Origin of the sequence: Plantibacter sp. CFBP 8798, from assembly GCF_014841195.1 — a bacterium.
Taxonomy (GTDB): domain Bacteria; phylum Actinomycetota; class Actinomycetes; order Actinomycetales; family Microbacteriaceae; genus Plantibacter; species Plantibacter auratus.
Genome location: NZ_JACYTS010000002.1, coordinates 799,512 through 854,170, shown reverse-complemented (window position 1 = coordinate 854,170; position 54,659 = coordinate 799,512). Strand labels below are relative to the sequence as shown.

59 protein-coding genes, 1 tRNA gene, 1 other RNA gene and 1 pseudogene (2 of these 62 cut by a window edge) are annotated in these 54,659 nt (G+C 65.5%); 49 read left to right on the top strand and 13 right to left on the bottom strand.

The features are described from left to right. On the bottom strand, window positions 1–574 hold the 5' portion of the coding sequence (locus IFU30_RS11070) for an NAD(P)H-hydrate epimerase (RefSeq protein WP_124769040.1). It extends 170 nt beyond the left edge of the window; 574 of the gene's 744 nt are visible here — the first part of the coding sequence; its start codon is at window positions 572–574; its stop codon lies off the left edge, out of view. Between the two features lie 107 nt (window positions 575–681). Between IFU30_RS11070 and IFU30_RS11065 the strand changes: the two genes are divergently transcribed. Continuing rightward, the gene (locus IFU30_RS11065; RefSeq protein WP_192005203.1) at window positions 682–954 is read left to right on the top strand and encodes a DUF2277 domain-containing protein; all 273 of its coding nucleotides are present in this window, start codon (window positions 682–684) and stop codon (window positions 952–954) included. 25 nt (window positions 955–979) lie between these two features. On the opposite strand, the gene IFU30_RS11060 is transcribed toward IFU30_RS11065, so the two are convergent. After that, window positions 980–1,372: a ribonuclease inhibitor gene (locus tag IFU30_RS11060; protein WP_192005202.1), complete on the bottom strand. Its 393-nt coding sequence runs from the start codon at window positions 1,370–1,372 to the stop codon at window positions 980–982. A 96-nt stretch (window positions 1,373–1,468) separates the two neighbouring features. On the opposite strand from IFU30_RS11060, the gene IFU30_RS11055 reads away from it, so the two are divergent. The 8 genes from IFU30_RS11055 (at window position 1,469) to IFU30_RS11020 (ending at window position 6,407) form a co-directional block, all read left to right on the top strand. After that, window positions 1,469–1,858: a hypothetical protein gene (locus tag IFU30_RS11055; RefSeq protein WP_192005201.1), complete on the top strand. Its 390-nt coding sequence runs from the start codon at window positions 1,469–1,471 to the stop codon at window positions 1,856–1,858. Further along, window positions 1,800–3,236: a recombinase family protein gene (locus IFU30_RS11050; RefSeq protein WP_192005200.1), complete on the top strand. Its 1,437-nt coding sequence runs from the start codon at window positions 1,800–1,802 to the stop codon at window positions 3,234–3,236. The genes IFU30_RS11055 and IFU30_RS11050 overlap by 59 nt, the downstream gene beginning before the upstream one ends. A gap of 590 nt (window positions 3,237–3,826) precedes the next feature. Continuing rightward, window positions 3,827–4,207 carry a hypothetical protein gene (locus IFU30_RS11045; protein WP_192005199.1) on the top strand — a complete coding sequence of 127 codons (381 nt, stop codon included), beginning with the start codon at window positions 3,827–3,829 and terminating at the stop codon, window positions 4,205–4,207. A gap of 2 nt (window positions 4,208–4,209) precedes the next feature. Then, entirely contained in the window at window positions 4,210–4,605 is a 396-nt protein-coding gene (locus IFU30_RS11040) for a hypothetical protein (RefSeq protein ID WP_192005198.1), read from the top strand. 280 nt (window positions 4,606–4,885) lie between these two features. Next, complete coding sequence (locus IFU30_RS11035) at window positions 4,886–5,569, top strand: hypothetical protein (protein ID WP_192005197.1); 684 nt, start codon at window positions 4,886–4,888, stop codon at window positions 5,567–5,569. A 3-nt stretch (window positions 5,570–5,572) separates the two neighbouring features. Beyond that, entirely contained in the window at window positions 5,573–5,818 is a 246-nt protein-coding gene (locus IFU30_RS11030) for an HNH endonuclease (protein WP_192005196.1), read from the top strand. A 73-nt stretch (window positions 5,819–5,891) separates the two neighbouring features. Beyond that, window positions 5,892–6,029 (top strand): hypothetical protein, encoded by a 138-nt coding sequence (locus IFU30_RS20125; RefSeq protein WP_206757117.1) that lies wholly within the window; start codon window positions 5,892–5,894, stop codon window positions 6,027–6,029. A 132-nt stretch (window positions 6,030–6,161) separates the two neighbouring features. Beyond that, a complete protein-coding gene (locus IFU30_RS11020) occupies window positions 6,162–6,407 on the top strand; it encodes a hypothetical protein (protein ID WP_192005194.1) in 246 nt (81 codons plus the stop codon). Between the two features lie 4 nt (window positions 6,408–6,411). Here the strand turns inward: IFU30_RS11020 and IFU30_RS11015 are convergent, their stop codons facing one another. Further along, window positions 6,412–6,606, bottom strand: a complete 195-nt coding sequence (locus IFU30_RS11015; protein ID WP_192005193.1) for a hypothetical protein — start codon at window positions 6,604–6,606, stop codon at window positions 6,412–6,414. On the opposite strand from IFU30_RS11015, the gene IFU30_RS11010 reads away from it, so the two are divergent. The 13 genes from IFU30_RS11010 to IFU30_RS10950 all read left to right on the top strand — a co-directional run bounded on the left by IFU30_RS11010 (window position 6,605) and on the right by IFU30_RS10950 (window position 19,130). Further along, window positions 6,605–8,041 carry a terminase large subunit domain-containing protein gene (locus IFU30_RS11010; RefSeq protein WP_192005192.1) on the top strand — a complete coding sequence of 479 codons (1,437 nt, stop codon included), beginning with the start codon at window positions 6,605–6,607 and terminating at the stop codon, window positions 8,039–8,041. The two genes, IFU30_RS11015 and IFU30_RS11010, sit on opposite strands and share 2 nt — an antisense overlap. 90 nt (window positions 8,042–8,131) lie before the next feature. Next, window positions 8,132–9,286, top strand: a complete 1,155-nt coding sequence (locus IFU30_RS11005) for a phage portal protein (protein ID WP_192005191.1) — start codon at window positions 8,132–8,134, stop codon at window positions 9,284–9,286. After that, on the top strand, window positions 9,270–10,895 hold the full coding sequence (locus IFU30_RS11000; RefSeq protein ID WP_192005190.1) for an HK97 family phage prohead protease: 1,626 nt from the start codon (window positions 9,270–9,272) through the stop codon (window positions 10,893–10,895). Before IFU30_RS11005 ends, IFU30_RS11000 begins: the two co-directional genes overlap by 17 nt. A 2-nt stretch (window positions 10,896–10,897) precedes the next feature. After that, window positions 10,898–11,203 carry a hypothetical protein gene (locus tag IFU30_RS10995; RefSeq protein WP_192005189.1) on the top strand — a complete coding sequence of 102 codons (306 nt, stop codon included), beginning with the start codon at window positions 10,898–10,900 and terminating at the stop codon, window positions 11,201–11,203. Next, on the top strand, window positions 11,200–11,577 hold the full coding sequence (locus tag IFU30_RS10990; RefSeq protein ID WP_192005188.1) for a hypothetical protein: 378 nt from the start codon (window positions 11,200–11,202) through the stop codon (window positions 11,575–11,577). The genes IFU30_RS10995 and IFU30_RS10990 overlap by 4 nt, the downstream gene beginning before the upstream one ends. Window positions 11,578–11,590: 13 nt before the next feature. Next, on the top strand, window positions 11,591–12,010 hold the full coding sequence (locus IFU30_RS10985; RefSeq protein ID WP_192005187.1) for a hypothetical protein: 420 nt from the start codon (window positions 11,591–11,593) through the stop codon (window positions 12,008–12,010). 104 nt (window positions 12,011–12,114) lie between these two features. Continuing rightward, on the top strand, window positions 12,115–12,408 hold the full coding sequence (locus tag IFU30_RS10980) for a hypothetical protein (protein ID WP_192005186.1): 294 nt from the start codon (window positions 12,115–12,117) through the stop codon (window positions 12,406–12,408). A 25-nt stretch (window positions 12,409–12,433) separates the two neighbouring features. Next, window positions 12,434–12,730 carry a hypothetical protein gene (locus IFU30_RS10975; protein WP_192005185.1) on the top strand — a complete coding sequence of 99 codons (297 nt, stop codon included), beginning with the start codon at window positions 12,434–12,436 and terminating at the stop codon, window positions 12,728–12,730. A gap of 188 nt (window positions 12,731–12,918) precedes the next feature. Then, a complete protein-coding gene (locus IFU30_RS10970) occupies window positions 12,919–14,928 on the top strand; it encodes a phage tail protein (protein ID WP_192005184.1) in 2,010 nt (669 codons plus the stop codon). Next, window positions 14,928–16,337, top strand: a complete 1,410-nt coding sequence (locus IFU30_RS10965) for a pyocin knob domain-containing protein (protein ID WP_192005183.1) — start codon at window positions 14,928–14,930, stop codon at window positions 16,335–16,337. The genes IFU30_RS10970 and IFU30_RS10965 overlap by 1 nt, the downstream gene beginning before the upstream one ends. Window positions 16,338–16,345: 8 nt before the next feature. Then, window positions 16,346–16,513: a hypothetical protein gene (locus tag IFU30_RS10960; RefSeq protein ID WP_192005182.1), complete on the top strand. Its 168-nt coding sequence runs from the start codon at window positions 16,346–16,348 to the stop codon at window positions 16,511–16,513. Between the two features lie 89 nt (window positions 16,514–16,602). Next, entirely contained in the window at window positions 16,603–18,798 is a 2,196-nt protein-coding gene (locus IFU30_RS10955) for a hypothetical protein (protein ID WP_192005181.1), read from the top strand. Then, the gene (locus IFU30_RS10950; protein WP_192005180.1) at window positions 18,795–19,130 is read left to right on the top strand and encodes a hypothetical protein; all 336 of its coding nucleotides are present in this window, start codon (window positions 18,795–18,797) and stop codon (window positions 19,128–19,130) included. The genes IFU30_RS10955 and IFU30_RS10950 overlap by 4 nt, the downstream gene beginning before the upstream one ends. Here IFU30_RS10950 and IFU30_RS10945 read toward each other — a convergent pair. Further along, complete coding sequence (locus IFU30_RS10945; RefSeq protein WP_192005179.1) at window positions 19,127–19,909, bottom strand: hypothetical protein; 783 nt, start codon at window positions 19,907–19,909, stop codon at window positions 19,127–19,129. The genes IFU30_RS10950 and IFU30_RS10945 overlap by 4 nt on opposite strands. A gap of 97 nt (window positions 19,910–20,006) precedes the next feature. On the opposite strand from IFU30_RS10945, the gene IFU30_RS10940 reads away from it, so the two are divergent. From IFU30_RS10940 to IFU30_RS10920, 5 genes are all read left to right on the top strand, one after another. After that, window positions 20,007–20,495, top strand: coding sequence for a hypothetical protein (locus IFU30_RS10940; RefSeq protein WP_192005178.1), 489 nt, complete (start codon window positions 20,007–20,009; stop codon window positions 20,493–20,495). Between the two features lie 80 nt (window positions 20,496–20,575). Beyond that, on the top strand, window positions 20,576–21,550 hold the full coding sequence (locus tag IFU30_RS10935) for a CpaF family protein (protein WP_342450850.1): 975 nt from the start codon (window positions 20,576–20,578) through the stop codon (window positions 21,548–21,550). Then, window positions 21,547–22,416, top strand: coding sequence for a type II secretion system F family protein (locus IFU30_RS10930; protein WP_192005177.1), 870 nt, complete (start codon window positions 21,547–21,549; stop codon window positions 22,414–22,416). Before IFU30_RS10935 ends, IFU30_RS10930 begins: the two co-directional genes overlap by 4 nt. Further along, on the top strand, window positions 22,413–23,351 hold the full coding sequence (locus IFU30_RS20680) for a type II secretion system F family protein (protein ID WP_192005176.1): 939 nt from the start codon (window positions 22,413–22,415) through the stop codon (window positions 23,349–23,351). The genes IFU30_RS10930 and IFU30_RS20680 overlap by 4 nt, the downstream gene beginning before the upstream one ends. Before the next feature lie 638 nt (window positions 23,352–23,989). Beyond that, complete coding sequence (locus IFU30_RS10920) at window positions 23,990–27,652, top strand: YobI family P-loop NTPase (protein WP_192005175.1); 3,663 nt, start codon at window positions 23,990–23,992, stop codon at window positions 27,650–27,652. Between the two features lie 427 nt (window positions 27,653–28,079). Here the strand turns inward: IFU30_RS10920 and IFU30_RS10915 are convergent, their stop codons facing one another. The 3 genes from IFU30_RS10915 to IFU30_RS10905 form a co-directional block, all read right to left on the bottom strand. Further along, window positions 28,080–29,012, bottom strand: a complete 933-nt coding sequence (locus IFU30_RS10915; protein ID WP_192005174.1) for a toll/interleukin-1 receptor domain-containing protein — start codon at window positions 29,010–29,012, stop codon at window positions 28,080–28,082. 330 nt (window positions 29,013–29,342) lie between these two features. Then, window positions 29,343–29,954, bottom strand: coding sequence for a hypothetical protein (locus IFU30_RS10910; protein ID WP_192005173.1), 612 nt, complete (start codon window positions 29,952–29,954; stop codon window positions 29,343–29,345). A 145-nt stretch (window positions 29,955–30,099) separates the two neighbouring features. Continuing rightward, on the bottom strand, window positions 30,100–30,477 hold the full coding sequence (locus tag IFU30_RS10905) for a hypothetical protein (protein WP_192005172.1): 378 nt from the start codon (window positions 30,475–30,477) through the stop codon (window positions 30,100–30,102). Between the two features lie 245 nt (window positions 30,478–30,722). Between IFU30_RS10905 and IFU30_RS20405 the strand changes: the two are divergent. The 5 genes and pseudogenes from IFU30_RS20405 to IFU30_RS10885 all read left to right on the top strand — a co-directional run. Beyond that, window positions 30,723–30,864, top strand: a pseudogene (locus IFU30_RS20405) (type II secretion system F family protein); the annotation flags it as partial. Window positions 30,865–30,877: 13 nt separating this feature from the next. After that, window positions 30,878–31,072, top strand: a complete 195-nt coding sequence (locus IFU30_RS10900) for a hypothetical protein (protein WP_192005171.1) — start codon at window positions 30,878–30,880, stop codon at window positions 31,070–31,072. Continuing rightward, a complete protein-coding gene (locus IFU30_RS10895) occupies window positions 31,056–31,481 on the top strand; it encodes a TadE/TadG family type IV pilus assembly protein (protein WP_342450849.1) in 426 nt (141 codons plus the stop codon). The genes IFU30_RS10900 and IFU30_RS10895 overlap by 17 nt, the downstream gene beginning before the upstream one ends. After that, window positions 31,456–31,944, top strand: a complete 489-nt coding sequence (locus IFU30_RS10890) for a TadE family protein (RefSeq protein ID WP_192005170.1) — start codon at window positions 31,456–31,458, stop codon at window positions 31,942–31,944. Before IFU30_RS10895 ends, IFU30_RS10890 begins: the two co-directional genes overlap by 26 nt. Window positions 31,945–31,997: 53 nt before the next feature. Further along, on the top strand, window positions 31,998–32,402 hold the full coding sequence (locus tag IFU30_RS10885; protein WP_192005169.1) for a hypothetical protein: 405 nt from the start codon (window positions 31,998–32,000) through the stop codon (window positions 32,400–32,402). A gap of 22 nt (window positions 32,403–32,424) precedes the next feature. Here the strand turns inward: IFU30_RS10885 and IFU30_RS10880 are convergent, their stop codons facing one another. Continuing rightward, on the bottom strand, window positions 32,425–33,693 hold the full coding sequence (locus tag IFU30_RS10880) for an MFS transporter (RefSeq protein ID WP_192005168.1): 1,269 nt from the start codon (window positions 33,691–33,693) through the stop codon (window positions 32,425–32,427). A 46-nt stretch (window positions 33,694–33,739) separates the two neighbouring features. Between IFU30_RS10880 and prfB the strand changes: the two genes are divergently transcribed. The 12 genes from prfB to IFU30_RS10820 all read left to right on the top strand — a co-directional run bounded on the left by prfB (window position 33,740) and on the right by IFU30_RS10820 (window position 44,963). After that, on the top strand, window positions 33,740–34,849 hold the full coding sequence (gene prfB / locus IFU30_RS10875; RefSeq protein WP_079705593.1) for a peptide chain release factor 2: 1,110 nt from the start codon (window positions 33,740–33,742) through the stop codon (window positions 34,847–34,849). Between the two features lie 99 nt (window positions 34,850–34,948). Continuing rightward, window positions 34,949–36,259: a cell division ATP-binding protein FtsE gene (ftsE, locus tag IFU30_RS10870; RefSeq protein ID WP_192005167.1), complete on the top strand. Its 1,311-nt coding sequence runs from the start codon at window positions 34,949–34,951 to the stop codon at window positions 36,257–36,259. Continuing rightward, complete coding sequence (ftsX, locus tag IFU30_RS10865) at window positions 36,256–37,170, top strand: permease-like cell division protein FtsX (RefSeq protein ID WP_064296231.1); 915 nt, start codon at window positions 36,256–36,258, stop codon at window positions 37,168–37,170. Before ftsE ends, ftsX begins: the two co-directional genes overlap by 4 nt. A 111-nt stretch (window positions 37,171–37,281) precedes the next feature. Then, on the top strand, window positions 37,282–37,758 hold the full coding sequence (gene smpB, locus IFU30_RS10860; protein ID WP_056007115.1) for an SsrA-binding protein SmpB: 477 nt from the start codon (window positions 37,282–37,284) through the stop codon (window positions 37,756–37,758). 137 nt (window positions 37,759–37,895) lie between these two features. Then, window positions 37,896–38,264, top strand: a transfer-messenger RNA (tmRNA) gene (gene ssrA / locus IFU30_RS10855). Between the two features lie 137 nt (window positions 38,265–38,401). Further along, entirely contained in the window at window positions 38,402–41,332 is a 2,931-nt protein-coding gene (locus IFU30_RS10850) for a Na+/H+ antiporter subunit A (RefSeq protein WP_192005166.1), read from the top strand. Continuing rightward, window positions 41,329–41,808 (top strand): sodium:proton antiporter, encoded by a 480-nt coding sequence (locus IFU30_RS10845; RefSeq protein ID WP_192005165.1) that lies wholly within the window; start codon window positions 41,329–41,331, stop codon window positions 41,806–41,808. The genes IFU30_RS10850 and IFU30_RS10845 overlap by 4 nt, the downstream gene beginning before the upstream one ends. Then, on the top strand, window positions 41,805–43,373 hold the full coding sequence (locus IFU30_RS10840) for a Na+/H+ antiporter subunit D (protein ID WP_192005164.1): 1,569 nt from the start codon (window positions 41,805–41,807) through the stop codon (window positions 43,371–43,373). Before IFU30_RS10845 ends, IFU30_RS10840 begins: the two co-directional genes overlap by 4 nt. Further along, window positions 43,373–43,942 carry a Na+/H+ antiporter subunit E gene (locus IFU30_RS10835; RefSeq protein ID WP_192005163.1) on the top strand — a complete coding sequence of 190 codons (570 nt, stop codon included), beginning with the start codon at window positions 43,373–43,375 and terminating at the stop codon, window positions 43,940–43,942. Before IFU30_RS10840 ends, IFU30_RS10835 begins: the two co-directional genes overlap by 1 nt. After that, window positions 43,942–44,205: a monovalent cation/H+ antiporter complex subunit F gene (locus IFU30_RS10830; RefSeq protein WP_064296237.1), complete on the top strand. Its 264-nt coding sequence runs from the start codon at window positions 43,942–43,944 to the stop codon at window positions 44,203–44,205. The genes IFU30_RS10835 and IFU30_RS10830 overlap by 1 nt, the downstream gene beginning before the upstream one ends. After that, a complete protein-coding gene (gene mnhG, locus IFU30_RS10825) occupies window positions 44,202–44,579 on the top strand; it encodes a monovalent cation/H(+) antiporter subunit G (protein ID WP_064296238.1) in 378 nt (125 codons plus the stop codon). The genes IFU30_RS10830 and mnhG overlap by 4 nt, the downstream gene beginning before the upstream one ends. Window positions 44,580–44,594: 15 nt before the next feature. Then, complete coding sequence (locus tag IFU30_RS10820; RefSeq protein WP_192005162.1) at window positions 44,595–44,963, top strand: DUF7882 family protein; 369 nt, start codon at window positions 44,595–44,597, stop codon at window positions 44,961–44,963. On the opposite strand, the gene IFU30_RS10815 is transcribed toward IFU30_RS10820, so the two are convergent. Continuing rightward, the gene (locus tag IFU30_RS10815; protein WP_192005161.1) at window positions 44,960–45,943 is read right to left on the bottom strand and encodes a DNA topoisomerase IB; all 984 of its coding nucleotides are present in this window, start codon (window positions 45,941–45,943) and stop codon (window positions 44,960–44,962) included. The genes IFU30_RS10820 and IFU30_RS10815 overlap by 4 nt on opposite strands. A 63-nt stretch (window positions 45,944–46,006) precedes the next feature. Next, complete coding sequence (locus IFU30_RS10810; RefSeq protein ID WP_085510578.1) at window positions 46,007–46,810, bottom strand: inositol monophosphatase family protein; 804 nt, start codon at window positions 46,808–46,810, stop codon at window positions 46,007–46,009. Window positions 46,811–46,957: 147 nt separating this feature from the next. On the opposite strand from IFU30_RS10810, the gene IFU30_RS10805 reads away from it, so the two are divergent. Beyond that, window positions 46,958–47,033: transfer RNA gene (locus IFU30_RS10805), tRNA-Lys, on the top strand. 383 nt (window positions 47,034–47,416) lie between these two features. On the opposite strand, the gene IFU30_RS10800 is transcribed toward IFU30_RS10805, so the two are convergent. From IFU30_RS10800 to IFU30_RS10790, 3 genes are all read right to left on the bottom strand, one after another. Then, on the bottom strand, window positions 47,417–47,986 hold the full coding sequence (locus tag IFU30_RS10800; RefSeq protein WP_192005160.1) for a hypothetical protein: 570 nt from the start codon (window positions 47,984–47,986) through the stop codon (window positions 47,417–47,419). 148 nt (window positions 47,987–48,134) lie between these two features. Beyond that, a complete protein-coding gene (locus IFU30_RS10795) occupies window positions 48,135–48,323 on the bottom strand; it encodes a hypothetical protein (RefSeq protein ID WP_079705603.1) in 189 nt (62 codons plus the stop codon). 4 nt (window positions 48,324–48,327) lie between these two features. Then, a complete protein-coding gene (locus IFU30_RS10790; RefSeq protein ID WP_249404752.1) occupies window positions 48,328–49,161 on the bottom strand; it encodes a sugar phosphate isomerase/epimerase family protein in 834 nt (277 codons plus the stop codon). Window positions 49,162–49,218: 57 nt separating this feature from the next. On the opposite strand from IFU30_RS10790, the gene otsA reads away from it, so the two are divergent. The 4 genes in view from otsA to IFU30_RS10770 are tightly spaced (at most 42 nt apart) and all read left to right on the top strand, a layout consistent with a single transcriptional unit that may run on beyond the window. Then, window positions 49,219–50,802 carry an alpha,alpha-trehalose-phosphate synthase (UDP-forming) gene (otsA, locus tag IFU30_RS10785; protein ID WP_192005158.1) on the top strand — a complete coding sequence of 528 codons (1,584 nt, stop codon included), beginning with the start codon at window positions 49,219–49,221 and terminating at the stop codon, window positions 50,800–50,802. Continuing rightward, complete coding sequence (gene otsB, locus IFU30_RS10780; protein WP_192005157.1) at window positions 50,799–51,620, top strand: trehalose-phosphatase; 822 nt, start codon at window positions 50,799–50,801, stop codon at window positions 51,618–51,620. The genes otsA and otsB overlap by 4 nt, the downstream gene beginning before the upstream one ends. A gap of 1 nt (window position 51,621) precedes the next feature. Further along, on the top strand, window positions 51,622–53,316 hold the full coding sequence (gene ilvD, locus IFU30_RS10775; protein WP_064296246.1) for a dihydroxy-acid dehydratase: 1,695 nt from the start codon (window positions 51,622–51,624) through the stop codon (window positions 53,314–53,316). A 42-nt stretch (window positions 53,317–53,358) separates the two neighbouring features. Continuing rightward, window positions 53,359–54,659: the 5' portion of an acetolactate synthase large subunit gene (locus IFU30_RS10770; protein WP_085510581.1), read on the top strand. Its footprint extends 505 nt past the window's final position; the window shows 1,301 of its 1,806 coding nt (coding positions 1–1,301); it begins with the start codon at window positions 53,359–53,361; the stop codon falls past the right edge of the window.

Below are 54,659 nucleotides of genomic sequence, written 5' to 3'. Positions count from 1 at the left end.
CCTCGGGGACGCTTCCCTCGTCGGGGTCGATGCCGCTCGGGACGTCCACGGCGACGACCGTCGGTCCGCCGGAGTTCTGCACGACTGGGAGGACCGCCTCGACGATCGCCTTCGGCGCACCGCGCAGGGTGGGGTTCCGGCTTGCTCCGATGCCGAACACGGCATCGACGACGATCGCGGCGCCCTTGGCCTCGTCGGCGGTGTCGTCCGGTTCGGCGGGGGAGTTCATGAGGAAGCGGACACCGGCCTCGACCGCCGCGGCGTAGCCCGCCTCGTGGGCATGGTCACCCGTCCTGGCCACGACGAGGTCGAGCGGGACGTCGTCCGGACCGGTCGTGCCGGCGAGCTCCGCCGCCGCGAAGAGGGCATCACCGCCGTTGTCGCCTGAGCCGACGAGCAGCAGGATCTTCCAGACGTCGGGTGCCTCGCCCTCGAGGCCCTCAGCGCGATCGGCGAGGACCGTCCGCAGTTCTTCGGCGAGTCCGTGGGCGGCTCGCGCCATGAGTGGTTCCCCTGCGTCCAAGAGTGGTGCCTCTGCGGCTCGGACCTGGTCTGCGGTGTAGCCGTTGATCATGGCGCCCACTCTTCCGGCTCGGGTCGACCGCCGCAAGCGGTTGCGGCGCGGGACCAGCACCGGAATCACCTCTGGATCCTGGCGTGCGCCGGGGCTACCATGCCTGCATGTGCCGGAACATCCACACCCTCCACAATTTCGAGCCGGCGGCGACCGACGACGAGGTCGGGGCCGCGGCGCTCCAGTACGTGCGGAAGATCAGCGGGACGACGAAGCCGTCCCAGGCGAACGCTGAGGCGTTCGATCGAGCGGTCGCGGAGATCGCCCACATCACCCGCCATCTGCTCGAAGACCTCGTGACGACCGCCCCGCCGAAGGATCGCGAGGTCGAGGCGCAGAAGGCGAAGGAGCGTTCGGCGAAGCGGTTCGCGACGGTCTGAGCGCGACCGCCGGTTCCACACCTGGTCAGGCGAGATCGAGTCGGATGTCCGGGTGGCCGGCGAAGACCTCGAGGAGGAGATCGAAGTAGGTCTTGCCGCGGCCGGCGTCGAGGTCGTCGAGCTGCGCGGTGATCCGGGCCGTGTCGAACGGTGCGCCCCGCTCGAGCTTCTCCTGCAACCAGGCGCGGGTGGCCGTGACGCCGAGTGCGGCGCGGCTCGCGTCGTGGTCCGCCCAGACGAAGTGCGCGTCGTCGAGATCGCGGAGCGAACCGATCCCGCCGTAGAGTACGTCGTCGAGGGCGTCGAGGCTCGGACCCAGATCCCAGTCCTCGTCCTGCATCACGAGCTCGTTCATCACCTCGTAGAACGAGGAGATGTCGTGGATGCGGGAGCCGTCGATGCGGAAGGTGGTCGGCACGGTCCCCGAGCCTAGTGACCGGTCGGGGAGGCGTCGAATGGAGGGTGCTGTGGATAACTTCTGCGGGGTGTGGCCGGTGTTCGTCAGGATGGCGGCATGGGGACAGCGGCGGAGATCATCACGGCGCGCGTGCGTGACCGGGTGCGTGAGGAGTTCGGGGAGCCGGGTCGGCGTGGGGGAGCGGGGCGGATCGCCCGTGAGGAGGTGCGTCGATACAACGAGCGGGCGTTGAACGACACGACGCCGCTCATCGACGATGAGCACGGGATGACGAGCGAGGTGCTCGCCGCGGTGACGGGGTTCGGGGCGATCCAGCCGCTGCTCGAGGATCCGAGTGTCGAGGAGATCTGGATCAACGAGCCGACCAAGCTCCTCATTTATGACAATCACGAGTTTCGGTTCCGCCGTCAACGACGTAGAACAACACATGACTCCTCTCCGCGCTGTGATCTACGCTCGCGTCTCCCAGGCAACCTCCGATGCTGAATCGGTTTCGATCACGACCCAGCTCCACGACCTGCGAGCCCTCGCGCGGGACAAGGGGATCGAGATCGTCGAGGAGTTAGTTGACGACGGCATCAGCGGCTTCAAGGGGTTGCACCGTCCAGGCTTCTCTCGGCTCGTCGCCGGGATGGGCGGAGGACGCTTCGATCTGATCATGGTCCGGCACTTTGACCGGCTCGCCCGAAACGACGAGGACAGCTCCCTCATCCGCGTCGGCTGTGCCCGCCATGGCATCCGGTGGATGACGCAGAGCGGAGAGATCACCGACCCCGCCGCAGCCCAGGGCGGACTCATGGCCTCCATCACCGGGGCGCTCGCGTTGTACGAGAGCAAGGTCAAGCAGGAACGCCTCAAGGCCCGCTACGCGCACGATCGAGCCCAGGGACGGATGAACGCCGGGGGCCGGGCGTTTGGCTACGCAGAGGACAAGGTGACGCCGCATGAGACGGAGGCCTATGAGGTTCAGAAGGCGTTCGACACCATCATCAACGGCGGAAGCATCTTCCGCATCCTCAGCGATTGGAACCGAGCGGGCATCCCCACCACGGGGAAGGCGACGTGCTGGTCGTACCCAGGTGTCCGGTCAGTGCTAACCAACCCACGCTACGCCGGACTCGTCTCGCATAGACGACAGATCATCGAGGGCGTCACCGGCCAGTGGACCCCGCTCGTGACCCGGGAGAAGTTCGAGGCCGTCCAAGCGATCCTGACCGACCCGAAGCGACGTACCTCTCCAGGATCGAAGCCGCGCTACCTGGGTGGAGGCATCTATCGCTGTGCCGTTTGCGAAGCGCCCATGAGGACGAACACTAGCTCGATCAGACAGACGGGGGAGCGTGCGGTCTTCTATCGCTGCACGAGCCGACTCGCCTACGACGGAGAGAAGCTGAGGCACGCCACCGTCCGGGTGGACGAGGCCGACAAGCTCGTCCGCGCAGCGATCATCGACGCGCACCTGTTCCGCCCTACGTCCACCCTCAGCCAGGAGCGGGACACGAGCGCGGCTCACGCGGCCCTAGGGAGGCTCAGGGCGTCCCGGCAGAAGCTTGTCCGACTCGTGGCAGCGGACCTGATTTCGGAGGCAGACGCGAGCGCACAGCTGAGCGAACTCAAGACGAAGGAGGCTGCCCTCGAAGCGGAGCTGACGCACGCGGCGTCGGGATCGATCGTCGCGGGGATCAGGGACGGACTGTGGTCCTCAGGCCCCGTGAGTTTCACGAAGGCCGCAGAGGCCAAGCGGGCGATCGGACAGCGCTTCGACGAACTCTCCGTCGACGAGCGCAGGGAGCTGGTGCGAGCCTTCGTCATCGTGACTATCCGCCCCGGACGGAAAGACAAGGTGCAAGTCGAACTGCGATAGACATAGAAGTTGAATTGAGAAAGGCCCACAGGTGAGGAGAACACCTGGGGGCCTTTCGCTGTGGTCACAGCAGGAAATCGGCAGTCCCGATTTACGTGATAAGCCTAGCCCATTCGTGATACTCTTTCCATCAGAAACCCCCGTCGAGGTTGCTCTCAGGTTAGCTCCGGGGGTTTCTTCACGTCTGCATTCCTATATCTGGATGACAACGTAAACGCCTATCGATAAATGTAACGTGCGGGTTACATCTATTTTGTGTGGCGACATTGCGATCGCTCTGCGCTCGTGGTTCCATAGAAGCAACTGAGAGCAACATTCGATAGCAGCACCGCATCAGTTGGGGCAGGACCTTCTCATGGACCTGCGGGAGCGAACTCCCAATCACACAGGCAGAGCCAAAGGCCACGGCTCTCCCGCAAGTTCAACGCGCCAAGAATGCCACTCGGAACACGGGGTGGGCATTACTTTGCGTGCCCGGGACTAGCAATAGGAAAAACAGTTGACATCGTCAACAAACCTAGTGCTACCCCCGGGATAAGACTTCCGGGAGAGCTGTAACCAGAGTGCTCAGGATCACCCAGGAGAACATCATGACCATCCAGCGAGATCACTTCATTGAAGACATCTTCCTGAACTCCAACCACCCGGACTTCCTCAGTGAGACCTTCCTCCGGGAGTTCAAGCCGCAGGCGTACGCCTCTCACGAGAGCAAGCTGAGAGCGAAGGAAGACCTCAAGGCTCGGCAGGCTCACACCCTCCGACTCCGCCGACAGGCCGTCAGGCTGACCGGGCTCGTGGGGCACAGGGTCAAGGGCAATCACTACGACGATCGAACCGACGCACAGCTGATCAGTGTCATCACGGAGCTTCAGAACTTCCTGCGGGACCACGACGCGAAGCCAGTCCCGGTCGCCAAGCCGCGCAAGCGCCGTCGGCCCAGTGCCACCGCAACGCAGACGGTCGAGGCCTGATCATGACCGACACCTACTCAATCCTGAACTACTGCGTCGAAGACGACTGCTACAGCATCATCCACATCGTGGGCGTCGGACTGTGCAAGAAGCACTACCTGCGCTTCCGCGCTGACGTGATCCGGCAGGAGTCGATCAACCTCGGTCGCTGGTGTGTCGAGGACGGATGCAGTGAGCCTGTGGCGACGATCAAGAAAGGCCTCTGCGGGCTTCACTACGGACGTCAAGTGAACCGGGATGGGACCTCCACTCGTCAGGCCCATGTAGGGCAGGAGACGACAGTCGTCCTCATCGATGAGCCGAAAGTCTCATTCAGTCTCATCGAAGAGATAAGAAAAGTTCTATCTCCAATCGGATACGAACGGATCAGTGGAGCCTGGCGAAAAGCCGCACATTAGGGCCAGAAAGGCCCCGATTTCATGCAGATATCGGCATGGTCGGGGTCTCTTCTATTGATACAATGAGTAATACAAATGGAGGGCGGGAGCATGTCGGCTCGAATCGATCGGTCTGAGTACAGCACCGTCGTTTGGTGCACGCTCTGTCCGTCGTTCGCGGAACTCGTCGAGCAGGGGAGAGCGGCCGCAGTCGTGCTCTCGCATAACGACCGCATGCACAAGGTCAACGCCTATATCAAGGTCGCGGATCGCGTCCCCTCGGGAAAGTAGAAGATCTTCTATGTCCGCTCTTACGTCTCCGGACAATCTGCCATATCCGCTCGCCTCCGAGCCCGCAGCGCCTATCAACGAGGACATCGAAGACCTCGCTGTAGCGACACAGCTCGCTCTCTCGTTCCGGCAGCGGCAGTCCTTCGTCTGGGTGGACGACGACGCTCGCAATGCCCAGGCGGGGATGGTGCAGGGCGCAGAGGGATACGTCTTGTCCACGAAGACCCAGTGGCTCTATGACGGCGGGCAGTGGCTCCTGAGCCTCGCTCATGCGGAGTTCACTGCGATCCGCACAGCAGCTACCGCAAACTCGAACCTGTACAACCTCGGCGTCTTCAGCCTCGACGCGCCCAACTCGACTTCTACGTCCATGGCGATCGCTGGCGCGGATGGGATCATTCGGATCGCCAACCCTGGCCTGTACTCGATCTCCACGGTCACGTTCTTCAGGAACACAGCGAACACGGCCTACGTCGCCGCGACGGGCCGGGCGTTCCTCGACCTGGCCTTCGTCGCCGCCGAAGCTGATATCCAGCGCGTCTCCATCAACGTGGGGGAGGACCGGGGCTCGATCTCGGCGGGGAACGTCCGAGTTCTCGCCGCTGACACCCCGATCTACTTCCAAGCCTTCCGCACCGTGGGCGACACCACCGCCCACACCCGTACCCGCGTCCGCATCACCCGGATCGGCTGAGCCATGCCAGGGAAGCCAGGGGCAGCGTGGGACAGCCTCCGTCTCCAGTGCTTGGAGCGTGACGGCTACATCTGTGGCTACTGCGGGAACGAGGGTAACGAGGCCGACCACATCATCCCGACCAACAAGGGCGGGCAGGATGAGCTAAGCAACCTCATCACCGCCTGCAAGAAGTGCAACGGCACCAAGCAGGACCGCACCATCCAACGGACCCTGTACGTCAACCAAAGGTGGCTCACCCATGTATGAACCCTGGACCAGCTCATCTGAGGACGACGTAACGTGGACCGTGACCTGCAAGCTGTGCGGTGGGGAAGTGGTCATGGAGCTGAAGCCGTTCGACCCCTACATCATGATCGACGCGATGCACCAGCACCCGTGCTTCGCTGACCACTACAGCGAGGCCGACCGCGCCTTCGTTGCACGCATGTTGGAAGGCCGGGTGATCCCGGATGAATGACTCTGCTCCGATCGGCCGGCCGTTGTCATCGTCAACAACTCGAGTCCGTTTTTCTGAACAGCACACGGCTGACCCCGCCCCCTTCTGGGATTTTCACGGATCAGGGTCGAAACATTCCGGATCGGGGTCGTAATGGCTGCAACGACGTTCAAGGGCGCGGTTCGGGAGTTCATGAAGGCGAATCCGTGGCTCGGCCCTGCACATGCACCCGCCACCATCACCCTTCGGAAGCTCGCAGCGGAACTCGACAGGGAAGTGACCGCTGCGCTCGTCGCTCAGTACGGGGTGACGTACCGCAACCTCCTCAAGCAGGCTCCTGGGGCCGCTCCGGACGTAGACGAGGTCGGTGACCTGATCGATGAAGCCCGAGGTCTGTGACGAGTCAGTTGTCCCCGTAGGTCTTGGTGTCCCGGAGTGCACCGATCGCGATCAGCTCTTCGTTGGTGAGCTTCGTCTGCACTCCCTCCGGGTCGATCCAGACGAACTCCTGCCGAATGTCTCGCTCGGTCGGATCGAGACGGAACATCTCAAGACGGATGCCTTCCGGCGTGAACTTGGAGCTGTTGAGGTTTTCCATGCCTGAGACTCTAGCTAGCTGGCACCCAACGCGCTTCAGCGCCCCGCTGAGCGAGGATTTCCCCAGCCACGGGGACTGGCTCCTCAAGCTCGTCGATCTCGTCTGGCGGCTCCCCAACGGGAAGATGCTCCAGCTAGACGCCTGGCAGCGGTGGCTCATCCGTGCCGCGCTGGAGGTCTACCCAGAGGGGCACCCGCGAGCGGGGGAGCTGAGGTACCGGCAGGTCCTCATCAGCATGGGCAGGCAGAACGGCAAGAGCATCCTGGGTGCGATCTTCGCGCTCTACGGCCTTATCCGCGAAGCCGGAGCTCTCGTCATCGGTATCGCCTCCAGCGCGGAGCAGGCCCGCATCATCTACGCCCGACTCCTCTTCGTGATCCGCCGCGACTCCTCGCTGTCCAAGCGGTTCGAGCGCCTGACCGATACCCGAGGCATCAGCTCGAAGGACGGGGGTCGATACGAGCTGAAGGCGTCGAAGTCGGCTGCGGTCCAGGGCCTCGACCTCTCGACGGGGCTCGTGGACGAACTCCACATCACGAAGCCCGAGCTGTGGTCCGACATGGTCAACGGCACCCGCGCTCGATACAACGGCATCGTCATCGGGCTCACGACCGCAGGGGACGACAACAGCACCCTCCTCAAGCACCTCTACCAGTCCGCTGACGAGGCAGGGGAGCGCTTCGGCTACTTCATCTGGGAGTCAGAGTCCGACTCGATCCCAGAGGACGACGAGACGTTCGGCACCTACCTCTGTCAGGCGAACCCATCGGTCGCGTGCGGTCGCATCGACCTCGCCACCGTCATCAACGACGTCCGGGGACAGCCTGACTCGGACATCCTCCGCTACGGGTTCAATCGCTTCGTCGCGGCCTCCGCCGTCTTCATCTCAGCAGCTCTCTGGCTCCGCTGCCAGCGAGCCTCCACGGAGGAGATGCCGAAGGGTCGACCGGTCTTCGCGATCGACCGTGATCCCGACTGGCGCTACGCGACCATCGTCGCAGCGGTGAAGGACGAACGCGGCGTCATCTGGACCGAGGTCGTCGCGAGCATCACCAACCCCACACTCGGGCAGCTGGCGGACGTCGCGGCCCAGCTCCAGGCGCACTCGCCGCTGTCGTTCTTCATGGACGGCTACTCGCTGAAGGACCTCGGGGCTGAACTCAAGAAGCGTGGTCTGCCTGTCCGGCTGGGAACGCAGGGCGACGCGATCAACGCAGCCTCGACGCTGTTCTCGAAGATCAAGCAGAGACGCATCCGGCACGACAACGCGCCACTCCTTGCGTTGCAGATGCCCCGGACGATCCGGAAGAACAAGGGCGATGCCTACAGGATCAGCCGGAAGGACAGCTCGATTGAGATCGACGCTGTGATCGCGGAGTCGCTGGCTGTCCTCGGCGCGGAAACCATCACCGAGCAGCCGCTTCAAATCTTCTGAAACTGAACGAGCTTTCACCGGCTTGACTGCTACAAACGTTGGTACAATCTAGGTACGGAATGTTTGTGTCACGAAACGTAGGTGAAGAAGTTGGGCAAGCTCTCAGATTGGTTCTTCGGCCCTGAGCCGATGCCGTCTGAGGTGCGTGCCGAGACGCCACTCCCGAGCGATCCTCCGAACATCCTCCCGCCCTCGCGAGTGGCGTCTCCTCGTGCCGTCGGCCAGGGCGACGCACTCGGGCTCAGCATGGTCTTCAGAGCGGTCCAGATTCACGCAGCCGCAGCGAAGCAGCTGAGCCTCAAGGTCTATCGGGACGAGACCGAACTGCCGACGCCGACGATCATCAAGCGGCCTTCCCTCGGGATCACACGAAGCAAGTTCGTCGAGCGCGTCGTCGTCTCGCTGGCTGTCAAGGGCAACGCCTACCTCGGCGTCCACCGCAACGATCGCGGCATCGTCGATGACCTCACGGTGTGGAATCCCCATGACGTCCTGATCGACACGACCACCTCGGGCAGGGTCACCGGCTACCAGTACCTCGGGAAGACCTACAGCCCCGACGACGTCAAGCATCTCTCGCTGATGTCGGTCCCGGGATCGCCCTACGGTCTCGGACCGATCCAGGCAGCCCAGGCAGAGCTTCGCGGCGCGATCGACCTCCGCGACTACAGCTCCAACTGGTTCGAGAAGAGCCCTCAGCCGACCGGCATCCTCAAGAGCGACCAGGTGCTCAACTCCGACGCCGCAGCGGCAGCCAAGGAGCAGTGGGAGAAGTCCCAGGCCGGTACCCGAGGCGTCGCCGTCATGGGACAGGGACTCAGCTACGAGCCGGTCTTCATCAGCCCGGCCGACGCGCTGTGGATCGAGGCGCAGTCGTTCACTGTGACGCAGATCGCCCGCCTCTTCGGAGTGCCGTCCAGCATCATGCTCGCCACCGTCGAGGGCAACTCGCAGACCTATCAGAACGTCGAGCAGGACTGGCTGGGATACCTCCGGTTCAGCCTCATGAGCTACCTCACCGAGATCGAAGACGCGCTCTCAGAACTTCTCCCAGGCCAGCAGACGGTCCGCTTCAACGTCGAGGCCCTGCTCCGCGCCGACACGACCACTCGCTACGCAGCTCACAAGGTCGCGATTGAGGCCGGGTTCATGTCGGTCGCTGAGGTCCGCAAGATCGAGAACCTGCCTGCCCTGGACCTTCCCGCCACCGAACCGAAGGGGGCAGCTGATGACGAAGCGGCCTGACCACATCGAGCTTGAGACTCGAGAGTTCATCTTCCGAGCAGAGACCGTCGACACCGAGAAGCGCGAGATCAAGGGCACCGCCGTCCCCTTCAACTCGGACGCGAACATCGGTGACTACTACGTCGAGCGCTTCGCTCCTGGAGCTGTCCAGGACTCCCAAGGGGCGCTCCTGTACTGGCGGCACTCCGAGCCCATCGGCAAGCTCACCGCCTCGGGCGATTCCGAGGCCGGGTGGGACATCACCGCTCGCGTCTCCGAGACCACCCTCGGCAACGACGCACTGACCCTCGCCCGCGACGGCGTCGTCACCCAGCTCTCCGTTGGCTTCGAGCGCGGCGGGGAGTACACGACCGAGGAGCGCGAGGGCGACGTCCCGATCATCACTCGCACGAAGGTCAAGGTCCGCGAAGTCTCCCTCGTCCCGTTCGGTGCCTACTCCGACAAGGCGAAGGTCACCGAGGTCCGCGAGGACATCACCAACCCCCCAACCCAGAAGGAGGCCCCCATGGGCACCCAGATCACCCCTGAGGACCTCGCTGAGGTTCGCGCAATCGCTGAGGAGACCGAGCGCAAGGTCTCCGTCCTCTCCACGCAGAACCGCGAGGAGGAGGCCCCCGTCGACACCCGCTCCGCAGCTCTCGTCCTCAAGGCTCTCGTGGCCGGGGACGAGGCGACCACGAAGCGGTACAACGAGCTTCAGGAGCTGTCCCGCTCCGAGGAGCGCGCCTACACGGGCGGCACCACGGCCAACGCTCCTGTCAAGGACGGCTGGGTCGGTGACCTGACCCGCGTCTTCGACACCTCGTCCGGTGTCCTCGCGTCGATCTTCGCGACCGGCACGCTCCCGGCGACCGGCAACAACATCGAGTTCGCCCAGCTCAAGTCGAACACCATGCAGGTGGCTGAGCAGATCAACCAGGGCGACGACCTCGTCTACGGTGAGGTCTCGCTGGAGACGAAGACGGCCAAGGTCAAGACCTACGGTGGCCGCACCCAGATGTCCCGTCAGGGGATCGAGCGTGCGACCCTTCCCGTCCTGAACACCGCTCTCAAGGCCCTCTCGCAGGCTGCTGGCAAGCGGGCGAAGATCGAGCTGCGCACGGCGTTCAACACCCTCGTCGCGGAGCGGACCGCGATCGCCGCGAACGGTGGCGTGGTCCTCCTCGGGGCAACCCTGGCCGCAGCGACCTGGCAGAACTTCGTCAACGCCCTCGTGGACGGCGCTGGCAAGTTCGAGGACAACGACCTGCCGATCGACGCACTCGTCGTCTCGTCCTCGGTCTTCAAGAAGATCGTCGGCCTGACCGGCTCGGACGGTCGCCCGATGGTGTCGTTCGACGGCTCGGGTGCGAACACCGTGGGTCGCCTCAACATCACCGCCCTCAACGGTTCGCTCGCAGGCGTCCCGTTCGTCCTCGACTCGGGACTGACCGGAGACTCGGCCAACCTCGTGAACGGTGACGCGATCCGCGTCTACCAGTCCGGCCTGGTCTCGCTCCAGGACGAGAACGTCGTCAACCTGACGAAGGACTTCTCCGTCTACCGCTACGGCGCGATCGCACCGGAAATCCCGGCTGGCGTCGTCCCGGTCAAGCTGGCTGCGAGCTAGTCATGACTGCGACCGCGCTCCTCAAGTACGTGAATGGCTCGTCCTCGGACCTGCCGTTTGCGGAGACCTGTTGGGACCAGGCGTCCGCGCTCGTGTCTCAGCACGTGAGGAGCGCGGTCGTCCCCGACTCGATCGTCGAGCGAGCAACCCTGGAGGTGGGCTCCGAGCTGTACCACCGTCGGCAGGCCCCCAACGGGATCGCCACCTTCGGTGGGATGGACGGTGGTCAGGCTATCCGCGTTGCTCGCGATCCCATGGTCGGTGCGTACCCGATCCTCGCTCCGTTCCTCGGGTTGGGGTTCGCATGATCGGCCCGCTGAAGGCAGAGCGTCAGTCGCTCAAGTCCACCCTCGAAGCCGCAGGCCTTGAGGCCTTCGACCACCTCCCAGCCCGCTACTCGCCTCCGGCAGCTGTCGTCCTCCCGGGGTCGCCTTACCTGGTCGCCGGTCCGAACTTCGGTGAGCACACCGTCACGTTCGACGTCGAGCTGATCGCAGCACGAGGCGACAACGAGGTCCAGACCGATCAGCTCGACGACCTCATCGACACCACCGTCGTCGCACTCCTGGAGGCGGGATGGGACCTGGGCGATATCGCCAAGCCGTCGATGCTCCAGCCCCGCGAGGGGGAGATGTACCTCGCCGTCCCCGTCACCGTCTCAACCCCGATCCGCTTCTCATAGAAGGAGATTCACCATGCCCGCCTCCACTCGCATCAAGGGCAACAAGCTCGCCCTGAAGCTCGGCACCCCTGCCGTCGATCACTGGCAGGACATCAGCCAGTACCTCCTCACGAACGAGGAGGCCGACGGCGACGTCACGACCTTCGCGGACGCTGCTGCTGGCGGCTCGCGTCAGTACCTCCTCAACCTCACGGGCGTCCAGTCGCTCGACGCCGCTGGCTTCTGGCGTCTCGTCTGGGACAAGTCGGGCACTGACGTCCCGTTCACGATCGCTCCCTTCGGCAACGCCTCGCCGTCCGCGACTCAGCCGCACTTCACCGGCACCGCCACCGTCGGCCCGAAGCCGGACCTCGGCGGCGAAGCGGGCAACGGCTCCTTCACCTTCGAGACGTCGTGGAAGGTCATCGGCGTCCCGGTCATGGTGACGGCCTAACCATGTCCGACTTCGAGGTCACGAACGGTCTTTCGCGAATCCGGGTCACCGGGCTCCGTCGGACCCTTCGTGCCCTCGAACGGGCCGGGGCGGACGCTCAGGACATGCGTGACCTGATGCACAGCATCGGCAACATCGTCGTCCAGGCCGCGAACGTCCCGTCCCTCACCAACCGCCTCGCAGGCACTGTCCGGGCTGGACGCGGCAAGACCAAAGCCGTCGTCCGAGCCGGTGGCGCACGAGCACCCTACGCGGGCGTCGTGCACTACGGCTGGCCCGCTCGGAACATCTCCCCGCAGCCCTTCCTCTCCCAGGCCCTCCAATCCGAGCGCTCCGACATCTTCGCGGCGCTGGAGCAGGGGATCGAAGAGATCACCCGGCGCAACGACCTCACGTAACACCCAACGAAAGCGAGAACACATCATGTCCTTCGACATCAACCGCCTGACCCTCGGAGAGATCGCCAAGGTCGAGGAGCTGTCCAGCCTCAGCATCTCCGCGATCTCCAACGACTCCGCTCCCAAGGGCCTCCAGCTCGCCGCTCTCGCCTTCGTCGCGAAGAAGCGTCACGACCCGACCTACCTGTGGAACGACGCCCTCGGCCTGTCCATCGACGAGGCCAACTCGATCCTCGGTCTCAACGGGGATGACGAGGAGACCGACCCAAAAGAGACGGTCGAGCAGCCGACCCCTTCCGAGAAGACCCCGCCGAAGAAGTAGCTCGCGCTCGCGCTGAAGACCTCGCCTACTTCGTGGTCCACCTCGGTATGAGCCCAAGCGAGTACTGGGCTCTCACCGGCCTCCAGCGCGAAGCGATCATCCAGGTCGCCAACAAGCGCAAGCACTAGACCCCTGGTCCCGGTCCCTCGCTCCGGGGCCAGGGACCCACCCAAGAAAGGACGGACACCATGGCCGGACAGACCATCCTCGTATCCGTCCTAGGCGACACCGCACCCCTGAAGAAGTCTCTCGACGGCGTCGAAGGCATCACCGGAGGCCTGAAGAAGGGCCTCGCCGGTCTCGCGATCGGAGCAGGTGTCGCGCTCGCCGGAGCAGGCCTCGCCGTCGGCAAGTTCCTCGGGGACAGCTTCAAGGCCGTCGCTGAAGTCGAGCGCATCAGTGCCCAGACCACAGCGGCAATCGAGTCCACAGCGGGAGCGGCCGGCCGATCGATCGGTGACATCACCGGCATGGCTGACAGCCTCGAAAAGCTCACCGGCATCGAGGCTGAGAACATCCAGTCCGGGCAGAACCTGCTGCTGACGTTCACGAACATCAAGGGCACCAACTTCGACGCGGCGACGAAGAGCGCCCTCGACATGTCCGTCGCCATGGGCACCGACATGACCTCCGCTGCCACCCTCGTCGGTAAGGCCCTCAACGACCCGATCAAGGGCATCGGAGCTCTGTCGAAGGTCGGCGTCCAGCTCACCGAGGATCAGAAGGCCCTCATTGCTCAGCTCGTCCAGACGGGCGACGTCGCCGGTGCTCAGGGCGTCATCCTCAACGAGCTGAACACTCAGTTCGGCGGCTCCGCTGAGGCCTTCGGCAACACCTTCCTCGGACAGTGGGAGAAGGTCAAGAACAGCTTCGGAGACCTGGGGGAGCGGCTGGTCACCGGCCTGCTGCCTGCTGCTACCGGAGTGCTCGGCTCCGTCAACACGCTCCTGACCGTCATCGGAGACAGCCCCGCTTTTCAGAAGATGATCGACGGGATCAACGGCTTCGTGACCGGACTGACCTCCGGCTCGTCGCCAATCGCAGACTTCATCTCGAAGGCGATCGATCTCGTCACGACCGTCTCCCCGCTCGCGATCATCTTCGAAGCGCTCCAGCCGATCCTGCCGCAGCTCGCTGAGGCATTCGGGGAGCTGGGCGGGGTTCTCTCCGACACCCTTGCGACGATCCTGCCGCAGCTCATCCCGCTCGCCGTCCTACTGGCAGAGTCTCTGTCACAGGTCTTCGTGGCGCTGCTCCCGCTGCTGCCTCCGATCGTCGAGCTGGCTACCGCGCTCATTTCGCTGCTGGTCCCGATCCTCGAACCGCTCATCGGACTCCTGACCGCGCTGCTCCCTCCGATCACGGACCTGCTCACCAACGGGCTCGGCCTCATGATGCCCGTGTTCATCATCTTCATCGACCTGATCAAGCTCGTCGCTGACCTGCTCGGGGTGGCTCTGACCGGCGCTGTGAAGGCCTTCGGTCAGCTGCTCCAGGGTGACTTCCAGGGCGCCCTTCAGACCGTCTCTGAGGGCTGGACGAAGACCTGGGACCTCGTGAAGGGCTTCTTCGACGGCGTCGTCAACACCATCAAGACAAAGGCCGCTGGCATGGTGAGCTTCTTCACCGAAATGGCCTCGAACATCGTGATGACAATGGTCCGGTTCAAGACCGGTGTGGCTGAGGCCGTGTCGAACGTGGTCGGCTTCTTCGTCGCTCTGCCCGGCCAGGTGATGGGCGCGATCGGTGGACTGCTCGGTTCGCTGGCCGACTTCGGTAAGCAGATCATCTCCGGTCTCGTCGGCGGCATCTCCGGCATGGCGAACTCCGTCATCAACGCCGTCAAGCGCGTGATCGGTGACGCGATCTCCTTCGCGAAGAAGCTCCTCGGGATCGCCTCGCCGTCGAAGGTCTTCCGGAAGATCGGTGATTGGACGGTCAAGGGTCTCGCGAAGGGCCTCCGCCAGATCGCGCCGATCAACTCGGCCATGTCCTACCTGAGCGACGCAGTGACCAACGGTTTCGACCCCAGCTTCTCCATGAGCCCCGCATCGTCGCTCAGCGGCTCCGGAGCGGGCTACGGCGGAGGCAACACCTACAACGTGACCGTGCAGGCGGTTGCTCCCAACGCAGAGGTGGGCCGCGCAGTCGTGGAGTCCATCGAAGAGTTCGAACGCCTCAACGGAAGGGCAGCCTGATGACCAATCTCATCGGTACCATCGACGACTTCGGTCCCCAGGGCCTGGAGTCGAAGACCGGGGCTGTCCTCATCCTCCGGCTCGACCAGTTCGACCCTTACGGCGTCAGCACGAAGGAATGGCGCGTGCCCTTGATCGGCGGGGCATTCACGACGATCCTCCCGACGCTCCACGACGGTTCGATCTACCTCCGCGCCGACGGCGTCACCGGCTTCCCCAAGGGAATCCACTTCGCCAACTACGCGGGGGAGGGCAACGTCACCCTGACCCAGCTCCTCACCGATCGGAACTCGGACGGGACCGCTCGCTACCTCGTCGATCCGTCCACCCTGGAACCGCTCCAGGCTCCTCAGGCCTCCGTAGCTCAGATCCTTGCTCGTGCTCTCCGGGCGGCTCAGGACGCTGAGGCTGCTGAGGAGTCCGCCGACCGCGCTGGGACCTCAGCGTTCAACGCTGGAAGCTCCGCCACCTCGGCCCTCGGTCATGCCAACGAAGCTCTCGACGCTGAGGCAGCCGCAAAGACCTACCGGGATGAGGCGATCGGAGTTGCTGACTCCTCGGTCATCAACGCCACGAAGACAGTCTCCGGCGATCAGTACCTCGTCAAGCTGAACCGGAAGAACGGCCCGGACATCGACCTCGGGGACCTGCGAGGCAAAGAAGGACTTCCAGGGCTCAACGGGGCCGGGGTGCCATGGGGTACCAACCTCAGCACGTCCGACCTCGACACCGTCACTACGCCAGGCGTCTACCGTCAGCCAACCGCAGCCTCGGCCACTCTCGCCCGGAACTACCCCGTCGCCGGAAACCAGGGAGTTCTTGAGGTGTTCGAAGTGAGCAGCGTCTCGGGCGTCGTCCAGCGCTTCACTTCTCAGGGCGGCGCGACCGGGATCATGCGCGGCTTCCATCAGCGACGCCGGAACTCCGCAACGTGGGAGGCGTGGCGCTTCATCGCGACCCAGCGGGTGGACAACACCGCAGGTCGAGCCATTTACACCTGGGACGACCTCAACGGGCGCGAACAGCTCATCTACGGAGACACCGGCTACCGGAACATCAAGGACTCGATCACGCTCGACGCCGTGCTTACGACGCTGGGGATCGCTTATCTGTCTCGTCAGGGTGCCTACGTCGAGCTACAGCTCTCCGGCCTCAACAAGACGGCAGGCTCGACGACCTTCACAGGAGTCATCCCGGCTGGCTTCCGTCCCTCCACGGCCAACGCGTCAGCAGTCGGACACGACTCGGGCGGCAACCTCCCGTCCGTCACGGTCACCAACGCTGGGGCTCTCATCGTCCGCAGCTCGACCCCGGTCAACAACGGAGGCGTAACCATCTCATTCCGCACCAACGATGCCTGGCCAACGACCCTCCCCGGCTCCGCCGCTGGATCGATCCCCAACCTCTAGGAGCTGTCATGGACCTGCACACCCTCACTGACGATGAACTCTCCGACCATCTCAACGCCGTCCTCGCTGAGCAGGAGCGCCGTCAGCGCCTCGCTACGATCCCGACGACCATCAGTGCGCTCGCCGCCCAGTACGTGGCCGGGGGCGGCAACCCTGACGATCTGAGCCTCGAATGATCCGCGAGTATCCCGTCATCGACACGCTAGACGTCGCGTACCAGGAGCGGTCGGGCCGGTGGGTCGATCTCAATGCAAAGGCGACCCGCGTGGACGTCACGCGCGGCGGGAAGCGACAGGGCGTCTCGAACAAGATCGAGGTCGGCACGGCATCTGTGAGTCTCGTCGGAGACCTCGACGTGGACGCGTCAGCAGCGCTCCGGCCGAACACTCCCGTCCGTATCGCAGCCCGGGACGGCCTCCCCGGACTGTCGATCTACACGCTGCCTTCCCCGGCGATCTCGGACTCGGGATGGGTTCGATCGTTCACGAGTGGTGTGACGCCCGTTGCTGCGCTCCAATCCCGTCCTGCCGTCGGGGACGTCCCCGCTGGGAACCGACAGACCTACGGCTTCACCGTTGGGTCATCAGGCAACAACCTGTTCCAGCAGACCCTCATGTACCGCATGGTGTGGGGAGGCAACTTCCAGCCGGGACGCCGCTACCGGGTGACCGCCCGAGCGATCGACCATGTCGCAGGCAACAACGCTGCGATCCGACTCGTCGCGACGAACTACGCAGTCTCAGGGCACAACCTCGAAGTCTTGGGTCGGGGTCGACTGAAGAACTCCAACGCCTACACTCCGGTCCCGGCGATCGAGTTCGTCATGCCCGCCGAACTGACCGGCTCCTACCTGAACATCGGGTTCGGAATGGTGGAGTCTCTTCCCTGGCAGGGCGGCTCATCCGGTACCTTCATGGGGATCAGCCTGGCTGAGTTCAAGATCGAGATGCTGCCTCAGGAGCCCTCAGCCGTCTTCACCGGCAGGCTTGCCGACCTCACGCAGCGGAACGAACTCGACAAGGACACCGGGGACGTCCGCACCTTCACAACGGTCCTCGTGACTGATGCCGTCTCGATCCACGCGAATACCCCTCGCTACGGCGCTGTCACCGAGAACGGCAGCGGCTTCGAGGTGTGGGAGAACCGGATCAACCGTCTCGCTGCCAGCGCTCAGGCACCCGTCTACGTGCCGAAGGAACAGGCGGAGCGAGGCATCTACACCGCCAACGGCTACCAGGCATGGACGGCGTTGTCAGCGAGCCTCGCGCCCAACAACCCCGCAGCGTGGACCACGCTCCTCCCTTCTCGCGAAACGTGGCCGGAGAAGCAGTGCTGGTACGTCGAGTACTCCAAGACGGGGTCCTCCGCGACGTACCCGATCGGCACCCTCGGCATCCAGCGGACTTTCACCGGCCTCACCAAGGGATCGACTTACCGCGTCGAAGCGCACGCGTCCCGAGCAAGCTACTCCCAAGTCACCGCCATGCGAATCGGTGTGGCCGGACTCGGCGCAGCAGCATCCACACCGGTCGCCGCTGATCCGGCATCTACCCGTCTGACCGCGTACCAGTTCACCGCAACCGGGACGAGCCACACCGTCCAGGTGACCAACTCCACGGCAGTCACGCTCGCTCCTGGAACCACCGGGTACGCCGACATGGCGGTGATCGGCGTCAAGATCACGCAGACAGGCGTCCCGTCGCCCTACCGCCTCCAGGACATCGTTTTCGAATCGGACCTCGCCTCACACTTCGACCTCGCGTCCAACTCCGTTGGCGGTCGCTGGTGGGTTGATCAGCAGGGCGTTACCCAGTTCCGACAGGGGACTGAGCCGGAACCACTCAAGGGCACCTGGATCGACCGCCCCGCGCTCACCCCCGGGACCTTCGAGTATGTGGATGTCCAGACCGCCTACGACACCCGATCTCTCGTCACCGCGCTCGAACTGGCGCAGAAGGGCCGCAAGGTCGACGAAGAGGGCAAGGACTCCGCCGACGACGTCTCCACGGTCTTCCTCGACGAGCCTGCGGTGAAGCGCTGGGGTGTCCGCTCCGACACACTGACGACCTCCCTGTACTCGGGCCAGGGGTTCGAGCAGTCGCCGCTCAGGCGGGCGCAGGGGGTCTTCACGGACTACTCCAACTCTCAGCGCACCATCACGGGCTTCAGGTGGAACGCGCAAGAGGACATCCGGCAGGCTCTCGCGCTCGACATCTACGACGCAGTTCGAGTCGAGCGAGGAGAGCTCCCCGTCACTGGCCGCATCATCGGACTCAAGCACTCGATCACGCCCACCCGCTGGATGATCGACGTCGCTCTGACGGATGTCCGCGCCGGGGTCACCTACGACGAGCTGAATGCCGCGATCGGCACCCGCACCTACGCACAGCTCAACACCCTCCTCGGTAACCGCACCTGGGCCGAACTCAACGCCGATCCATTGAACGGACTCACCTCATGAACAAGACCGCGATCTTCATCACCTTCGCCTGCCTCGCCGCGCTCGGAATCGCGGGGACGCTCATCCTTCAGATTCACCGTCCGGACGCGACGGCGACGTTCACGAGCTTCATCATCCAAATCCTGGGACTGGTGTCGCTCGCAGCGGCGACCTTCTACGGGTTCGGCAAGGCCAACGAGAAGACCGAAGCTCAGAACTCCAAGCTTGAGGTCATCGAGCGGAACACTAACGGTCGGCTCCACTCACGGGACGCGGAGATTCAGCGGCTCACGAACGTCCTCATCGAGAAGGGCATCGACCCCAATGAGGGTGGTCCCAAGCACTTGGCCTAGGTCAGATCGAACTCTTCGCTTCGCTTGCGGGATCGCCAGTAGGTGCGGATCGCCGGACTGACGGCAGCCGACATGTTCGTGTCGAAGGGGCCGTTTACGAGCCAATCGCCTACCTTTGTCTGGTCCTCGCTCAGTAAGGAGTTGAAGACCACGACTTCATGTAGCTCGTCGACGTCCGCGTCCTTCGGGCCGTGGTACGCAATCTGTAGGTCGTCCGCCCGCCGATCGTCGGTCTGCTTGCTCAAGTCAACCCAGTTGGAAACCGTCTTGGATACGCTGAATCTGCCGATGAAAGAGTCCCCAGCCTGGATGAAGATCTGCTTACCGACCCGCCGTCCATCTTTCCTAACCAAGGGCTTAGATGCGTGCAACTGGACACTTCCAGGCCCGTCGTTGTAGATGCTTACAGGAACGTTCGTCCGCAGAATGAGGTCTGCGTGGCTAGGCATCCGGAAGACTTCCGTGGCCGCGACCTCCTCCATCCTGAAGTTGACGAGCTTTTGCGCCTCCAAGCCAAAGCTGCCCTCGGACGTGACCCAAATTCTCGGCACACCACCTTCAAGCCGCGCGAGCTGGTTCTCGGTAAGCGCGCGTTGCGCAACGTCAACGGCGTTCTTCGATTCCTCTACCGACTTGCGGGTGAGCCAGGCTTGCCAAGCGATAACCCCGGCCGATCCCATGGCGATCAATGGGGCGGCATAATCCAGCCAGTTCGGTTCAGACGACAACACGAACGTGGGGTCAGCAGCAAGCGTGGCAATCCACGTCGGGTCGATCATGAACTAAATATGGCACACGCCTCGGTTGCGTTCGCGTAACCCTGTCGGAGGCGATCGTCATACTGAGGGGGTCCCCTAGACGGAAAGGTCGTCCCCAGTGACTGACGCAACAGAAGAAGCTCCTGTCCTGCATGACTACACCAACGATCCCGACGGCTACACGCGAAAGGACATTCAGGCTGTGGACTTCATGCTCCAGTCGTTTGTCGCTGGCGCGTTCGGCCTGGAGCAGGAGGACACCGACGCGAGTTTCGGGATCACTTTGAACGTGAGCGGGCTGGTCATCTCGGGAAACGCTATTCCCCTGGGGAGATGGACTCGGCTGACGCTGGAGAAGGTCAAGCCCAACTCGGAAGTCATGGCTGAAGCATTCACCATGATCACCGACTCGATGACCGAGGCGGTAAGCAAACGCTTCAAGCGCCGAACCGAAGCCAACCTCCCTACCCCGTACAACAAGTTCTTGCACCTGAAGGACGTCACGATCTTCACCCCGGGCGAAACCCTCCAGCCCGACCTGTGGAGAGTCAACGTGGAGCACGTCACCGGCTGGAACCTCGGAATGTTCAGCGCGGTTCCGCGCTAGCAGAGCAACACGAAGCCCCATCCAGCTCCGAACTGGGTGGGGCTTCGTGTTGCTCGCGACGGCGTGTCGGATTGTCAGATGTGAAGTGTTCGACGAAGGTGTTCGTCGCCCGTGGTGGGGTGTCGGAGCTGACGGACGTGGTCCTCGGCGAGGGTGATGTCCGCGACCTCGTGGAGCGGATGCTGCGTGCCACCGGTCGACGGGTCGATCTCGCGAACCCGTTCGTCGACGCGTCCCTTCCGGACGGCTCGCGCTTGCACGTCGTCATCCCCGACGTCACGCGTCGGCACATGTCCATCAACATCCGCAAGTTCTCCGCACGGATCCGTGATCTCGGTCAGCTGGTGGCCGCAGGGTCGATCAGCTATCAGGCCGCCGAGTTCCTGCGCGCGAGCATGACCGCGGGGGCGAACCTGCTCGTGTCGGGCGCGACGCAGGCCGGCAAGACCACGATGCTCGGCGCCCTCATCGCCTCATTGGACCCGGCCCTCCGCATCGTCACCGTCGAGGAGACCTTCGAGCTCGCGCCGGGCAACCGCGACGTCGTCGCGATGCAATGCCGACAGGCCAGTCTCGAGGGCACGGGAGAGATCACGCTGCGCCGGCTCATCAAGGAGGCGCTCCGCATGCGGCCGGACCGTATCGTCGTCGGCGAGGTCCGGGAGGCGGAGAGCCTCGACCTCCTGATCGCCCTCAACAGCGGATTGCCCGGGCTCTGCAGTATCCACGCGAACTCCGCGCGCGACGCGATCGGCAAGCTCTGCACGCTGCCACTGCTGGCTGGCCGGAACATCGACTCGGGGTTCGTGCGCCCGGCCGTCGCATCATGTGTCGACCTCGTCGTGCACTGCGAGCTCGACCGATCCGGACGCCGACGGGTGGCGGAGATCATCGCGGTCGGCGGGAGCGGGGAGTCCCACACGATCGAGGCCTCCACCCTCTTCGAGCAGCGCGACGGCGAGCTCCGCGCGACCGGTCGCTTCCCGCTGAACGACGCGAAGTACCGGGCGGCCGGGATCTCGCTCGCCTCGATCCTCGCCGTCGGCGAGCGATGAGTCTCGTCGTCGGAGCGGTCCTCGCCGCAGGCCTCCTCCTCACCGTCGCACCCTGGTGGTGGCCGGACCCTGAGCCACTGCGCGACACCCTGGAGCGGTGGAGGCCGGTCGCTGCGCTCCGCGAACTCCTGATCCTGGCCGGTCTGCCCGGTCGGTACTGGGCGGCCGCCATCGTGGTCTCCGTCCTCGCCGGGCTCGTCTCCGGCGCGGTGGTCCAGGCGCTCTGCCGTGTCCTGCCGCTGAGCGCCGTCGTCACCGTCACCGGACTCGTCGCCCCGGTGATCGTGCTCCGAGCCCGCGCCACCTCTCGACGTCGCCTGCAGCGGGGACTGTGGCCGGATGTCGTGGACCACCTGTTGTCCGCGATCCGATCAGGGCTCTCGCTCCCGGATGCGGTGGCCGCGCTCGACACCGTCGGACCCGCACCGCTCCGCCCGGCGTTCGCCGCGTTCAGCGCCGACTACCGTGCTGCCGGCCGCTTCGCCGACGGCATCGACGACCTGAAGACCGCGCTCGCCGACCCGGTCGCCGACCGCATCCTCGAGACGGTGCGCATGGCCCGCGACGTGGGAGGCACGGAACTGCCGGCGGTGCTCCGAGCGCTGTCCGCGGGGCTGCGTGAGGAGTCGGCCATCCGAGCCGAGGCTGAGGCCCGGCAGTCCTGGGTGGTGAACGCTGCCAGGCTGGGCGTCGCAGCACCGTGGGCGATTCTCCTGCTCCTGTCGTCCCGACCTGAGGCGTCCGCCGCCTACAACTCCCGTGAGGGAGCGGTCCTGATCATCGCCGGCGTCGTGGTCTCCGCCCTCGCGTACCAAGCGATGCTCCGCGTCGGACGGCTCCAGCCCGAACGACGGTGGTTCCGGTGAGTGCCGACGGAGCGTGGGCCGTCAGTCTCGGAGTGATCCTCGGGGTCGGCCTCTGGGCGCTCGCGATGCTCCTGCCGGCACTTGGACGACCGCGGCTCGCGGACCGCATCGCCCCCTATGTCGCCGACCTCTCCAGCGACGCCCGCTCACAAGCCGCGCGCCGTTCGACCGACCCGCTACCGGTCCTCGGCACCCTGCTGGTCCCGGTCCTCCGCGCCGTTCGATGGTCGCTCGGCCTGGTCGGCGCCGATCAGGAACTCGTCATCCGTCGATTGGGTCAAGCCGGGGGACCGACGCTCGAGCGGTACCGACTGCTGCAACTCCTGTGGGGGCTCGGCGGCTTCGCGGTCGCCGCGGCGCTCGCCGTGTTCTCCTTCAGCAACGGACGGCTGCCGCTCCCGTTCGCAGCACCGCTTCCCGCGGTCGGGGCGGTGGCCGGAATCGTCCTCCGCGACCAGCTGCTAGCGCTCGCCGCCAGTCGGCGCCTCGCGCGGATCGAGGAGGAGCTGCCGACGGTGCTCGAGTTCCTCAGTCTGAGTCTCGCGGCCGGCGAAGCGATCACGGACGCGATGGACCGCGTGGCGCGCATCGGGTCCAGCGGGGAGCTCGGCAGGGAGTTCCGCCGGGTGATGGCCGACGTCTCCACCGGTATCCCGTTCGCCACCGCACTCCGGCAGTTCGAGGCCCGACTCGCGATGCCGATGCTGTCGCGATGCATCGACCAGATCCTCGGTGCGCTCGAACGCGGCACACCGGTCGCAGCCGTGCTCCTCGACCACGCACACGACGGACGCGACACCGCCAAACGCCGTCTCCTCGAATCCGCCGGGAAGAAGGAGGTCGCGATGCTCGTGCCCCTCGTCTTCCTGATCCTGCCCCTGTCCATCATCATCGCCGTCTTCCCCGGGGTGTTCGTGCTCCGGACCGGCTTCTGACGAAAGGTTCCACATGTCCTCCCCCTCCTTCCTCGACCGCGCGTTTCACCGGAGTCGTTCCCTCCTCGCCGAGGAACGCGGCAACGTCTCGCAGGCTATGTGTCAAGCGCGTGTCTTATGAGACACACCTCCTCCGCAGCGACCGACCCTAGGCGCACCTACTCACGGCCCTCAATCGTTCGGGACGGCTTGAGGCCGGCCAATCCGCACCGGATCTGTCCCCGCCATCCTGCTTGTAGTTCTTCACTCCTGGGACGCATCTCCGCTAAGCATGGATCAGCCTGATCGCGACAACTTCCGGCGTCGCCGTGTGAGCCATGTCGGGTCAAGCTCGCGGATGTGGAATGCGGCGCTGGATCCAATCTGACGACGTCCGGAGCGAGGGAGGCGTGCGAGGTTGGCTAACGGATCCAATTTGTTGAGCAGGACGAACACATGCCCAGGCCGCGTAGTGCCCCACGGTGGCGATCGAAGCCAGCCTCTTGTTCGCAGCAACAGTCACCGCCTGACCTATCGCGGCGAACAGCGTGCCGCCACTTTCTGTAATAGATTTCACTTACAGATGACCTCACGCAGAGGAACGGCGCTTGCCCAAGCCTGGAGCGGTCCAGACAGCTATATGACGGAGCTTACGAAACGTGGAAAATAGTCCCCCTGCCGCGGAGCGTGAAGTTGCCGCGCTTCACCCGCTGACTCCGAAGTACCTTCCGACCCATCACGCGGTGTACTTTAACGCCATCAAGAGTGCACTCGCATGGACCGGGGAGAGTACAGTCCGTAACATTGCGCTGACCGGGAGCTACGGCGTGGGAAAGAGCAGCATTCTTCGCCAGGTGGCAGACGATGCAAGCATGGATGCGATTCAAGTTTCCCTTTCGACTCTCGGATTCGAGCAACCAACGAGACCTTCCGTCGAGGCCAACCCCGATGTCGCGGAAGGCGATTCTCCGAATCCTCGCCGAGAGTCGACGACGAATCAGATCCAAAAAGAAATTGTCAAGCAGCTGTTGTACACGCAGATGCCCGAAAGGATGCCCGGTTCTCGCTACCGCCGGACGGCCGCGTTTAGGTGGCGACGCGAACTTGCCGTCGCGCTCGCATCTGGCGTTCCTCTCGCAGCGGTATTCTTTCTCTTGGGATGGACGGCGAAGATCGCGTCACTATTCATGATCACGACCGACTGGGCGATCGCGGCCAATGCAGGCATGGTGGTCCTTGCGGCCGGACTGATCCTCGGGATCCGCTACGGCACTCATAATAAGATTCGTATCGACAGCGTTTCTGCTGGCGCCGCCACTATAACGTTGTCCGCGAAGTCGGACACATACTTCGATGAGTACCTCGACGAACTCGTCTACTTCTTCCAAGTAGTCAAGACTGACATCATTATCTTTGAAGACATCGACCGTTTCGAAGATCCGCATATTTTCGAGACTCTCCGCGAGCTCAATACAATCCTCAACGCTGCCAAGCAGTTGAACGGTCGTGTGATCCGCTTTGTCTACGCAATCAAGGACAGCATCTTCGAAGAACTCGGAGTACGCGCAGCGCGTGAGGCGGCAGCTGGGTCGAACGAGGGTAAGAAAGCAGGGCAGGACAGGGCCATCCTGGAAATTGCCAGGGCCAATCGCACCAAGTTCTTCGACCTCGTCATCCCGGTCGTGCCATTCGTCACGCACCAGAGCGCGCGTGAACTGATGTCAGGAGAGCTGAAGGACCTGACGCACAAGGTGTCCGATGGTCTCGTGGATCTCGTGGCTCAACACGTTCCGGACATGCGGTTAATCAAGAATATCCGCAACGAGTTCGTCGTGTTCCGAGAGCAGGTCATCGGTAGGTCCTCCCTTGACTTGAGCAACGACCACCTGTTCGCCATGGTGTTGTACAAGAGTACTCATCTATCGGACTTCGAACGCGTCAGACTGGGCACGAGTAATCTGGACACTCTCTATCGGGAAAGCCGAACTCTGATTCAGGAACATAGTTCTCGTCTGAACAACGAACTCGTAGAGCTGCAACGTCGAGTTCGCTCGTTAGGAGACCAGTCTGAGCGTGCGGACGAAGTAGGTGCCGCTATTGAGGGCTACATCGCCTTGGTCCTAGGGCATGCGGGCCACAGCATGTCTGACATCCGCTACGACGGCACACCTATTCCTGCAACAGACTTGCACACCGCTGACTTCTGGCAGAAATATTCGGATGGCAGTGCTTCGCTTGCCTTCACGTTCTACAACGCGAATCGAAACCATCGGCTCTCGGAACTCACTCGGGACGAGATGGAGCGAGCGACAGGCTTCTCGCTCGACCCAGCCGACTGGGAGGCGAACAGCCGAGTAGATCTCGAACGCAGGATCGCCAACACGCAGAGCAAGCTGACCTTCCTCTCCAATGCCGACATGCGCGACTTGATGACGCGCAGCGACGTGACCGTAGCAGTCGATGGCGACGAGATTCCGTTCTCCCAGCGCGTCGAGGACCTTCTTGGATCTCGGCTTGCAGTTGATCTGGTGGCGCAAGGGTACATCGATCGCTACTTTACGCTTTACACATCGACTTTCCCAGGCGATCGTATCAACGCAAATGCAATGAACTTCATTCTGAAGAGCGTCGATGCCGGCGCGATGGATATTTATGCCAACCTGACGCAGAGTGAAGCGGAAACGGTCCTTCGGGAACGGCCGCGACTTGCTGTCAGCGGAAGGTGCGCCTACAATCTCGACTTCGTTAGCTACCTCCTGAGCGATGTAGATGCGCAAGGAGCGAGGTCGACGCTGCTATCAAATCTGCAACGCAACGGCGACGACGAGCAGCAGTTCCTCCAGGCCTTTCTCGCGAGTGCGCAAGAAGCCGCCACGTTGGTCCATGAATTGGCTCAAGTCTGGCCTAACATTCTGGTCTCGCTACTCGAAGAGTTCGAGTTCGACGACCAGTTGCTCTTGAGTCTTATCGACGCAGCATTGTCCGGGCTCATGGTGGACCTCGAGTATGTCGTCGACGAGGTTGTGTCTGAATATATAGCCAGAAACTACCTCAATCTGACGGCCTTCACAGGCGCGACGGCGAGGGCACCCGCCATCGCCGCGCTGCTCAAAGCGTGCGACTTCGATGTTCCAGAACTGCCCGCGCTGGATGCCCAGACTCGCTCTGCTGTAGTGGATGTGGGACGTTTTACCGTAACGCGTCGCAACCTTCTCGCGGCCATTGCTCCGACGACTGACCTGTCACTCGACGCGCTCAAGCGGACCAAGCCTGTGGTGTTCAAGCGGGTTCTTCGGGCACTCGACGCCTACCTTGAGTCGCTCGTCGAAGGCGAGCCCAGCGTCACGGATCCTGGCGACTTCGTGGCGGTGATCTCGGAGATTGACAGGGTAGACCGCCGGGCCCTTCCGGCCGTTGTTGCCCGGTCAGTGGACGCATGTCGCGTGGAGTCGCTCGCGGATGTCACGGCTGGAACTTGGCCCGCGCTCGCAATCCACACTCGCTTCCCGGCATCGTTCGCGAACGTCACAAGCTACATCGACCAATGGGACGTCGATGCGAATCTTGCGGCGGTGCTCGCCTCCGGAGTGATCGACGTCCCTTCTGGAACTGCCAACGAGGAGAAGCTCGATTTGGCGCTCAACTTAGTGCAGTCCGGTCGTGCGATCCTTTCAGCGGACTTGCGCGCATCGCTCGTCGAGAGCCTCGAGATGTCGGAGCCGATGGCTGCTGAGACGATCCCCGTCGAGGACGGCGAACTAGTTGGACGTCTCATCCAACGCGGCGTCATCACTGACTCCGGCGAGAGCTTCAAGCGTCTCGGTGAAGAAGACTGGGCTGGTCTCGAGTTCGCGATCAGTGTTTCTCGCAGTTTGCCCTTGTTCATCGATGCCGGCATCCTGCCGCCTACGTTCATGGTGCGCTTCCTCGATAGTGCCGACGTTCCATCGACGCTGAAGGATGCTGTTGTCGGCCGATTTGCAGAGTTTTCGGAGAGCGCTCAACGATCCGTCGTTGTTCGGATGGCAACACATGCGGTTGATCACTCCGTGGCAGTCGCCTGGGATGATGTGGAGCGCATCGCTCGATCCCGTCCGGGCAGCGCAATCGTCCTTCGACTGCTTCGTCGCTGGGGGGACTCGGTGACGATAGGCCACCTTCGTCCCATCCTCACCGAGCTGGGGGGGGGGATTACCCGTTGCTTCTGGAGGCCAATGGCCTCCGCCCGAAGGTGCCCAACACTCCTGAGAATGTGGCGCTGCTTCAGCGCCTCCAGCGACTCGGCACAGTCAACACTTACAGCGCTTCTGGGTCGATGCTGAGGGCAAATATGAAGCGATCGTGAAAGTCGGCATCGCTCATCGATGTCGAGTTGGCTGCGCTAGACAGCATCGCCAGCAGCCACGTGCATGCGAGCTCGGAGGGCTGGTACGCCTTCATCTCGGCGGACGATGACACCGCCGGAGGACTCGACTACGTATCCGCCTTAGGCTCGGGCCTCTTCGTATTAACGATGCAATGTGTCATCCCACTGAGCATCTCTCGCGATGGCGAGGTGGATTCAAGGGGCGAGGGATGGCTCCAGAGCATGGGGGATCTTCAGTCATTGCTCACTGCGAACGGCGAGGTGACCGACGAGGACCCGCCCGAAGCAAGTCACCGGTAGCCGCAGTCTGGCCTCGCCTCAGGTGCGCACATCGCTCGAGAGCTGCTCCTCACCCCCGCTCAGCGCAGTGACCGGCTTGGTCGTCAAAGCGTGGGGCTGAGAACCGCGAACTGCATCGCCATGACCGGGATCCCATCCGGCGCACTGTCTCTCGTCGAAACGCTGAGCACTTCAACTGCGGCCACACGCCCATCGCTGTTGGTGAGAATCACGGTGTCACCGACTCGTGCGGTACGCACCCTCGAAGAACCGTCGTATGTTTCTGGAGCTGCGATCTTGTCGATCGGAGTCTTCGCGGCCAAGCCGATGGCCGCAATGTTTGATGAGTCCTTATATACGTGGACGGATCCGACACCTGCAGAGGAAACATGGAGCTGGAAGCGATCTGCGTCACTGCCGAACGTGAAAATGCCGTCGTTGTCGGTGTACCGGAAGGCCGCCGTCCCGCGAAGTGCTGCAGTCTCGAAGGCCGTCCCGTCGAAGCGCAAAGCGAGTTCGGCCAGCACTTCGCCCTTTGCGGCGAATGGGCTCGTGCCTCGCGCAGGCCGTGACTTGACTCTGACGCCGTACAGGTCGTAGACCAGTTCGCGGTAGCTCGTCTCGAAGTTGGCATCGTCTCGAAAATCGACGTACCTCACGCCTGCAAGGAACGTGGGAACCGGGGGCTCAGCAGCCACGTTGCGCAGCACCGGGATCACATGGTCAGAATTTGCACTGGCGAGTAGAGGAGCGGACATAATTTTCTTTTCGTATCCGACTCCGCGGGTACCGCTGTTCGCCTTTGTCAAATAGGCATCCGAGCAGACGCAAATCACCCGATCAGAGCCCGACAGGCCCTGCTCCATGAAGTTCGCAAGGTTTGCCCCGAGTCCGACGTCCCATTGGTCCAGAACGACGTTGACTCCGTTGCTCTCGAGGCGGGTGGCTAGCCGCAATACCCACTCATCGTGCTCTGGCTCCGATGCGTACGACATGAATACGCGTGGTTCGGCAGAGGCAGCGATCAAATGGTTCATGTTGGTTCTCTCACTTACGTTCTTAAGGTAGCGCTTGAAGCGCTTCCGCCGCGACATCGTTCTGATCCTGAAGACCGAGAGAACCGAACCGAAGGCGGACTCGGGTCAGCATCGAGCTCTGGGCGGCTGGGTTCTTGAGGACTCAAGGCCAGGCGAGACATGGCGGTCGAGAAGCATCGTAGCGAAGCGAGAGTCGATTTCGCACTTGGTGCGGATGTAGCTGCGGTCGTGCTGCTGCAGTTGTGCGTGCTGGAGGTAAGGGGGCACGCCCGCAGAGCTGTAATTGTCTCCATCTAGCGCCTTCTGACATCCTGACAGTCGAATCGGCGGTCATTGCTCTCCGCTTCGGGCGGCAGCCGCTTGGCTTGCTTCCCATTGCGGGTCGCGACCCGCTACTTTCGAAAACCAAAGTAGGCAGTGATAAATGGTGGCGTTGAGTGGGTGTCCTGCCAAGAGGGTGTCGTAGGCTTCTGCCTGCTTCGGGTTGGCGTGTTTTTCATCGGCGGCCGGGAAACTCTGGGCCGGCGCCCAGACGAGGTGGTCACTGTACTTGGTTGGTGCCCGTGCGACTGGTTTGTCCACGGTCTCGTCGTAGGCAGTTGTGAACGGCAGTTGGTGAGAGTGCCGGTTTCGAGCCCACAGGAACGCTCGGATGTAGCGTCCGTCGACCTCCAGGTCTCGGGCGCGCACATACGCTTGCTGCAGGTGCAAACTGCGCGACCCTAGACCCTTCCGAATCTGTTCATCGAGAGCGGCTACCCACCAGGTGCCTTCGACGATGACTCTGTAGGCGAAGCGCTGGTCGCGGCGGCCGAGGTCGCGTAGTTGTTCTTCCGAGGCCATGATGGCCTCGAAAGCTACTGAAGCTGCCAGGCTGTTGCTGATCGAACGGGTCAGCAGCCACCAGTCGAGTTCCTCGATTGCACCGGTGCTCTCGTTCATCCATCGATCATCGCAGGGAAATAGCAACCAGCACAGGAGACCGGGCGCGTGATCGGTGGTGTACATCTGCCGAAGAAAGTGTCGCCGAACGTCCAACGAGGCGGTGTAGGCGCCGACGCGCCGGAGGTTGCTACTGCTGGACGCTTTACTCCTGACCTTTCGAGCGGTACTTGTCGATATCTGTCAGCCGTGCCGTAGGCGCCGCGTTGATTCGGTCGGTCAGATACCTGTTGTCTTCCGTCAGGAGTGCGATCAGTGAGGCTGCTCCAGCGAGGCGCGATCGCAACGCCGCGATTTCGGCCTTCGCTTCTTTCAGTTGTCGTTTCAGATGCTGCTCTTCTGAGAATGGCTCCCTCGCCTCGGTGCCACGGCCAAGTGTCTCGGCGACGGCAGCGTCCCATTCCAACAGTAAGTCTCGTGCTCGATTCATAGTCGCACGGCTGACTTCTGCCTCGAGGTAGAGGTTCTTCTTCGTTAGAGCGCCGTCCGTGATGTGGGGATGGCCGTCGAGGAGACGTGTCATCGCTGAACGGAGCCGTCGAGTCGCGTCCGTCATTCGAGCTGCCTTGTTACTCGGACCACCTCTTGCGGGTATAAGAGCATCGTTAGCGCTACTCGGTTGCTCATCCTCGATTCCCCGCCTGGATCACCGACGGCCGCGATCGGTACGCCGGGCTGGCCTGTGGACAACTTCTGCGCGTTGCGGTTGGTCGCCGTCAGGATAGCGGGAGGTGGCAGTGGCTGAAATAGCACGCACACGACGGATGCGACACCGCTAAACGCCGCCTGCTGGAGTCCGCCGGGAAGAAGGAGGTCGCGATGCTCGTGCCCCCTCGTCTTCCTCATCCTGCCCCTGTCCATCATCATCGCCGTCTTCCCCGGAGTCTTCGTGCTCCGGACCGGCTTCTGACGAAAGGTTCCACATGTCCTCCCCCTCCATCGTCGACCGCGCGTTTCACCGGAGTCGTTCCCTCCTCGCTGAGGAGCGCGGCGACGTCCCCGGCTGGGTCCTCATCACGCTCATGACGGCCGGGCTCGTCCTCCTCATCTGGGGTATCGCAGGCCCGGCGCTCACGCAGGTGTTCGAACAGGCCATCGACCGTGTCTCCGGCATCTGAGCCCGAGATCGGCGGATGGCGGACGAGGCTCGTGCGCGGCGAGGACGGATCAGCCGTCGCCGAGTTCGTGTTCGTCGGAGCGATCCTCACCGTCCTGATGATGTCCGTGGTCCAGCTCGCGCTCGCCTTGCACGTCCGGAACACGCTCATCGACGCGGCGGCGGAGGGAGCCCGGTTCGGCGCACTGGCCGACACCGAGCTGCTCGACGGCGCCGACCGGGCACGCCAGCTCATCGCCGTCGCCGTGGGGGAGGGCTACACGGGTGACGTCACCACCACGCTGGCCGAACATCGCGGAGCCGGCATCGTCACCGTGACCGTCCGCGCACCGCTTCCGGTCGTGGGATTGATCGGACTGCCCGGCGTCTTGGAGGTGGAGGGTCATGCGGTCCTCGAGACACTCGAGTGATGAGCTGCGTCACCGACCGACCGCACGGGACGACGATGGTTCGGCCTCCCTCGAGTTCATCACCGTCGGTCTGGTCCTCCTCGTGCCGATCGTCTATCTCATCGTCGCGCTCGCCGAGGTGCAGGCGGCGGTGCTCGCGGCCGGCGGGGCCGCGGCACAGGCGGCGAAGCTCTACGCGCGGGCCGACGACGACGCCACGGGTCGCGACCGCGTCGAGGACTCGCTCGCACTCGCGCTCGACGATTTCGGGCTCGACCGGTCCCAGTCGTCCGTCACGCTCGACTGTGCACCAGCCGGTCTCCCGTGCGGGCAGCGCGGCAGTGCCGTCACCGTCACCGTCGACATCCTCGTCGTCCTGCCGCTGATGCCCGAGATCATCGGCGTCCAGGCCGCGGTCCCCGTGACCGGCGCCGCCACGGCACCGATCTCCCGGTTCGACGACCGGTTCGGCGAGGCGGAATGAGGGTGCCGGGCGGACGACGGCGTCCGGACGTCGGGGAGGAGGACGGGTCCACCATGCTCCTGACCATCGGATTCGCCGTCGTGGCGCTCGCCGTGGTCCTCGTCGGGAGCGCCGCCACGTCCCTGTACCTGGAGCACAAGCGGCTCCTCGACCTCGCCGACCGACTGGCAGTCACCGCTGCGGAGTCCTTCTCCATCGACGACGTCACGTTCCAGCCGGACGGGACCGTCCGCCCCGTCCTCGACGACGACTCGGTCCGTTCGAGTGCACGCGACGACCTCATCACCGGTGGTGCGGGTGCGCTCACCGGCGTCGAGATCGTCGCGGCGCGGACCCCGGACGGTCGGAGCGCGGAGGTCTCGCTGGCGTCGGACTGGAGGCCGCCTATGCTGACGCTGTTCGTCCCGCAGGGCCTCCGGATCGAGGCGACCGCGAGTGCTCGGAGTGTCTTCTGGTGACGGCGGACGGGCCCCCCGACGATCAGGGGAACGGGCGCGTGCCGCGGTCGATGAAGCGGGGTATGAACCGGAAGAGGAGGAACGCTCCGATGAGCCCGACACCGCCGATGGTGCCGGCGGCGAGGGAGATCGACGCAGCCGCGGTGATCCCGGACATCGCCAGGGGAGCGGCGGCGGTGCCCGCGTCGCCCAGGAAGCGATAGGCGCCGAGGAACGGCGCGGGACGGTCCGGTGGCGCGAGGTCGGAGCCGAGGGTCATGAGGATGCCGCTACCGAGCCCGTTGGACAGTGCCAGCACGAGCGCGACGGCGATGAACCAGACTCGCGCCTCATCGAGGTCGTGCGTGAAGGCCAGGACGATGAACCCGGAGCCCAGCCCGATCATCGACGGGACGGCGGTCCAGATCCGTCCCCAACGGTCCATGACCTGACCGCTGGCGTAGAAGAGGGCGAACTCCACCGCGCCGACGACGCCGATGATGAGCGCCGTGTCCGTCTCCGAGACGCCGATGCTCACGGCCCACAGGGGGAGCAGGACCGCCCGACACGACCGCAGGGCGCCGACGAGCGCGGCGGTGGTGCCCATCCGGGTGAGGACGGCGCCGTGCGCGCGGATCGAAGCGATGAGGCCGCTCGACTCCTCGGACGCGAGCTCCTCACCCTCGGTGCGCTCCTCGCCGTCGACGGTGCGCGTCGACGGCGGTCGCCCGAACATCTCCGCCGGGTCGGGGAGGACGAGCAGGGTGACCGCCGACCCGGCACAGCAGATCACCATCACCCAGAACGCCGCCTGCGACGTCCCGGTGAGGTGGATGACGCCTGCGGCCAGGAACGGTCCGATGAACGTGCCGGCGCGGAAGACACCGCCGAGGGAGGAGAGCGCCCTCGCCCGGTACCGCATCGGCACGTACGTCGTCATGAACGCGTGCCGTGCCAGACCGAACACGGCGGTCGCGAGCCCGATACAGAAGATGCCGACGGCGAGGACGAACGGATTCGGCGAGATGGCCGCCGTCGCGACCCCGACGACCGCGAGCAGCGCCGCCCACATCATCGCGAAGCGTTCGCCGATCCGACTGACGATCCACCCGGACGGGACGTCGCCGACGAGTTCGCCGAGCATGATGAGCGAGGAGATGACGCCGGCGACGGCGAGCGTCGCCCCCAGGTTCCCGGCGACGGCCGGGATGATCGGGATGATGGCGCCTTCACCGATCGAGAACAACAGTGTGGGGAGGAAGACCGAGACGGCTACGGAGCGCAGCTGGAACGGGCGTTCGTCGGAAGTCATCCCCTCGATCGTACGCCCGCGGCCCTGCGCGGTAGGCTGAAGCCAAATGTTTGACTTGGACCTCTCCACACAGATCAGTACCCTCCGCTCGACCTTCGACGACATCCGCACCGTCGTCGACGTCGACCGTCTCGAAGCCGAGATCGCGACGCTGAGCGAGCAGGCGGGTGCCCAGGATCTCTGGGACGACACGACGAACGCGCAGAAGGTGACGAGCGCCCTCAGCCACCGTCAGTCCGAGCTCGCCCGCATCACCAGCATCGCGAACCGGCTCGACGACCTCGAGGTGCTCATCGAGCTCGCGACCGACGCCCAGGACGAGGAGTCGGCCGAGGAGGCCCGCCAGGAGCTCATCAGCCTGCAGAAGGTGCTCGGCGACCTCGAGGTGCAGACGCTGCTGAGCGGCGAGTACGACCCGCGCCCCGCCGTCGTCACCATCCGCGCCGGTGCCGGCGGTGTCGACGCCGCCGACTTCGCCGACATGCTGTTCCGCATGTACCTGCGGTGGGCCGAGCAGCACAAGTACCCGGTCACCGTCATGGACACGAGCTACGCGGAGGAGGCCGGCATCAAGTCGGCCACCTTCGAGGTCGACGCGCCGTACGCCTTCGGCACGTTGAGCGTCGAGGCGGGCACGCACCGCCTGGTGCGCATGAGCCCCTTCGGTGCCGCCGGCAAGCGACAGACGAGCTTCGCCGCCGTCGAGGTCATCCCGCTCATGGAGGAGACGGAGATCGTCGAGATCCCCGAGTCGGACATCCGTGTCGACGTCTTCCGGTCCAGCGGCCCTGGGGGACAGTCGGTCAACACGACCGACTCCGCCGTTCGCATCACCCACCTGCCGACCGGCACGGTCGTCTCGATGCAGAACGAGAAGAGCCAGATCCAGAACCGCGCCGCGGCGATGCGCGTGCTCCAGTCGCGACTCCTCCTCATCCAGAAGGAGCAGGAGGCCGCGACGAAGAAGGAGCTGGCCGGCACCATCACGGCGAGCTGGGGCGACCAGATGCGCTCCTACGTGCTCGCGCCGTACCAGATGGTCAAGGACCTGCGGACGGAGCACGAGCAGGGGAACCCCGCAGCGGTGTTCGACGGCGATCTCGACGGGTTCATCGCCGCGGGCATCCGCTGGCGGTCGATGTCGAAGCCGGAGTAGGGCACCGCGGCATAGTGTTCGCCCAGCCCTCGTACAGGGTACGGATCGCGGGCGTGTCCTGCCCGTAATCGGCAGGTCGCTCCTTAAGCTCAAGGAGCCATGATTCGGTTTGATCACATCTCCAAGAAGTATCCGGGAACCTCGCGTCCCGCGCTCAACGACGTCGATTTCGAGATCCTGCGGGGAGAGTTCATCTTCCTCGTCGGTGCCTCGGGGTCGGGGAAGTCGAGCTGCCTCCGCCTGATGCTCAAGGAGGACAAGCCGAGTAAGGGCAAGATCCATGTGCTCGGCCACGACCTCGGTTCCATCTCGAACCGCAAGGTGCCGTACTTCCGGCGCAGCCTCGGGGTCGTCTTCCAGGACTTCCGACTGCTGCCGAGCAAGACGGTCTACCAGAACGTCGCCTTCACCCTCCAGGTGATCGGCAAGTCGCGCGGCTTCGTCCAGGAGGCCGTCCCCGACGTCCTCAAGATGGTCGGACTCGACGGCAAGGCGCAGCGCCTGCCGCACGAGCTGTCCGGTGGCGAGCAGCAGCGCGTCGCCATCGCCCGCGCGATCGTCAACAAGCCGCAGATCCTGCTCGCCGACGAACCGACCGGTAACCTCGACCCCGCCACCAGCGCCGGCATCATGCAGTTGCTGGAGCGCATCAACGCCGGTGGGACGACGGTCGTCATGGCCACGCACGAGGCCGGCTTCGTCGACCAGATGCAGCGTCGGGTGATCGAGCTGCAGGACGGCCAGATCGTCCGTGACGAACGCCACGGTGGATACGGCACGACCGCGGCCATCCCGGGGCTCGTCAGAGGATCCTCCAGGGCTGCCGCCCCGTCGGCACAGACCGCTCCCGCTACGGCCTCGACCCCGGTCGCACCCGCCGTCGAGACCTCGTCGGTTCCGGTGACGACCAGGACCTCGTCCGTCGCTGCCAGCTCCGAGCCCACGACGAGTGCCGTGGCCGCAGCCGCGGTCGCCGCAACCGCGGCCACGCCGACAGCTGCAGCCGCACCGACCGCGCCCGCCGCGGTCTCGCGCGAGACCACGCCGCAGGCCGACACCGACGAGGTCGTCACCCGGGTGTCCGGCTCGACGCCGATCCAGGAACCGGCCGCAGCACCCGTCGCCGAGCCTGAGACGCCGGCGACCCGAGCCGAGGAATCGACACCGGAAGCGCCCCAGGCCGAGCCGACGACGCCGGAAGCGGAGCCCGCCGTACCACCGGCGGCCGCGGTCCCGGAGGTCGCGCCTCCACAACGCCTGAGCAACGCCACGGGCCCCATCGGGCTCCCGGCACGCAACGAGATCGACCCCATCGAGGTCGAACACCTGTCGCTCGCCGAGCGACTCGGCCTGCGTGCCGCGGCGCGCGGCACTGAAGACGGAGAGCAGAACGTGGGGCCGACCAAGTGAGACTCGCTCTGATCTGGTCCGAGGTCTGGAACGGCCTGCGTCGCAACGTCTCGATGGTCGTCTCCGTCGTGCTCGTGACGTTCATCTCGCTCACCTTCGTCGGTACGGCCGTCCTGCTGCAGATGCAGATCGGCCAGATGAAGAACTACTGGTACGACCGCGCACAGGTCGCGATCTACCTCTGCACCGCCGACAGTGCGGGCGACACCTGCGCCGCCGGCGCCGCGACCGAGGAGCAGCGCGCCGCCGTCCAGAGCGCCCTGGAGTCGTCGACCCTCGCGCCCTTCGTGGACAAGTTCTACTTCGAGGACCAGGCGCAGGCGTTCACGAACTTCCAAGAGCAGTTCAAGGGCAACGACATCGCACAGTTCGTCACGGCGGACCAGCTGCCCGAGACCTTCTGGGTGAACATGAAGGACGCCTCGCAGTCCGACGTGCTCGTCGAGGCGTTCTCCGGCGTCGCGGGCGTGGAGCAGGTGACGGATCAACGCCAGTACCTCGACCAGATCTTCTCGGTCCTGAACATCGCCAGTTACACGGCGATCGGGATCGCAGCACTCATGCTGGTAGCCGCAGCCCTGCTGATCGCGACGACCATCCGATTGTCGGCGTACTCGAGACGCCGAGAACTCGGCATCATGCGATTGGTCGGTGCATCGAACCGGTTCATCCAGACACCGTTCATCCTCGAGGGTGTGTTCGCCGCGCTCATCGGCTCCATCCTCGCGGCCGGGGCGGTGATCACCATCGTCCAGGTGTTCGTCCAGGGATACCTGGCGGACCGCATGCGGTACGTCAACTTCGTCGATCTCGGTGACGCCTTCGTGGTCCTCCCGATCCTGCTGCTCGTCGGCGTGCTGTTGGCGGCGATCTCGGCCAACTTCGCGATCTCGCGGTACCTCAAGGTCTAGCGGGGAGGCAGTGCGGCCACCGCACCGCTCGCTCTGCGTTAGACTGACAGGCTGCCGCGATCGCGGCCGGTCCGTTCCGATGGATCCGAACCAGAACGTCAGGAGTACACCGTGCCGAGGGAACGGGGCGAGAACGTCGTGGCCACGAACCGCAAGGCCCGCCACGACTACACGATCGAGGACACCTACGAGGCCGGCATGGTCTTGACGGGTACCGAGGTGAAGTCGCTGCGAGCCGGGCGGGCGTCGCTCGTCGACGGGTACGCCTTCATCGACCGCCGTGAGGCGTGGCTCGACGCGGTACACATCCCCGAGTACGGCCAGGGCACGTGGACGAACCACCCGCCGCGGCGCAAGCGCAAGCTGCTGCTGCACCGCGAGCAGATCGACAAGATCGCCCACAAGATCGCCCCCGGTGGTTTCACCCTCGTGCCGTTGAAGATCTACTTCAAGGACGGCAAGGCCAAGGTGGAGATCGCCGTGGCGAAGGGCAAGAAGGAATACGACAAGCGGCATGCCCTGCGCGAGAAGCAGGACACCCGTGAGGCCGCGCGTGCGATGGCCACCAGGAACCGTCTCGGCGAATAGGTGACAGGCGCCACCTCGGCGCGGTACACTTGAAAGCTGCACCGCAAGGTGCTCGTCCACCGCTCGCGGTGGATTGACAATTCGACAGCGTGTGACAACGACCCTCTTCGCCTCGTACTCCGAGGCGCTGAGTCCATGGGGATGATCGGTTTCGACATTGCCTGCGAAACTGCGAGAAGCGGGTCGAGGATGCAGGGTTATCTCGTTAACGATCTCTGCAAAACAACAAGTGCCAACTCTAAGCGCACTGACTTCGCCCTCGCTGCTTAAGCGAGCCCGATAGTCCGTCAGACCGAGCGTGTCCCCGTCTCGGATCCTGGCGTCATCTAGGGGACTTGCTGGATGACGGAGCCGCGACGTCATCCGGGACTTTTCTTCGGCTGGGCCCGTCGACCAAGATGCCCTTGTCAATGGTCGGGGCCGAGTAGAACGCACTAAGGGATACGCCCGTAGAAGGCGCAGAATCACAGCAGTGGACGGGGGTTCAATTCCCCCCATCTCCACTCCGGACGTTGTCACACGCTGCCGAGTCGACAACAGGCCCCCGCTTCGGCGGGGGCCTGTCGTCGTTCCTGGGGTCGGAGGGGTACCGACGGGCTGCTAACCTGGGAGTCCAGAGGCCGCCACCACCCGGGAGACCTGCATGGCGACAATCCTGCTTGTTTTTGCTGCGATCGCCGTCGCCACGCCCACACTCACTCGAGTGCTGTCGACGAAGGTCTTCTACGTCATCGCGTGTATGCCCGCGGCGGCATTCGTCTGGACGCTCTTCCAAACCGGCACGGTCACGGCCGGCGGCACGGTCGTCGAGACGATCGAGTGGATCCCGCAACTGAGCATCGCGCTCTCGTTCCGGATGGACACGCTCGCCTGGCTGCTGTCCCTCGTGGTCACCGGCGTCGGTGCTCTCGTATTGCTCTACTGCGGCCGCTACTTCTCCTCGACCGAGCCCGGCCTCGGTCGCTTCGCCGCGCTCCTCTTCGCCTTCGCCGGCACGATGTTCGGTCTCGTGACCGCCGACGACATCATCGTCATGTTCATGTTCTGGGAGATCACGAGTGTGCTCTCCTACCTGCTCATCGGGCACTACACCGATCGCAAGGAGAGTCGCGGTGCCGCGCTCCAGGCGCTCCTGGTGACGACCTTCGGCGGGCTCGTCATGCTCGTGGGCGTCATCATGATCTCCGTGCAGGCGCAGAGCACCTCGCTCGCCTCGATCGTCGAGCAGGGTCTGACCGGCCCCGCGACCACCGTCGCCATCCTCCTCATCCTCGTCGGCGCGATCTCGAAGTCGGCGCTCGTGCCGTTCCACTTCTGGCTGCCGGCCGCGATGGCCGCACCGACGCCCGTGAGCGCATACCTGCACGCTGCGGCGATGGTGAAGGCCGGGATCTACCTCGTCGCGAGACTCGCTCCCGGTTACGCCGACACCCCGGGTTGGGACGCGATGCTCGTCGGCCTGGGTGTCCTCACCATGGTCGCCGGTGCCTGGCGGTCGCTGCGTCAGTACGACCTCAAGCTGGTCCTGGCCTACGGGACGGTGAGCCAACTCGGATTCCTCATGGTCGTCTCGGGGTACGGCACCCGTGATTCGGCCCTGGCCGCCGTCGCGCTCCTGCTTGCTCACGCCATCTACAAGGCGGCACTCTTCCTCGTCGTCGGCATCATCGACCACCGCGCTGGGACGCGTGACTGGAGGCACCTCTCCGGTCTCGGGCGTCAGACGCCGGTGCTCGCCGTCATCGCTGCGATCGCGGTCGCGTCGATGGCCGGCATCCCACCGCTCTTCGGGTTCGTCGCGAAGGAGGCCGTCTTCACCTCGCTGCTGGAGGGCGCGCTCGAGGGTGACGTGTGGGGTTGGGTCGCGATCATCGGGACCGCCGTCGGGTCCGTGTTGACCGTCGCGTACAGCGCCCGGTTCCTCTGGGGCGCCTTCGGAGACCGGCGCGGCGCCGCGCCGACCGAACTGCATGCCGAATCCGGAACGATCATGATCGCGCCGGGCATCCTCGCCGTCGCGACCATCGCTCTCGGCTTCGCGACGAAGCCCATCGACACGGTGCTCGCGCCCTACGCGGACTCCGTGGGGGAGGGCGACTACCACCTCGCGCTCTGGCACGGCCTCGAGCCGGCGCTCGGCATCTCGGCCGTCGTCGTGCTGCTCGGTCTGCTGCTCTTCCGCTGGAGGCTCCCGGTCGCGCGTCTGCAGGACCGCCTGCCACCCCTCATCGACTCCTCGAAGGGGTACTGGGCGGCGACCCAGGGCATCGACCGGCTCTCCGCGAAGGTCACCCTGTTCGCCCAGCGCGGCGGGCTCGTCCAGTACCTGTCCACCATCCTCGTGGTCTTCGTCCTGACCCTCGGCACGATCGCCCTCCTCGGGCGCGCCTGGCCGAGTGAGATCCGGCTGTGGGACTACCCCGCCCAGGTGGCCATCGCCTTCATCATGGCGACCGCGGCGATCGCGGCCGCCCGGGCGAAGCAGCGCATGGCCGCCGTGCTGCTCGTCGGCGTCACCGGGTTCGGGCTCGTCGCGCTGTTCGCCCTGCACGGCGCTCCCGACCTCGCGCTGACCCAGGCCCTCGTCGAGACGATCACGATCGTGGTGTTCGTCCTCGTGCTCCGCCGACTCCCGGCCAAGATCGCCCAGCGCAACGCCCCGGTCCACCGCGTCCGTCGGGTCGTCATCGGCACGCTGACCGGCTTGGTCATGGGGCTCATCGGGATCATCGCCCTCGGCGCCCGACAGGCCGAGAGCATCGCGACCGAGCTGCCCAGGCTCGCCGTCGAGGAGGGCCACGGCAAGAACATCGTCAACGTCATGCTCGTCGACATCCGGGCCTGGGACACCATGGGCGAGATCTCCGTGCTCGTCGTGGTGGCCACCGGTATCGCGAGCCTGCTCTTCGTCTCACAGCGGGGCGCCGAGGTCCCGCGCCTCAGCGGTGCGCGGCGTCGACGGATCCCGGGCCTCCGATCCCAGGTCGTGTCAGACCCCCACCTCGCGGACAGCGAGATGGAAGCACCTCGCGACGCGGTGGGGCGGCACTCATGGCTCATCGGTGGCCGGGCGATCGCCGAGGCGAACCGTTCGATCCTCCTCGAAGTCCTCGTGCGGCTCCTCTTCCACCCGGCGATCGTCGTCTCCGTGTTCCTGCTCTTCGTCGGCCACAACGAGCCGGGCGGTGGCTTCGCCGGCGGTCTGCTCGCCGGCCTCGCGCTTGTGATGCGGTATCTCGCCGGCGGACGCTACGAGCTCGGCGAAGCCGTGCCGATCGATGCGGGCAAGGTGCTCGGCGTCGGACTGCTGCTCGCTGTGGGGACGGCCGTCGGTTCCCTGTTCTTCGGCGGTGAGGCGCTCCAGTCCGCGTACTTCTCGGCCGACGTCCCGATCCTCGGACACCTCTCGTTCGGCACGTCCAGCATCTTCGACATCGGCGTCTACCTCGTCGTCGTCGGACTGGCGCTCGACATCCTGCGCAGCCTCGGGGCCGAAGTCGACCGTCAACAGGAGGAAGCCGACATCGACGAGCAGAGTACGGACGAGTTCTCGGCGAGTGAGGCCGAGCAATGAGCGCCTCACTGACCCTCGTCGTCCTGATGGCCGTCATGTACGGCACCGGGGTGTACGTCATGCTCGAGCGGAGCCTCACCAGGTTCCTCATCGGGTTCGTGCTCGTCGGCAACGCGACGAACCTCCTCATCCTGATCATGAGCGGGCCGAGCGGCACCGCACCGCTCGTCACGGGCACCGCCTCCGACGACCGCATGGTCGATCCGGTGCCGCAGGTGCTCATGCTCACGGCCATCGTCATCAACTTCGGTGTGACCGCTTTCATCCTGGCCCTCATCTACCGGACCTGGTGGTTGGCACAGCTCGGCGACGAGGGCGACACCCTCAGCGACGAGCACGCCGACGACACGCAGGCGGCGACGGAGGCGGTCTTCAACCAGGTCGACCTGGACGACGAGGCCATCCAACGGGTCCTCGACGAGAGCAACGAGCACGGCGACGACAGCCACACGACCAGGAAGGGGGCAGGCGAATGAACGCACTGGTCCCGCTCGTGGTCATGATCCCGCTGATCGGTTCAGCGATCGCGCTCATGTTCCGCAACCGCCGCAAGACGCAGGTGGCGATCAGCGTCTTCGCGCTCACCGCGGTGACCGTGATCAGCGCGATCCTGCTCGCGGCCGTCGACCAGAGCGGCACGATCGTCGTCGAGCTGGGCGGCTGGTCCCCGCCGTGGGGCATCGTGCTCGTCGTCGACCGGCTGTCCGCGATCATGCTGCTCGTCGCGGCCCTGATGCTGCTGGGCGTCCTCATCTTCGCCATCGGTCAGGGCATCGTCGACGGCGATCGTGAGACGCCGGTGTCGATCTTCCACCCGACCTACCTGGTCCTGGCGGCCGGGCTGTTCGACGCCTTCGTCGCGGGCGACCTCTTCAACATGTACGTCGGCTTCGAGATGCTCCTCGCCTCCAGCTACGTGCTCCTCACCCTGGGCGGCACCGGAGCACGGATCCGCGCCGGCGTCACCTACATCGTCATCAGCCTCATGTCGTCGCTGCTCTTCGTCGCCGCGATCGCCCTCATCTACGGCGCGACGGGCACGGTGACGATCGCCCTCGTGGCAGACCGCGTGCGCGACCTGCCGATGGAGGTGCAGGCGATCCTCTGCGCCGCACTGCTGCTCGGGTTCGCGGTGAAGGCGGCGGTGTTCCCGCTGTCGTTCTGGCTGCCCGACTCCTACCCGACCGCGCCGGCGCCGGTCACGGCGGTCTTCGCCGGCCTGCTGACGAAGGTCGGAGTGTACGCGATCATCCGGACCGACACGCTCATCTTCAAGGACGTGCCGCTGGCGACACCGTTGATGGTCATCGCCTTCCTGACCCTGCTCATCGGCATCTTCGGCGCGGTCGCCCAGGCCGACATCAAACGACTGTTGTCGTTCACTCTCGTGAGCCATATCGGCTACATGATCTTCGGCATCGCCGTCGGCGGGGTCGCCGGGACCGCCGCGACGATCTACTACATCGTCCACCACATCGTCGTCCAGACCACGCTGTTCCTCACCACCGGTCTCGTCGAGCGGATCGGCGGGACGACCTCCATCTCCCGCCTCGGCGGGATCCTGAAGGCCTCGCCGATCGTCGGCGTGCTCTTCTTCATCGGAGCGATGAACCTCGGCGGCATCCCGCCGTTCTCGGGCTTCCTCGGCAAGATCGGGCTGTTCCAGGCGGGTGTCGCCCTGGGCGACCCGCTGTCGTACATCCTCATCGCCGCCGGAGCCGCGACCTCGCTCCTGACCCTGTACGCCCTCGCGCGCGTGTGGAACATGGGCTTCTGGCGTGGGAAGGACGAGGTCGCCGGATACTCCTCGCCGTTGCTCGACCAGCTCGCGGAGAGCCCCGAGGACTCGGGGTCGGTCGACACCAAGACCATCTCGCGCCCGATGATCGGTGCCACGACCGGCATGGTCGCGTTGACCCTCGCCCTGACGGTCTTCGCGGGGCCGCTCTTCGGACTGGCCACGCGGGCCGCTGAGAACATCGAGGACCCGGACAACTACATCACCGCGGTCTTCCCCGACGGAACGGAGCACCTGAAGTAATGCAACCGTCACGTCGTCGCGCACTGTTCAGCCAGGCCCTCCTCCTGGCCGGACTCATCCTGCTCTGGTGTCTCCTCTGGGGGATGTTCGACCTGCTCACCCTCGTGACCGGCCTCGGGGTCGCGTTGCTGGTGTCGTTCCTGTTCTACCTGCCGGCCGTCGAGCTGAGCGGCCGCATCAACCTCTGGCGGACCGCGATCTTCCTGGGCAAGCTCCTCGTCGACATCGTGCGGGCGAGTGCGGAGATCGCGTGGCTCGTCCTCAAGCCGAGGTTCCGTTCCAGTAACGCGGTGATCGCGGTCCGTCTGCGCACGACCTCCGACCTCATCATGAGTTGGACGGCCGAGGCGGTCTCGATCGTCCCCGGCTCGATCGTGGTCGACCTCGAGCGCACGGCCTCGACGCTCTACCTGCACGCGTTGAACGTGCATGACGACGCCGACATCGACGAGGTCGTCGCCGAAGTCCTCGGAACGGAGCGACGGCTCATCCTCGCGATCGGTTCCCGCGCCGAGGCGGACGCCCTCCGCCACGACCATGACCACGTCTCGATCGGAAGGGGGCAGTGATGCTCGTCGTGATCATCATCGTCTCCGTGCTGTTCGGTGCCGCGGCGCTTGCTGCGGTCTACCGGATCATCCGCGGGCCGAGCCTCCTCGACCGCGTGATCGCCTCCGACGTGCTCGTCGCCACCGTCATGTGTGCGATCGGGGCCGAGATGGCGATCAACCGTCACACGGACGGCCTGCCGGTCCTCCTGGCGCTCGCGATGTTCGCGATCGTCGGCTCGGTCAGCGTCGCCCGCTTCATGTCGAAGCAGGACGACGCATGACCGGCGAGCTGATCCGCGACATCGTCACCGGGGCCCTCGTGCTCGTCGGGGCGATCATGTGCTTCGCCGCCGGCGTCGGCCTGCTGCGCTTCCCCGATGTGCTGTCCCGCCTGCACGCGGCGACCAAGCCGCAGATCCTCGGGCTCATCGCGATCATGGCGGACGTCGCCGTCTCGAGCCCGACGGTCGGGACCATCACGATCGCGATCGCGATCATCGTGTTCCAGAGCCTCACCGCGCCGATCTCCGCGCACATGGTCGCTCGGGCGGCCTACCGCAGCGGCAACTTCGACGAGGCCGTCCTCGTCCGCGACGAGCTCGCGGGACGCGAAGAACTCGGCGAGGAACGACATCCCGGCCACACGCCCGAATAGCGGCAGAATGTCCCCATGGGAATGCTCATCTACGGGTCCGGCGACGAGTACGAGATCGAAGACCGCGCGCTCGCGCACCTGAAGGCCGTCATCGGGGCGAAGCTGCGCCGCCAGGAGAGCTTCTTCCTCAGCTGGGCGAACGATTCCGAGCACGGTTCCGGACGACGCTCGCTGTGGTTGTCCCCGAGTATCCCGCTGCAGTTCCGCTTCTTCGGGAGCCGCCCGCCGGAACTCAACCGTGCGTGGCTCGAGGTCCTCTCGGATTCATCCCACACCCCGCGAGGGCTGCAGCTCATCCCGGAGTCCGATGTCGAGGGGTACCTCGCGGGGAACGGAGCGCCGCGCGACGCGGGCACCGAGTCTCACGACCAGGATCACGGCTAGGACGGGTCGTCCGTCCCCACGAGCAGGACGCGCAGCGCTGTCTCCGGTGAGCCGCGACCGTCCGGAGGGATCGTCTCGCCGTGCGTATAGCGATCGACGACCCGCGGGTCGACGTAGCTGGACTTCGCGATCGCCGGGGTGTTGCCGAGGACCGCTGCGGCGTCGCGCATGGCCTGTGCGAGGACCTTCGAGCGTGCCGTCTTACTCTGCACGGGTCCGGCCTTCGCCAGGCTCTCCGCGGCCGCGACGGTGCCGTGCAGCGTCCGGAAGTCCTTCGCGGTGAACTCGCCGTTCGTCTGCGCCCGGACGTAGTCGTTGATCTGGCTCGCCTGGAGGTGACGCCAGCGGTTCCCGTCCTTCCAGGCCAGGAGGCGGGCGTGCGGTCCACGGCGCTTCAGGGAGCGGATGAGCGAGGCCAGGTCGGCGTCGACGATGTCGGACTCCCAAGGCTGTCCGCTCTTCGCCGGGAACTTCAGCGCGACGGTGTCGCCGCTCACGCGAGCGTGCGCACCCTCGAGGGTCGACAGGCCGTGACTGCCGTTGGCCTCCGCGTACTGCTCGCCGCCCACGCGCAGGGAGCCGGTGTCGAGCATGCGGAACGCGCCGGCCGACACCCGTGCAAGCGGGAACCCCTCGAGCCGGAGGTCCCGGGTGACCCGACCTCGCGCGGCCGGGAGGGCCTCGGCGAGGGCCAGGGCGCGGTCGAACTTGCTCCGGTCCTGACGCTCGCGCCAGGACGGGTGATAGAGGTACTGTCGTCGCCCGGCCGCGTCGATCCCGGTCGCCTGGATGTGCCCGTTCGCGTACGGGGTGATCCAGACCTCGTTCCACGCGGGAGGGACCACCAGGCCGTCGATCCGTGCCCGGATCTCCTGATCGTCGAGGAGCGAACCGTCCGGCAACCGATAGCTGAAGCCGCGCCCGGATCGAACCCGTCGGATGCCCTGTCCGTTCACGTCGCTGCGCCTCAGTCGTACCATCCGCCCAGCGTACGACGCGGCCGGATCCCGCTCGGCGGGCTTGCGCGGTGCCGTGCGCTCGTGTCAGCCGACGGGTGGCAGCTCGGCGAGGAAGGCGTCGTGCAGGCGCCCGTTCGTCGCGAGGGAGCTCCGCGTGGAGATGGTCTCGATGCCGTCGATGTCCGTGAAGCGACCGCCCGCCTCGAGGACGATCGGCACGTGGGCGCCCAGGTCGTACTCCTGCACGCCGAATTCGGCCACGGCGTCGATCGAGCCTTCGGCGAGCAGCATGTAGGGCCACATGTCACCGATGGCACGATCGCGCCACAGCGAGCCGCACAGGGCCAGCAGCTGGGGGATCCGTCCGACCGAGGCCCACTGCGCGATGCTCTGGAAGCTGAAGGACGCGTCGGCGAGGTCGGAGACCCCCGAGACGGACAGTCGGCGTGGGGTGGTCTCGCCGAACCGGACGCCCCACGCGCCGTGTCCGATGGCACCCCACCAGCGGGCGTGCATGGCGGGTGCGCTCACGACGCCGACGACCGGAACGCCGTCGACGGCGAGGGAGATGAGCGTCGCCCAGTTCGAGACACCGCGGAGGAAGTTCGCCGTCCCGTCGATCGGGTCGATGATCCACTGTCGATCCGTCGGGCCCTGCGCGCCGTACTCCTCGCCGAACACGCCGTCGTCCGGACGCTCGGTCTCGAGGATGCCGCGGATGGCGCGTTCGACGGCGAGGTCGGCGTCCGTGACGTGCGATCGGTCCGGCTTGGTGGAGACTTCGAGGTCGCGAGCCTCGAAGCGGTCCATCGCGATGCGGTCGGCCGCGTCGGCGAGTCGGAGCGCGAGATCGAGGTCGGCGGGGGAGACGGTCACGGGTTCGGTCACCTCTCCAGGATAGGGTCGCGCGGGCCTGATCGAACGACGCTCGAGGGGTCGGCGACGTGCCTTCGCGACACGCCGACCGGCTCGATTTCGCACCCGGGCCAGTTGGGTGCTAGTGTCATATCTCGGTTCGGAACACTCCGAAACCACGCACCTCTAGCTCAATTGGCAGAGCAACTGACTCTTAATCAGTGGGTTCCCGGTTCAAGTCCGGGGGGGTGCACCACACCAGCAACGGCCTCGTCTTCGGACGGGGCCGTTCTGCGTTTCGGCTCGGTTCGCGTTCGCGCCTGCGGCCCGACGAAACGCTTCATGAGTGTTTCGCGACAGCTCCCGTCCGATTCGCGTCATCGGGACGGAGTGGGGCTCTGGCATGAGACCCTGGAAGGGTCGGCAGCATGGCGGGATCGGGTCCCGTCGTTGCCGATGAAAGCCTCCGCGTGGTCACCCCACCGTGCGGAGCAGAGCGACGGTCGGGCATTCCTGCCCACCAGCGCCATGGCGCCTCATCGATTCGGGTTCGATGAGGCGTCATGCCCGCTCAGTGGCCCGGTACGACGAAACGGCCGCTCACCGGAGTGGACGGCCGTTCTCGAGGTGCGTTGCCGGTCAGGCGACCGAGCTGCGGCGGGCCGGCACCGGGTTGACGAGGCTCGCGTCGATGAACTCGGGTTCGGCCCAGACGGTGATGGGGTAGTGCTGCGGCTCGAGGAGGGTTCGCTCGACGAGCGTCGGCTCGGTGTCGTCTGCCGCCGCCTCGGGGTGGTCGTCACCGGCCTGCGCCTCGGACGGCGCGTCGATCGTCTCGGTGATGGCGGCAGGCTTCTCGGCGACGGTCGGCTCGATGACCTCGACGGCCTCGACCTCGTCGGCGGCGTCGACCGCGGATTCCTCCTGGCCGCGCGACCAGAGGCGCCATCCACGTGCCGGAGCTGCCTCGGCACGAACCGTCACCGCTGCCTGCTCGAGGTCGATGTCCGTCGCGATCTCGTGAGCGAGCTGCTGGGCATACACCTCGTGGAAGATCTCGTCGCCGGAGCTCGGGGTGCGGCGCGACAGCACCCAGGCGCCGTTGGCGCCGAGTTCGCTGGCCAGTCGAGCGTGGACGAGGTCGAACAGCTGCTTCTCGGTCAGCTTCGATGCGGAGACTGGTGCTGCGTGGCGTCGGCGACCGAACATGGCGGGCCCTTCATCGAAAGCGGATCATCCGTGAGGCTGGACTGCCTTCATTGTCGATCACGAGGCGCGGAACGATGCGGAGACACGCGGGTGAGCGCCCCAATTCTCGGGTTCTCCGGTCGGTCGTGGTAGCGCGGTCGGCGCGACCTCAGCGGCCGATCTCGGCCTGCTTGCTGTCGTCGAGCACCGAGCTGATCGCGAGGGCGAGCGAGATGCCCCAGCTCACCCAGAGGAGGGCGAGCTTCCAGTCCCGCGGTCCTTGTCGGGTCGCCTGGAGAGCGGAGATCCCGCCGAAGACCGTGGAGATCATGCTGCCGTTGAAGAGGAATTTGCGCATGACTTCACGCTAGCCGGTAGGGGAGGCCCCCCGCATCCGGGCTTTCCTTCGGGTTCTCGCCTGTGCTAGCGAATGCACGCTTCGCGAAGGCCAGTGAGGCGCGCAGCTGGCTGAGGCGGAGCGCGTCGCCGCCGGTCGCGGGCAGGTGCACCTCCGCGACGATGCTTCCCGACCAGTCCGCCGCGCGCAGCAGCTCGAGGACCTCGGCGACCGGCTGCTCACCGTCGCCCGGGAGGAGGTGCTCGTCGAGGAAGGCACCCCGCGGCGACGGTGCGGTCCCGTCGCACAGGTGCACGTGGCGGAGGCGGCCGCCGTAGCGGGTCGCGATCTCGAGCGAGTCCTCACCCGCGAGGGCCGCATGGGAGAAGTCGAGCGTCAGGGCGGCGCAGGCGAGCGGGGCCGGGTCGTAGCCGAAGGCGAACGGCTGCACCCGGAGCCCGCGGCTCTGGAAGCACGCCATGTTCTCGACGGCCAGCTCGAGTCCGTGCGTCTCGCTCAGCTCGGCGACGAGGTCGACGAAGGCGTGCGCGTAGCGCCGCTGCCAGCGGAACGGCGGGTGGACGACGACGGTCGACGCGCCGACGGCGGCGGCGAGCTCGGCCGAGCGGCGGAGCTTCTCCCGATGGTCGCGGCCCCAGACGAACGCGGTCCGGGTCAGGACCGGCGCGTGGATCGAGAGGATGTCGAGCCCGGTCTCGGCGGCGAGGGCGCGGAGGGCGTCGGCGTCCTGCGTGAGGCGGTCCTGGGTCACCATCACCTCGACGCCGTCGTAGCCGGCTTCGGCGGCCAATTCGAACGCGCGCCGGGTTCCCAGCGGGTAGACGCAGGAGGTGCTCATGCCATGGCGGATCATCAGCGCAAGCATATGCTCGCCGTCTGAACACGCGGTTTCGCCATGCGGAACGCTGCTAGCCTGAACAGCGAACCCGAGTACCCCGGGAGGGCCATCATCACCAGATATTCCGCGCCTGACGGCGGATCAGCGTCGACCTTCGACTTCATCGTGGTATCCAACCGGCTGCCGGTCGACCGCGTCGTCGATGCAGACGGCGCCGAGAGCTGGCGGACCTCGCCCGGTGGACTCGTGACCGCCCTCGAACCCGTCATGCGCGGTGCCGACGGCGCCTGGATCGGATGGGCCGGCTCCGCCGACCTCGAGATCGAGCCGTTCGACAACGACGACATGTGGATCATCCCGGTCCCGCTGTCCGAGGACGAGATCGCCCGCTACTACGAGGGTTTCTCGAACGACACCATCTGGCCGCTCTACCACGACGTCATCGCTCCGCCGAGCTACCACCGCGAGTGGTGGGACTCCTACGTCGCCGTGAACCGACGGTTCGCGGAGGCGGCCGCAGCGGCCGCGTCCGACGGCGGGACCGTCTGGGTGCAGGACTACCAGCTGCAGCTCGTGCCGAAGATCCTGCGTGAGCTGCGACCCGATCTCACGATCGGCTTCTTCAACCACATCCCGTTCCCGGCCTACGGCATCTACTCGCAGCTCCCATGGCGACGCCAGATCATCGAGGGACTGCTCGGCGCCGACGTCATCGGCTTCCAGCGCGTCGCGGACGCGGGTAACTTCTCCCGGGCGGTCCGCCGCCTGTTCGGGTACGAGACGAAGGGAGCCGCGATCCAGGTCCCGCTCGATGCGGCACTCGTGTCGGTCACGACGGACGCGGCACCGGTCGCCTCGAAGCGCGGCGCCCCGTACCGCACGGTGATCGCCCGGCACTTCCCGATCTCGATCGACAGCAAGGGGTACCAGGCCCTCGCGCAACGCCCCGACATCATCGCCCGTGCCAAGCAGATCCGCGAGGAGCTCGGCAACCCGGAGACGATCATGCTCGGCGTCGACCGCCTCGACTACACGAAGGGCATCGGGCACCGACTCAAGGCCTTCGGAGAGCTCCTCGCACAGGGCAAGCTCGCGGTCGAGGACGTCACGCTCGTCCAGGTCGCCAGCCCCAGCCGCGAACGCGTCGAGACGTACCGTCAGCTCCGCGACGACATCGAGCAGACGGTCGGCCGGATCAACGGCGACTTCGGCACCATCGGCCACACCGCGATCCAGTACCTGCACCACGGGTACCCCCGCGAGGAGATGGCTGCCCTCTACCTCGCCGCCGACGTCATGCTCGTCACAGCCCTGCGCGACGGCATGAACCTCGTCGCGAAGGAGTACGTCGCCGCTCGCTACGACAACGACGGCGTCCTCGTGCTGAGCGAGTTCGCCGGCGCGTCCGACGAGCTGAAGCAGGCCCTCAAGATCAACCCGCACGACATCGAGGGGATGAAGTCGGCGATCCTCCAGGCCGTGCACATGACGAAGGCCGAGCGTGGTCGTCGCATGCGGGCGCTGCGCAAGCGCGTCATGGAGTACGACGTCGCGCGGTGGTCGGCGTCCTTCCTCGACGAGTTGCAGCGTGTGCGTGACCAGTCACCGACCATCGAGCAGGGGAGCACCACCCAGTCATGAGCACCACCGACGAGCCCACCGACACCCTCGGGGGGCTTCCCCTCGGACTGCGTGCGGAACTCCGCCGCCTGGCCGACGTCCCGAAGCTCCTGGTGGCCCTGGACTTCGACGGCACGCTGGCCCCCGAGGTCGACGACCCGGACCAGGCGCGGGCGCTGCCCGCGGCCCGCAAGGCAGTGTTGGCGCTGATGGACCTGCCCGGGACGCGCGTCGCACTCGTGTCCGGGCGCGCGATCGACAGTCTCGTGGCGGTGGCCGAGCTGCCCGACCACGCCCTGTTCGCCGGCTCGCACGGCGTCGAGATCCGTCTCGACACCCCCGACGACGCCCTCGCCCTCGACGACGAGGAACGCGAACAGCGGGAGACCCTCCAACGGATCCTCCAGGACGTCGCGGAGGGTTACGATAATGTCTGGATCGAGCGGAAGCCGGCAGGGTTCGCCCTGCACACGAGGCTCGCCAGTGAAGAAGACTCCAGGATCGCCCACCTCGAAGCACTCGCCCACACCAAGGACGAGTTCGGCGCCCTGACGGTTCGAGAGGGCAAGAACGTCCTCGAGTTCTCGCTCAGGAGCGCGACCAAGGGCGAAGCCGTCGAACACCTCCGGCGGTACACCAAAGCAGATGCCGTGTTCTACGCGGGCGACGACGTCACGGACGAGGACGCGTTCGGCGCACTCGGCCCCGGCGACCTCGGGGTGAAGAGCGGCACCGGCGTGACCGCCGCCGACTTCAGGGTCGAAGGACCCTCCGAGATCGCGCGCGTCCTCGGCATGCTCGCGGAATATCGAAGTAACAAGGAAGCCGTAGACTCTTAAAATGCCAGAGATCGACATCAAACCACGCAGTCGTGCCGTCACCGACGGGATCGAGGCGACCACTTCGCGCGGCATGCTCCGCGCCGTCGGCATGGGCGACGAGGACTGGGACAAGCCCCAGATCGGCATCGCGAGCTCGTGGAACGAGATCACGCCCTGCAACCTCTCGCTCGACCGCCTCGCCCAGGGGGCCAAGGAGGGCGTGCACTCGGGTGGGGGATACCCGCTGCAGTTCGGCACCATCTCCGTCTCCGACGGCATCTCCATGGGCCACGAGGGAATGCACTTCTCGCTCGTCTCGCGCGAGGTCATCGCCGACAGCGTCGAGACCGTGGTCATGGCCGAACGCCTCGACGGCACGGTCCTGCTCGCCGGCTGCGACAAGTCGCTGCCGGGCATGCTCATGGCCGCCGCGCGGCTCGACCTCTCCTCGGTCTTCCTCTACGCCGGATCGATCGCGCCGGGTTGGGTCAAGCTCTCCGACGGCACCGAGAAGGAGGTCACGATCATCGACTCCTTCGAGGCGGTCGGGGCCTGCAAGGCCGGCAACATGAGTGAAGAGGACCTGAAGCGCATCGAGTGCGCCATCGCCCCGGGCGAGGGCGCCTGCGGCGGGATGTACACGGCCAACACGATGGCGTCGGTCGCCGAGGCGCTCGGCATGAGCCTCCCGGGTTCGGCATCGCCCCCCTCGGCCGACCGCCGTCGCGACTACTTCGCGCACCGCTCGGGCGAGGCCGTGGTCAACATGCTCCGACTCGGCATCACCGCGCGCGACATCCTGACGAAGGAGGCGTTCGAGAACGCCATCGCCGTCGCGATGGCATTCGGCGGATCGACGAACGTGGTCCTGCACCTGCTCGCGATCGCCCGCGAGGCCGAGGTCGACCTCACACTCGACGACTTCAACCGCATCGGCGACAAGGTGCCGCACATCGGCGACCTGAAACCGTTCGGCCAGTACGTCATGAACGACGTCGACCGTCACGGCGGCGTCCCCGTCGTCATGAAGGCGCTGCTCGACGCCGGTCTGCTGCACGGCGACTGCCTCACGGTCACCGGCAAGACGGTCGCCGAGAACCTCGCCGACATCAACCCCGACCCGATCGACGGCACGGTCATCCGCACGCTCGACAACCCGATCCACGCGACCGGCGGCATCACGATCCTCAAGGGGTCGTTCGCGCCCGAGGGCGCCGTCGTGAAGACGGCCGGATTCGACGCCGAGGTCTTCGAAGGACCCGCGCGGGTCTTCGAACGTGAACGCGGAGCCATGGACGCGCTCACCGAGGGCAAGATCAACAAGGGCGACGTCGTCATCATCCGCTACGAGGGCCCGAAGGGTGGGCCGGGGATGCGCGAGATGCTCGCGATCACGGCCGCCATCAAGGGCGCCGGACTCGGCAAGGATGTACTACTGTTGACGGACGGTCGATTCTCAGGCGGCACAACCGGACTGTGCATCGGCCACATAGCACCCGAAGCGGTGGACGCAGGTCCAATCGCCTTCGTGCGCGATGGTGATCTGATACGGGTCGATATCGCTGGCCGCTCGCTCGACCTACTCGTCGACGAAGCAGAGCTGGAAGCCCGCCGCGACGGCTGGGCGCCTCTTCCCCCGCGCTATACCCGTGGCGTTCTCGCAAAGTACTCTCGTCTCGTGCACTCCGCAGCGGAGGGCGCGATCACGGGATAACCGAGCATCTCGTTCGTGCATCTCATCGCTGAAGGAATCATCATGCCCACGGAATCCCAACCCGTGCCTCATCCCAGAACACCTGCGGCCCCGGCCGCACCGGAGATCCTGACGGGAGCCCAGGCGATCGTCCGATCGCTCGAGCTCCTCGGGGTCACCGACATCTTCGGTCTGCCCGGCGGAGCGATCCTGCCGACCTACGACCCGCTGATGGACTCGACGAAGCTCCGTCACATCCTGGTCCGACACGAGCAGGGCGCCGGCCACGCGGCCGAAGGATACGCCGCCGCCGGTGGCGGGATCGGCGTGTGCATCGCGACGTCCGGCCCCGGCGCGACGAACCTCGTCACCGCGATCGCCGACGCCTACATGGACTCGGTGCCGATGGTCGCGATCACCGGTCAGGTGTTCTCGACCCTCATGGGCACGGACGCGTTCCAGGAGGCGGACATCGTCGGCATCACCATGCCGATCACGAAGCACTCCTTCCTCGTCAAGACCCCGGAGGAGGTCCCGGCGGCCATCGCCGCGGCCTACGAGATCGCGGGTACCGGCCGTCCCGGACCGGTGCTGGTCGACATCACGAAGGACGCCCAGCAGGCTGAAGCGCCGTTCATCTGGCCGCCGAAGGTCGACCTGCCCGGCTACCGTCCGGTGACGAAGGCGCACGGCAAGCAGATCCAGGCCGCTGCGCAGCTGCTCGTCAACGCCAAGAAGCCGGTGCTGTACGTCGGTGGCGGCGTGATCCGTTCCAAGGCCTCCGAGGAACTGCTCGCGCTGGCCGAGGCGACCGGGGCTCCGGTCGTGACGACGCTCATGGCTCGCGGGGCGTTCCCCGACTCGCACACGCAGCACCTCGGCATGCCCGGCATGCACGGCACCGTCCCGGCAGTGCTCGCGCTGCAGGAGGCCGACCTGCTCGTGTCGCTCGGTGCCCGATTCGACGACCGCGTGACCGGCAAGGCCTCGCTCTTCGCGCCGAACGCCAAGGTCGTCCACGTGGACGTCGACCCGGCCGAGATCTCGAAGATCCGCATCGCGGACGTCCCCATCGTGGGCGACGCGAAGGACGTCATCGTCGACCTCCAGTCGGCGTTCGAGGCAGCCGCCCGCGAGGTCACCCCCGACATCGCCGAGTGGTGGTCCTACCTCGACGGTCTCCGCGAGGAGTTCCCGCTGGGCTACGCCGAGCCGACCGACGGTCTGCTCTCGCCACAGCACGTGATCTCCCGCATCGGCGAGATCACCGGTCCGGAGGGCGTCTTCGCGTCGGGCGTCGGCCAGCACCAGATGTGGGCGGCGCAGTTCATCAAGTACGAGCGTCCGAACTCCTGGCTGAACTC

Excerpts from the sequence above, each read along its gene's own strand:
- IFU30_RS11015 (WP_192005193.1), bottom strand. The coding sequence starts at position 6,606 with ATGGAAAACCTCAACAGCTCCAAGTTCACGCCGGAAGGCATCCGTCTT.
- IFU30_RS11050 (WP_192005200.1), top strand. The coding sequence starts at position 1,800 with ATGACTCCTCTCCGCGCTGTGATCTACGCTCGCGTCTCCCAGGCAACC.
- IFU30_RS10930 (WP_192005177.1), top strand. The coding sequence starts at position 21,547 with ATGAGTCTCGTCGTCGGAGCGGTCCTCGCCGCAGGCCTCCTCCTCACC.
- IFU30_RS11045 (WP_192005199.1), top strand. The coding sequence starts at position 3,827 with ATGACCATCCAGCGAGATCACTTCATTGAAGACATCTTCCTGAACTCC.
- prfB (WP_079705593.1), top strand. The coding sequence starts at position 33,740 with ATGTTTGACTTGGACCTCTCCACACAGATCAGTACCCTCCGCTCGACC.
- IFU30_RS20125 (WP_206757117.1), top strand. The coding sequence starts at position 5,892 with ATGGAGCTGAAGCCGTTCGACCCCTACATCATGATCGACGCGATGCAC.
- otsB (WP_192005157.1), top strand. The coding sequence starts at position 50,799 with ATGAGCACCACCGACGAGCCCACCGACACCCTCGGGGGGCTTCCCCTC.
- IFU30_RS10905 (WP_192005172.1), bottom strand. The coding sequence starts at position 30,477 with ATGACACGTCTCCTCGACGGCCATCCCCACATCACGGACGGCGCTCTA.
- IFU30_RS10950 (WP_192005180.1), top strand. The coding sequence starts at position 18,795 with ATGAACAAGACCGCGATCTTCATCACCTTCGCCTGCCTCGCCGCGCTC.
- IFU30_RS10970 (WP_192005184.1), top strand. The coding sequence starts at position 12,919 with ATGGCCGGACAGACCATCCTCGTATCCGTCCTAGGCGACACCGCACCC.
- IFU30_RS11030 (WP_192005196.1), top strand. The coding sequence starts at position 5,573 with ATGCCAGGGAAGCCAGGGGCAGCGTGGGACAGCCTCCGTCTCCAGTGC.
- IFU30_RS11040 (WP_192005198.1), top strand. The coding sequence starts at position 4,210 with ATGACCGACACCTACTCAATCCTGAACTACTGCGTCGAAGACGACTGC.
- IFU30_RS11020 (WP_192005194.1), top strand. The coding sequence starts at position 6,162 with ATGGCTGCAACGACGTTCAAGGGCGCGGTTCGGGAGTTCATGAAGGCG.
- ilvD (WP_064296246.1), top strand. The coding sequence starts at position 51,622 with ATGCCAGAGATCGACATCAAACCACGCAGTCGTGCCGTCACCGACGGG.
- IFU30_RS10960 (WP_192005182.1), top strand. The coding sequence starts at position 16,346 with ATGGACCTGCACACCCTCACTGACGATGAACTCTCCGACCATCTCAAC.
- mnhG (WP_064296238.1), top strand. The coding sequence starts at position 44,202 with ATGACCGGCGAGCTGATCCGCGACATCGTCACCGGGGCCCTCGTGCTC.
- IFU30_RS11065 (WP_192005203.1), top strand. The coding sequence starts at position 682 with ATGTGCCGGAACATCCACACCCTCCACAATTTCGAGCCGGCGGCGACC.
- IFU30_RS10835 (WP_192005163.1), top strand. The coding sequence starts at position 43,373 with ATGCAACCGTCACGTCGTCGCGCACTGTTCAGCCAGGCCCTCCTCCTG.
- IFU30_RS10880 (WP_192005168.1), bottom strand. The coding sequence starts at position 33,693 with ATGACTTCCGACGAACGCCCGTTCCAGCTGCGCTCCGTAGCCGTCTCG.
- IFU30_RS10850 (WP_192005166.1), top strand. The coding sequence starts at position 38,402 with ATGGCGACAATCCTGCTTGTTTTTGCTGCGATCGCCGTCGCCACGCCC.
- IFU30_RS10990 (WP_192005188.1), top strand. The coding sequence starts at position 11,200 with ATGATCGGCCCGCTGAAGGCAGAGCGTCAGTCGCTCAAGTCCACCCTC.
- IFU30_RS10995 (WP_192005189.1), top strand. The coding sequence starts at position 10,898 with ATGACTGCGACCGCGCTCCTCAAGTACGTGAATGGCTCGTCCTCGGAC.
- IFU30_RS11000 (WP_192005190.1), top strand. The coding sequence starts at position 9,270 with ATGACGAAGCGGCCTGACCACATCGAGCTTGAGACTCGAGAGTTCATC.
- IFU30_RS10840 (WP_192005164.1), top strand. The coding sequence starts at position 41,805 with ATGAACGCACTGGTCCCGCTCGTGGTCATGATCCCGCTGATCGGTTCA.
- otsA (WP_192005158.1), top strand. The coding sequence starts at position 49,219 with ATGCGGAACGCTGCTAGCCTGAACAGCGAACCCGAGTACCCCGGGAGG.
- IFU30_RS10790 (WP_249404752.1), bottom strand. The coding sequence starts at position 49,161 with ATGAGCACCTCCTGCGTCTACCCGCTGGGAACCCGGCGCGCGTTCGAA.
- IFU30_RS10845 (WP_192005165.1), top strand. The coding sequence starts at position 41,329 with ATGAGCGCCTCACTGACCCTCGTCGTCCTGATGGCCGTCATGTACGGC.
- IFU30_RS10800 (WP_192005160.1), bottom strand. The coding sequence starts at position 47,986 with ATGTTCGGTCGCCGACGCCACGCAGCACCAGTCTCCGCATCGAAGCTG.
- IFU30_RS10980 (WP_192005186.1), top strand. The coding sequence starts at position 12,115 with ATGCGTGACCTGATGCACAGCATCGGCAACATCGTCGTCCAGGCCGCG.
- IFU30_RS10820 (WP_192005162.1), top strand. The coding sequence starts at position 44,595 with ATGGGAATGCTCATCTACGGGTCCGGCGACGAGTACGAGATCGAAGAC.
- ftsE (WP_192005167.1), top strand. The coding sequence starts at position 34,949 with ATGATTCGGTTTGATCACATCTCCAAGAAGTATCCGGGAACCTCGCGT.
- IFU30_RS10910 (WP_192005173.1), bottom strand. The coding sequence starts at position 29,954 with ATGAACGAGAGCACCGGTGCAATCGAGGAACTCGACTGGTGGCTGCTG.
- IFU30_RS10975 (WP_192005185.1), top strand. The coding sequence starts at position 12,434 with ATGTCCTTCGACATCAACCGCCTGACCCTCGGAGAGATCGCCAAGGTC.
- IFU30_RS10900 (WP_192005171.1), top strand. The coding sequence starts at position 30,878 with ATGTCCTCCCCCTCCATCGTCGACCGCGCGTTTCACCGGAGTCGTTCC.
- IFU30_RS10795 (WP_079705603.1), bottom strand. The coding sequence starts at position 48,323 with ATGCGCAAATTCCTCTTCAACGGCAGCATGATCTCCACGGTCTTCGGC.
- IFU30_RS10915 (WP_192005174.1), bottom strand. The coding sequence starts at position 29,012 with ATGAACCATTTGATCGCTGCCTCTGCCGAACCACGCGTATTCATGTCG.
- IFU30_RS10885 (WP_192005169.1), top strand. The coding sequence starts at position 31,998 with ATGCTCCTGACCATCGGATTCGCCGTCGTGGCGCTCGCCGTGGTCCTC.
- IFU30_RS11055 (WP_192005201.1), top strand. The coding sequence starts at position 1,469 with ATGGGGACAGCGGCGGAGATCATCACGGCGCGCGTGCGTGACCGGGTG.
- IFU30_RS10985 (WP_192005187.1), top strand. The coding sequence starts at position 11,591 with ATGCCCGCCTCCACTCGCATCAAGGGCAACAAGCTCGCCCTGAAGCTC.
- IFU30_RS10965 (WP_192005183.1), top strand. The coding sequence starts at position 14,928 with ATGACCAATCTCATCGGTACCATCGACGACTTCGGTCCCCAGGGCCTG.
- IFU30_RS10815 (WP_192005161.1), bottom strand. The coding sequence starts at position 45,943 with ATGGTACGACTGAGGCGCAGCGACGTGAACGGACAGGGCATCCGACGG.
- IFU30_RS10945 (WP_192005179.1), bottom strand. The coding sequence starts at position 19,909 with ATGATCGACCCGACGTGGATTGCCACGCTTGCTGCTGACCCCACGTTC.
- IFU30_RS10890 (WP_192005170.1), top strand. The coding sequence starts at position 31,456 with ATGCGGTCCTCGAGACACTCGAGTGATGAGCTGCGTCACCGACCGACC.
- IFU30_RS11010 (WP_192005192.1), top strand. The coding sequence starts at position 6,605 with ATGCCTGAGACTCTAGCTAGCTGGCACCCAACGCGCTTCAGCGCCCCG.
- IFU30_RS11035 (WP_192005197.1), top strand. The coding sequence starts at position 4,886 with ATGTCCGCTCTTACGTCTCCGGACAATCTGCCATATCCGCTCGCCTCC.
- IFU30_RS10830 (WP_064296237.1), top strand. The coding sequence starts at position 43,942 with ATGCTCGTCGTGATCATCATCGTCTCCGTGCTGTTCGGTGCCGCGGCG.